51 protein-coding genes are annotated in these 57,671 nt (G+C 47.3%); 11 read left to right on the forward strand and 40 right to left on the reverse strand.

All coding sequences use genetic code 11. The features are described from left to right. From KB186_RS16355 to KB186_RS16370, 4 genes are all read right to left on the reverse strand, one after another. Positions 1-1,183, reverse strand: a 1,183-nt coding sequence (locus tag KB186_RS16355; RefSeq protein WP_232774038.1) for a PTS transporter subunit EIIC, incomplete at its 3' end; no start/stop codon positions are given. 169 nt (positions 1,184-1,352) lie between these two features. After that, a complete protein-coding gene (locus KB186_RS16360; RefSeq protein WP_173611152.1) occupies positions 1,353-2,654 on the reverse strand; it encodes a glycoside hydrolase family 68 protein in 1,302 nt (433 codons plus the stop codon). Positions 2,655-2,734: 80 nt separating this feature from the next. Next, positions 2,735-4,075 carry a glycoside hydrolase family 68 protein gene (locus KB186_RS16365; RefSeq protein ID WP_173611151.1) on the reverse strand — a complete coding sequence of 447 codons (1,341 nt, stop codon included), beginning with the start codon at positions 4,073-4,075 and terminating at the stop codon, positions 2,735-2,737. Between the two features lie 33 nt (positions 4,076-4,108). Then, positions 4,109-5,431, reverse strand: coding sequence for a glycoside hydrolase family 68 protein (locus tag KB186_RS16370; protein ID WP_173611150.1), 1,323 nt, complete (start codon positions 5,429-5,431; stop codon positions 4,109-4,111). A gap of 754 nt (positions 5,432-6,185) precedes the next feature. Here KB186_RS16370 and KB186_RS16375 point away from each other — a divergent pair. Together KB186_RS16375 and KB186_RS16380 are read left to right on the forward strand one after the other, a co-directional pair. Continuing rightward, positions 6,186-6,755, forward strand: coding sequence for a DoxX family protein (locus tag KB186_RS16375; RefSeq protein WP_221868304.1), 570 nt, complete (start codon positions 6,186-6,188; stop codon positions 6,753-6,755). A gap of 233 nt (positions 6,756-6,988) precedes the next feature. Then, positions 6,989-8,620, forward strand: coding sequence for a peptide ABC transporter substrate-binding protein (locus KB186_RS16380; RefSeq protein WP_173611148.1), 1,632 nt, complete (start codon positions 6,989-6,991; stop codon positions 8,618-8,620). 55 nt (positions 8,621-8,675) lie between these two features. On the opposite strand, the gene KB186_RS16385 is transcribed toward KB186_RS16380, so the two are convergent. From KB186_RS16385 to KB186_RS16480, 20 genes are all read right to left on the reverse strand, one after another. Then, entirely contained in the window at positions 8,676-10,889 is a 2,214-nt protein-coding gene (locus tag KB186_RS16385; RefSeq protein WP_173611147.1) for an AAA family ATPase, read from the reverse strand. 13 nt (positions 10,890-10,902) lie between these two features. Next, complete coding sequence (locus tag KB186_RS16390; protein ID WP_173611146.1) at positions 10,903-12,111, reverse strand: MFS transporter; 1,209 nt, start codon at positions 12,109-12,111, stop codon at positions 10,903-10,905. A 1-nt stretch (position 12,112) separates the two neighbouring features. Then, positions 12,113-12,592: a DUF6530 family protein gene (locus KB186_RS16395; protein WP_173611145.1), complete on the reverse strand. Its 480-nt coding sequence runs from the start codon at positions 12,590-12,592 to the stop codon at positions 12,113-12,115. A gap of 23 nt (positions 12,593-12,615) precedes the next feature. Further along, a complete protein-coding gene (locus tag KB186_RS16400) occupies positions 12,616-12,975 on the reverse strand; it encodes a GIY-YIG nuclease family protein (RefSeq protein ID WP_232773993.1) in 360 nt (119 codons plus the stop codon). Between the two features lie 229 nt (positions 12,976-13,204). Then, positions 13,205-13,669: a GNAT family N-acetyltransferase gene (locus KB186_RS16405; protein WP_221868301.1), complete on the reverse strand. Its 465-nt coding sequence runs from the start codon at positions 13,667-13,669 to the stop codon at positions 13,205-13,207. Between the two features lie 12 nt (positions 13,670-13,681). Next, positions 13,682-14,812, reverse strand: coding sequence for a mandelate racemase/muconate lactonizing enzyme family protein (locus KB186_RS16410; RefSeq protein ID WP_173611142.1), 1,131 nt, complete (start codon positions 14,810-14,812; stop codon positions 13,682-13,684). After that, on the reverse strand, positions 14,809-16,308 hold the full coding sequence (locus KB186_RS16415; RefSeq protein WP_232773994.1) for a serine hydrolase domain-containing protein: 1,500 nt from the start codon (positions 16,306-16,308) through the stop codon (positions 14,809-14,811). The genes KB186_RS16410 and KB186_RS16415 overlap by 4 nt, the downstream gene beginning before the upstream one ends. Before the next feature lie 8 nt (positions 16,309-16,316). Then, entirely contained in the window at positions 16,317-17,957 is a 1,641-nt protein-coding gene (locus KB186_RS16420) for an ABC transporter substrate-binding protein (RefSeq protein ID WP_173611141.1), read from the reverse strand. Between the two features lie 154 nt (positions 17,958-18,111). Beyond that, positions 18,112-19,425, reverse strand: coding sequence for a helix-turn-helix domain-containing protein (locus tag KB186_RS16425; RefSeq protein WP_173611140.1), 1,314 nt, complete (start codon positions 19,423-19,425; stop codon positions 18,112-18,114). A gap of 20 nt (positions 19,426-19,445) precedes the next feature. Continuing rightward, positions 19,446-20,450: a dipeptidase gene (locus tag KB186_RS16430; RefSeq protein WP_173611139.1), complete on the reverse strand. Its 1,005-nt coding sequence runs from the start codon at positions 20,448-20,450 to the stop codon at positions 19,446-19,448. Between the two features lie 17 nt (positions 20,451-20,467). Beyond that, positions 20,468-21,574, reverse strand: a complete 1,107-nt coding sequence (locus KB186_RS16435) for an aminopeptidase (RefSeq protein ID WP_173611138.1) — start codon at positions 21,572-21,574, stop codon at positions 20,468-20,470. A 21-nt stretch (positions 21,575-21,595) separates the two neighbouring features. Beyond that, positions 21,596-22,558 (reverse strand): ABC transporter ATP-binding protein, encoded by a 963-nt coding sequence (locus KB186_RS16440; protein WP_173611211.1) that lies wholly within the window; start codon positions 22,556-22,558, stop codon positions 21,596-21,598. Continuing rightward, on the reverse strand, positions 22,555-23,544 hold the full coding sequence (locus tag KB186_RS16445) for an ABC transporter ATP-binding protein (RefSeq protein WP_173611137.1): 990 nt from the start codon (positions 23,542-23,544) through the stop codon (positions 22,555-22,557). Before KB186_RS16445 ends, KB186_RS16440 begins: the two co-directional genes overlap by 4 nt. Before the next feature lie 37 nt (positions 23,545-23,581). Further along, complete coding sequence (locus KB186_RS16450) at positions 23,582-24,436, reverse strand: ABC transporter permease (protein ID WP_221868297.1); 855 nt, start codon at positions 24,434-24,436, stop codon at positions 23,582-23,584. A gap of 1 nt (position 24,437) precedes the next feature. Beyond that, complete coding sequence (nikB, locus tag KB186_RS16455; RefSeq protein ID WP_173611135.1) at positions 24,438-25,373, reverse strand: nickel ABC transporter permease; 936 nt, start codon at positions 25,371-25,373, stop codon at positions 24,438-24,440. A gap of 232 nt (positions 25,374-25,605) precedes the next feature. Next, on the reverse strand, positions 25,606-27,492 hold the full coding sequence (locus tag KB186_RS16460) for an alpha/beta fold hydrolase (RefSeq protein ID WP_221868296.1): 1,887 nt from the start codon (positions 27,490-27,492) through the stop codon (positions 25,606-25,608). 59 nt (positions 27,493-27,551) lie between these two features. Beyond that, positions 27,552-28,124 carry a TetR/AcrR family transcriptional regulator gene (locus KB186_RS16465; protein ID WP_088909545.1) on the reverse strand — a complete coding sequence of 191 codons (573 nt, stop codon included), beginning with the start codon at positions 28,122-28,124 and terminating at the stop codon, positions 27,552-27,554. A gap of 308 nt (positions 28,125-28,432) precedes the next feature. Next, positions 28,433-29,278 carry a DUF2785 domain-containing protein gene (locus KB186_RS16470; RefSeq protein ID WP_173611133.1) on the reverse strand — a complete coding sequence of 282 codons (846 nt, stop codon included), beginning with the start codon at positions 29,276-29,278 and terminating at the stop codon, positions 28,433-28,435. After that, positions 29,275-29,997: an alpha/beta fold hydrolase gene (locus KB186_RS16475; RefSeq protein WP_232773995.1), complete on the reverse strand. Its 723-nt coding sequence runs from the start codon at positions 29,995-29,997 to the stop codon at positions 29,275-29,277. Before KB186_RS16475 ends, KB186_RS16470 begins: the two co-directional genes overlap by 4 nt. After that, complete coding sequence (locus KB186_RS16480) at positions 29,978-31,156, reverse strand: DUF4272 domain-containing protein (protein ID WP_232773996.1); 1,179 nt, start codon at positions 31,154-31,156, stop codon at positions 29,978-29,980. The genes KB186_RS16475 and KB186_RS16480 overlap by 20 nt, the downstream gene beginning before the upstream one ends. Positions 31,157-31,292: 136 nt before the next feature. Here KB186_RS16480 and KB186_RS16485 point away from each other — a divergent pair, with 136 nt between their 5' ends. Further along, a complete protein-coding gene (locus tag KB186_RS16485) occupies positions 31,293-32,396 on the forward strand; it encodes a suppressor of fused domain protein (protein WP_232773997.1) in 1,104 nt (367 codons plus the stop codon). A gap of 172 nt (positions 32,397-32,568) precedes the next feature. Here KB186_RS16485 and KB186_RS16490 read toward each other — a convergent pair whose 3' ends face one another. The 4 genes from KB186_RS16490 to KB186_RS16500 form a co-directional block, all read right to left on the reverse strand. Continuing rightward, positions 32,569-34,536: a M6 family metalloprotease domain-containing protein gene (locus KB186_RS16490; RefSeq protein WP_232773998.1), complete on the reverse strand. Its 1,968-nt coding sequence runs from the start codon at positions 34,534-34,536 to the stop codon at positions 32,569-32,571. Between the two features lie 355 nt (positions 34,537-34,891). Further along, positions 34,892-35,017, reverse strand: a complete 126-nt coding sequence (locus KB186_RS28295; RefSeq protein WP_255688830.1) for a hypothetical protein — start codon at positions 35,015-35,017, stop codon at positions 34,892-34,894. Between the two features lie 188 nt (positions 35,018-35,205). Next, positions 35,206-35,850, reverse strand: coding sequence for a YcdB/YcdC domain-containing protein (locus KB186_RS16495; protein ID WP_173611128.1), 645 nt, complete (start codon positions 35,848-35,850; stop codon positions 35,206-35,208). A gap of 108 nt (positions 35,851-35,958) precedes the next feature. Next, entirely contained in the window at positions 35,959-36,339 is a 381-nt protein-coding gene (locus KB186_RS16500; protein WP_173611127.1) for a winged helix-turn-helix transcriptional regulator, read from the reverse strand. A 174-nt stretch (positions 36,340-36,513) separates the two neighbouring features. Here KB186_RS16500 and KB186_RS16505 point away from each other — a divergent pair, with 174 nt between their 5' ends. Continuing rightward, a complete protein-coding gene (locus tag KB186_RS16505) occupies positions 36,514-37,176 on the forward strand; it encodes an NAD(P)H-dependent oxidoreductase (protein ID WP_173611126.1) in 663 nt (220 codons plus the stop codon). 117 nt (positions 37,177-37,293) lie between these two features. Here the strand turns inward: KB186_RS16505 and KB186_RS16510 are convergent, their stop codons facing one another. Continuing rightward, a complete protein-coding gene (locus KB186_RS16510) occupies positions 37,294-38,493 on the reverse strand; it encodes a hypothetical protein (RefSeq protein ID WP_173611125.1) in 1,200 nt (399 codons plus the stop codon). A gap of 175 nt (positions 38,494-38,668) precedes the next feature. On the opposite strand from KB186_RS16510, the gene KB186_RS16515 reads away from it, so the two are divergent. Continuing rightward, complete coding sequence (locus tag KB186_RS16515) at positions 38,669-39,985, forward strand: MBL fold metallo-hydrolase (protein ID WP_221868289.1); 1,317 nt, start codon at positions 38,669-38,671, stop codon at positions 39,983-39,985. A gap of 200 nt (positions 39,986-40,185) precedes the next feature. After that, a complete protein-coding gene (locus KB186_RS16520) occupies positions 40,186-40,836 on the forward strand; it encodes a hypothetical protein (RefSeq protein ID WP_173611123.1) in 651 nt (216 codons plus the stop codon). A 55-nt stretch (positions 40,837-40,891) separates the two neighbouring features. Here the strand turns inward: KB186_RS16520 and KB186_RS16525 are convergent, their stop codons facing one another. Further along, entirely contained in the window at positions 40,892-41,659 is a 768-nt protein-coding gene (locus tag KB186_RS16525) for a hypothetical protein (protein WP_232773999.1), read from the reverse strand. A 176-nt stretch (positions 41,660-41,835) separates the two neighbouring features. Here KB186_RS16525 and KB186_RS16530 point away from each other — a divergent pair, with 176 nt between their 5' ends. Continuing rightward, positions 41,836-42,693, forward strand: a complete 858-nt coding sequence (locus KB186_RS16530) for an SDR family NAD(P)-dependent oxidoreductase (protein WP_232774000.1) — start codon at positions 41,836-41,838, stop codon at positions 42,691-42,693. A 37-nt stretch (positions 42,694-42,730) separates the two neighbouring features. Here the strand turns inward: KB186_RS16530 and KB186_RS16535 are convergent, their stop codons facing one another. Beyond that, complete coding sequence (locus KB186_RS16535; protein ID WP_173611120.1) at positions 42,731-43,240, reverse strand: DUF2165 family protein; 510 nt, start codon at positions 43,238-43,240, stop codon at positions 42,731-42,733. 272 nt (positions 43,241-43,512) lie between these two features. On the opposite strand from KB186_RS16535, the gene pdxR reads away from it, so the two are divergent. After that, positions 43,513-44,976, forward strand: coding sequence for a MocR-like pyridoxine biosynthesis transcription factor PdxR (gene pdxR, locus KB186_RS16540; protein WP_173611119.1), 1,464 nt, complete (start codon positions 43,513-43,515; stop codon positions 44,974-44,976). A gap of 221 nt (positions 44,977-45,197) precedes the next feature. Here pdxR and KB186_RS16545 read toward each other — a convergent pair whose 3' ends face one another. From KB186_RS16545 to cyoA, 7 genes are all read right to left on the reverse strand, one after another. Continuing rightward, on the reverse strand, positions 45,198-46,154 hold the full coding sequence (locus KB186_RS16545; RefSeq protein WP_232774001.1) for a carbon-nitrogen hydrolase family protein: 957 nt from the start codon (positions 46,152-46,154) through the stop codon (positions 45,198-45,200). Between the two features lie 67 nt (positions 46,155-46,221). Beyond that, positions 46,222-46,794 carry an SCO family protein gene (locus KB186_RS16550; RefSeq protein WP_173611117.1) on the reverse strand — a complete coding sequence of 191 codons (573 nt, stop codon included), beginning with the start codon at positions 46,792-46,794 and terminating at the stop codon, positions 46,222-46,224. Between the two features lie 15 nt (positions 46,795-46,809). Beyond that, positions 46,810-47,136 (reverse strand): c-type cytochrome, encoded by a 327-nt coding sequence (locus KB186_RS16555; RefSeq protein ID WP_173611116.1) that lies wholly within the window; start codon positions 47,134-47,136, stop codon positions 46,810-46,812. A 121-nt stretch (positions 47,137-47,257) separates the two neighbouring features. Next, positions 47,258-47,590, reverse strand: a complete 333-nt coding sequence (gene cyoD, locus KB186_RS16560) for a cytochrome o ubiquinol oxidase subunit IV (RefSeq protein ID WP_142498141.1) — start codon at positions 47,588-47,590, stop codon at positions 47,258-47,260. Further along, positions 47,591-48,187 carry a cytochrome o ubiquinol oxidase subunit III gene (gene cyoC, locus KB186_RS16565; protein WP_173611115.1) on the reverse strand — a complete coding sequence of 199 codons (597 nt, stop codon included), beginning with the start codon at positions 48,185-48,187 and terminating at the stop codon, positions 47,591-47,593. Next, positions 48,187-50,160: a cbb3-type cytochrome c oxidase subunit I gene (locus KB186_RS16570; protein ID WP_173611114.1), complete on the reverse strand. Its 1,974-nt coding sequence runs from the start codon at positions 50,158-50,160 to the stop codon at positions 48,187-48,189. Before KB186_RS16570 ends, cyoC begins: the two co-directional genes overlap by 1 nt. Positions 50,161-50,195: 35 nt before the next feature. Then, positions 50,196-51,101 carry a ubiquinol oxidase subunit II gene (gene cyoA, locus KB186_RS16575; RefSeq protein ID WP_173611113.1) on the reverse strand — a complete coding sequence of 302 codons (906 nt, stop codon included), beginning with the start codon at positions 51,099-51,101 and terminating at the stop codon, positions 50,196-50,198. A 259-nt stretch (positions 51,102-51,360) separates the two neighbouring features. Here cyoA and KB186_RS16580 point away from each other — a divergent pair, with 259 nt between their 5' ends. Genes KB186_RS16580 through KB186_RS16590 form a run of 3 tightly spaced genes read left to right on the forward strand, consistent with a single transcriptional unit; the run spans position 51,361 to position 55,109 of the window. Further along, the gene (locus KB186_RS16580; RefSeq protein ID WP_232774002.1) at positions 51,361-52,881 is read left to right on the forward strand and encodes a spore germination protein; all 1,521 of its coding nucleotides are present in this window, start codon (positions 51,361-51,363) and stop codon (positions 52,879-52,881) included. Between the two features lie 2 nt (positions 52,882-52,883). After that, positions 52,884-54,011 (forward strand): Ger(x)C family spore germination protein, encoded by a 1,128-nt coding sequence (locus tag KB186_RS16585; protein WP_232774003.1) that lies wholly within the window; start codon positions 52,884-52,886, stop codon positions 54,009-54,011. A gap of 3 nt (positions 54,012-54,014) precedes the next feature. Then, positions 54,015-55,109: a GerAB/ArcD/ProY family transporter gene (locus tag KB186_RS16590; protein ID WP_232774004.1), complete on the forward strand. Its 1,095-nt coding sequence runs from the start codon at positions 54,015-54,017 to the stop codon at positions 55,107-55,109. Between the two features lie 41 nt (positions 55,110-55,150). Here the strand turns inward: KB186_RS16590 and KB186_RS16595 are convergent, their stop codons facing one another. Together KB186_RS16595 and KB186_RS16600 are read right to left on the reverse strand one after the other, a co-directional pair. Continuing rightward, positions 55,151-56,068, reverse strand: coding sequence for a pseudouridine-5'-phosphate glycosidase (locus KB186_RS16595; protein WP_232774005.1), 918 nt, complete (start codon positions 56,066-56,068; stop codon positions 55,151-55,153). 30 nt (positions 56,069-56,098) lie between these two features. Beyond that, entirely contained in the window at positions 56,099-57,556 is a 1,458-nt protein-coding gene (locus tag KB186_RS16600; protein WP_232774039.1) for an aminotransferase class I/II-fold pyridoxal phosphate-dependent enzyme, read from the reverse strand. Positions 57,557-57,671 lie beyond the last annotated feature (115 nt).

Below are 57,671 nucleotides of genomic sequence, written 5' to 3' on the forward strand. Positions count from 1 at the left end.
CAATGGCCGCTCCTATAAAAGGGGTGACTAACCTCAAATTGATGCCAAACATCACGGGTTCAATAATGCCAAAAAAGGACGAAAGAGCAGCAGGTATCGCAATCTTCTTCAGTTTGTCATTTTTCGATTTGAAAAAAACGGCTAAAGCAGCTCCACCTTGGGCCACGTTAGCCATGGACCAGATCGGCAGCAAAAAATTGACACCAACCTTCGGATCGGCTAGCAACCCTACCTCAATGGCGTGCAAACTATGATGCAAACCAGTAACGACGAATAGCGCATAAAATCCGCCAAACAGGAACCCTGCCACCAGTCCAGCATACTGGTAGACATATTCCAAGCTACCAGAAATCATCTCCCCGATCATCATGCCCAAAGGGCCAATCGCTACGAGGGAGACAATCCCAGTAAACGTAATGGTGATAAAGGGGATGAGCAATAAATCTAATGACTGGGGTATGAATTTTCGCAGGAGTTTTTCAAACCTGCTCATTACGTATACCGACAACAAGATAGGAATCACCGTACCCTGATACCCGATCAACGCGATTTCAAGCCCAAACAAATCCATATATTCCGGGGTGCTGTTCCCCAGCTCTGCAGGGTTTAATAATGACGGGTGGGTTAATATTCCCCCAATCACTGCACCTAAAATGGGATTGCTGCCAAATTCCTTGGCTGCGCTAAAGCCAATTAATATCGGAAGAATAATGAACGATGAGCTGGAAAACATGGTGAGCATCTTCATCCATGCGCTATCCATCGTGATCCAACCAAAAGCCTTCACCATACCAAGAAGCCCCATGAGCAAACCGCTCACTACGATAGCGGGAATAATCGGTAAAAAGATGTTGGATAGTGTCTTTACAAAATGAGTGAATGGATTCATCTTTGGCGCCTTCTCCATCCGCTCTTTGGATGGATTTGTCTGTGCGATCTCGATCGCCTCGACAAGTGCCTTGTACACTCTGTTTACTCTGCCGGTCCCAAAGATAATTTGGAATTGTCCGCGCCTGGAAAATACCCCTTCTACGCCATCCATTTTTTCGATGGCTGATATATCCGCCTTTTCTTCATTTCGAAGAAGCAAGCGTAATCGAGAAGCACAGTGGGTAGCGTCAGCAATATTTTCCTCACCCCCTACCAGAGGCAACAACTCTTGAACAAACTCTTTTGATTGCATCAGCTTTGCCATCGTCTGTTCCTCCTCTTTTGTATAAATAAGGGAATCGACTACGTCCCGCTTATCATTCCATGAAAACGAAAGAATCATGAATGGATGTCCACAAGAATAAAGACGCTCAGCAACTACTGAACGCCAAAAACTTTCTATTGCCAACCTCTCTTGTTTTTTAACGGAACACGCCTTGCTTTTTCTCATGAAGAATCCTAGTCTTGTCATCCGCCATGGAGATTTTTAGAGATGGTGCCAGCATTCCACCGAAATGCTCCTTTTGATAGTCTGGTGTTTGTTCGCCAATTTGCTGGATGTCTTTTCCCTCTACATGGACATAGTTGACAAAGCTAATAACCGTACCGTTTGGCATGACCATCCAAGAGTATGCTTGATACGGATTGTCTTTTGGATTGGAAATCACTAGTCCGCTTCCATTCAGGGGTTTATACCCGCCAAATAAGGACCCGGACACAAAACCGTATAATCCTTCCGGCGCATCGAGACCTGGCGCGAACTTTTCATGGTGGGTTTTTGCAAAAAGATAGTATTGATTGCCTTTTACAATAATGCTTGGACGCTCCAGCTCGTCATTTACACAGTTGGCTTCCAGTAAAGGGGGAAGAGCCTCAAATTCCGTCAGACTGTCAGAAGACGCTTTGGCGATGCCGATACTCGCATTATAAGGTTTTGAACTGTCAGGCTGACAAGCCCGCTCTGACAAGGTTCCTGCGGAGTTGGCCTCAAATAAAATATATTCTTGTCCGTTCTTTGGGTCTTGGAAGAAGTAAGGATCACGGAAGGCGTAAGAAGATTCACCTTGGTTGGACTGACTTTCTGTTTGATAGTATTCACCATCCGGTTCCAGGATAATTTTGTGTTCAGACCAATTTTTAAACGCCACAGAGGCATTGGTTGTTATGATATCAGCGGTAGCCGTAGCCAAACGCTGTTCGTATGTAAGTTTTTTTTCATTTTTACGTCCGGTCGCTGTATAAAAGATATGGACTTTTCCATCTTTGTCAATCATGGCAGAGCCTGCCCATTGCCTTGAACCCAATGCTTTTCCGTCATCAAACAAACGTCCGCCCAACTGCCAGCTCTTTCCGTCCTTTGCGTAGAAATAGCGGATTTCCGCCGTATCGTGGCGTTTGCCAGGAATCACGTCACTTGGCACCGTCAGAGCAAAAATAACCTTATAGCCATTGACAACTGCTGGATGGCCATTTCGGTCTTGCAGCGGCCATGTATCCCATACCAGAAAGTCCTCTGAAAGTTCCTCAAGCTCCTCCTTGTTGATGACAGGTGCTGTATTCTCTTCATTCATCTTTATTTTGCTGACATCTTCGCGCGTCCAATCGAATGTAGCTGCGGTTTCTTGGGCGAAGACGCTTGAACTGATAACCGGGGCTAGAATAGCCGAAAAACCGATAACTGCTGCTGAAAGCATTTTCCCGGCATTTTTTGTGTTCCAAAACATGTGTATGCAGCCTCCTACCGTCACTTGTTTTTAGAAAAGAATAGAAGGTCAACCGACAACTTTCGGTTGACCATTCTAATTTATTGCTTGATCCAACCTGGCTCGTACTCTTGTTCCAATTTTGTGCGATCGTCTTTGATCGACAGCTTCACCGTCGGAGCCAATGTTCCGCCAAAGTGGCTAAATTGGAATTCCGGAGTCTGATTGCCGACATCGCCGATGGACATGTTGCCCAGATCGCCAAAATGGGCGAAACCGACCACGTTCAAGTTCGGAAGCACCAACCAGGAATATGCTTGGTATGGATTATCAGCCGGATTGGCCAAGACCAAACCGCTTCCGTTCAGCGGCTTATATCCGCCGATCAGCTTGTCTGAAACGAATCCGTACAGTCCGTCCGGTCCGGTGAGTCCATCCGCATATTTATTGATGTGGCTGTCGGTAAACAGATAATACTTTTTATCCTTCACCACAATATGCGGGCGCTCCAGTTCTTCATTTACGTAGTTGGCTTCTACGAGCGGAGGAAGCATTTTGATTTTGGAAAAATCGCCGCCCTCCACCTCAGCGATGCCGATGTTGCCGTTAGCGTGTACGGCACCTGAAGGCACGTTTTGCTGCCCGGCAAATTCAGGACTGCCGACATATTCCGGTTTCAACTTGCGGTCGGCAGCAGAGCCTCCAGAATTCCCTTCAAACAGCAGGTATTCTTTTTTCGTCTGCGGGTCTTTGAACCACATCGGATCGCGGAAAGCGTACCCCCCGCCTTCACCCTGCTGCGCTTGTTCTTTGGTCTGATAGTATTTTCCGTCCGGCTCCAAAATGATGTGGTGATTGCCCCAATTTTCGAATCGGACTCCGCTGTTGTCCGCGACGATATCGCCGGTAGCCATGGCCAAACGTTGTTCATAGGTCAAACGCTCTTCGCCTTTGTGTCCGGTTGCGGTGTAGAACGCATGGATTTTGCCGTTATCCATCATAGCCGATCCAGCCCACTGGCGGGAACCGAGCGCGGATCCGCTCGGGAACAGCTCGCCACCCAGCGTCCAATCTTTTCCGTTTTTCGAATAAAAGTAACGGATCGTGGCAATGTCGTGCACTTTGCCCGGCAGCACATCACTCGGTGCGGTAAGCGCGAATATCACTTTCCAGCCTTTGATCGAGGCTACATTCCCGTCACGGTCTGTCAGTGCCCACGTATCCCACATGTGATAGCCCGGCGCCAATTTCTCCAGTTTGCTGATGTCAGTGTACGGCAAGGTATTGTCTTGATTCAGCTCGATTTTCGATGCCTGCTCGCGGGTCCAGTTGACCGTTTGCTCACCGCCCTCGGCATACGCCGAGAGCGCAGTGAGGCCGGAAGCGACAACGCTTGTTGCCAAAGCCAGCGCGGTCAATGCTTTCTTGTTTTTGCGGATCATGTTACCGCCCCTTTCCTTTATGGCTATGCGTGCTTAGCGATTCGGGCCGAACGGTTTGATTTCACCTTGTTTTCCCTCTTTGGTAATGACCGATTTGTCGCCTTCCAGGTTTACCTTCAACGTTGAAGAGAAGGTACCGCCGAATTTCACTTCCCCGTTCTCATCTTTTGGTTCGTTAATGAAGCTGATCACCTGTTGGTTCGGAAGCACCATCCAGGAATACGCTTGGTAACCGTTTTCCGCTGGATTCCCGATAACCAAGCCGCTGCCGTTCATCGGTTTGTAATCACTTCGCAGACCCTTCCCGACAAAACCGTATACGCCGTCTGGGCCGGTCAAGCCAGGTGCGTAGGTGAAGGTATGGCTGATCGTGAATAGGTAATAATCATCGCCATTCACCACGACGTGCGGACGTTCCATCTGATGGTTGGCCCCAACTGATTCGAGCAGCGGAGGCAGCAGTTTCAATTTGGTGATGTCGTGGTCAAGTACTTCCGCGATGCCGATATTTCCGTTGTACAATTCCGCGCCTGCCGGAACCGAATGGGTTTTACGGTATTCTTCGTCACCGATGTTTTCCGGCTTCAAAGAATAGCCACCGCCGGCCTGGCCTTCGAAAATAATGTACTCTTTGCCGGTGTTCGGGTCTTGGAAGAAGAACGGATCACGGAACGCCGTGATGATATTGCCTTTGAACTGATCAATCGTTTCGTAGTACTTGCCGTCTGCTTCAAGAATGATCTTGTGTTCACCTTCGTTCGTGAGATGCACGCCATCTTTGTCGGCGCCGATATCGAACGTAGTTTTGGCGATGCGCTGCTCAGCCGTTTGAGCCCATCTGGATTCGTCCCAATTGTTTTTATCCCCGGTTGCCGTATAGAAGAGGTGGACTTTGCCTTTCTCATCCAGCATGGCTGTTCCGGCCCATTGCATATGACCTAACGCTTTGTCTTTGTTATAGGGAATGCCGGCGTATGTCCAGTCTTTGCCGTTTTTCGAGTAGAACATTCCGATGCTTGCTTGCGTATGACGTTCACCCCAACCCAGAGAGCGCGGAGCGACCAAGGCGAAAGCGACTCTGTAACCTTTGACAGTTGCAAGGGAACCGTCTCTGTTCTGCAGGGGCCATGTGTCCCAAACCCATTGGTCCGGTGCGACGAGCTTGAAATCCAAATCGACCGGTGGAGCGGTTGTCTCTTTCGTGAGAGCAACTTTTTCCGCTTGCTGGCGCGACCAAATCGAAGTGTGATCATCACTGACATCGGCGGCTAATGCTGGGATGGCTGCAAGCAAATTGGCAGCTATCGCTGTGGATAAAGCTAGATTCCTAAACTTAGGTTTGCTGGATTTTCTCATTTTCTTAAATCCTCCCTTTACATCATGAATTGCAGCAAAGTTACCTATTATGGGAATATTGAGAGATTGAAAACTCTGCTCTTCTCCATTGACAGGACACAAAAAAGACCCAAAACGCGTAAGGGACTGTATAGCGATAGCCATACTTCACCCATCTCACGTCTCAGGTCTTGCCTGCTTAGCAGTAACAATCCTGCGGTATTTTGTTCGCATCCTCATTCTATTGTCTGCGAATTACGATTTCAATAGTCAAAAATACCCTTTCCTACAGATCGAAACAAAGGAGAATATTCCCGGACTGTAAATAGCACCTTTCTAATTGGAACCTTAGTTAATCGTCCGCTTGGATCGGATATTTTTTCTTTTGCTATTACTCTTGATCTACATCTCTTCCTTAATTCTTAACGGTTCAGCGTGACCTCTCTCCTGCATTCTCGCCTCCAGCAGACGATCCAAATGTACGATAACGGAGCTAATAAACATGATGATTAATAAAGAGTAAAAACAGAGAAATAACAATAACCAACAGTAACATCACCACTCGTTCATAATTTACCACATCTTAACTTGTCAATCCTTTCATGAGTTTACTGTACTTTGGCAATATATACACTAGGATTTACCATTAACACCGTGCTTATAGTGTCAATGAACACCGTATGAACTTATGCCCAAAACCGCACTGTACCGCCATTTGTTATGTTAAAATCGGCTCGAACAAAGATGTGCAAAACGTATGTAGGAGGACACCCACATGCAAAACCGTCAAAACGAAATTATTATTCCTGAAAATCCTGTTTCACACTTTCTGTTCACCAGTACGAAATCCGCTGCGATCTGGTTGATTATCAGATTGTATGTCGGCTATTCATGGATTACTGCTGGATGGAAAAAAGTCCAGTCCGATAGCTGGACGGGAGATGCGGCTGGCGGAGCAATTCAAGGGTTCGTAAAAGGCTCCTTGGCAAAAGCAGCCGAAGGAAAGGACGTAACCGGGTGGTACGCCTGGTTCCTGGAAAATATGGTATTGCCAAATGCCAAGGTGTTCGGCTTCCTCGTTGCTTATGGTGAGGTACTCGTCGGACTCGGCTTGATTCTCGGCTGCCTGACAGGGATCGCAGCGTTTTTCGGCGGCTTGATGAACGTCAGCTTTCTGTTCGCAGGAACGGTCAGCACCAACCCACTTCTTTTTGTTTTTGCTACTTGGCTCGTTCTGGCTTGGAAGGTTGCGGGCTGGTATGGTCTTGACCGCTGGGCGCTTTCTTATCTCGGAACACCTTGGACGAGAAAAACGCTCGATGGTGTTTTGCCGATGAACAAGTAATATGTTTTTCCTCTCGAATGACAAAGCCACCTATTTCGGGTGGCTTTTGTTGTCCCTTCAGCTAGATAATTAATAAAGTAACGGACAAATTGTATGAATTTATTCCAACATGTACCCGTGATTTCCAATGAATATTTATACATGATGTTGAATGACTGTCTGATTGCTGTGCATTATTCTTTTGAGGAACTATAAATTTTCTCATTTTTCTAATAATTTAACAGGAGGACAGTATGAACAAGTGGCTACTAGGCATTTCTACTGCTGTTTTGTTGTTTAGTCTCTCGGTCGGCTGTAGCTCGAAGCCCGCCGACAACCTCCCATCCCCTCCAACGGAAGCGACAGCAAAGCCTACTACATCAGAGCCAATGGTCTTGCAATGGAGCATCACCGGGGAGCCGTCTACGATGGATGCCGGCATTGCAACAGATTCGACCTCAATGGACATGATCAATCTCACCTTCGAAGGACTGACCACCGTCGACCGTCAAGGCCAGATGATCAACGCCATCGCGGAGAGCTACACGCATACTCCTGACTTCACTCATTTTACTTTTATCATTCGAAAGGACGCCAAATGGAGCAATGGCGACCCTGTTACCGCTCACGATTTTGAGTACGCCATCAAGCGCAATCTCGACCCCAAAACTGCTTCCGGCTACGCGTATCAGCTCTTCTATATCAAAGGAGGCGAGGATTTTTACTCTGGAAAAGGCAAACCAGAAGACGTCGGGGTAAAGGCAAAGGACGACTACACACTCGATTTCACCTTGCGCTCACCAACACCGTTTTTCCGCGAATTGACCTCATTCACTACCTACTATCCGCTTCATAAAAAAACCATCGAGAGCAATCCCCAGTGGGCAACAGAAGCGAAAACAATTGTCGGCAATGGACCGTTTATCATGGATACGTGGGAGCACAAATCCAAGCTCTCTTTCAGCAAAAGCCCTACTTATTGGGACAGCGCCAACGTCAAGCTGGACCAGATCCATATTGTCATCATCGAGGATAACAACACCGCCCTGTCCATGTTTGAAAATGGTGACCTGGATTGGGGAGGCTACCCTTCCTTTGGCTTGTCTCCGGATGCAGTCGGTCAGATCAAGGAAGAGGGCAAGCTGCTCGTCGCAGATAATCCCGGCACCAAAGCTGTCATTTTCAATACAGAAAAGCCCCCTTTTACCAACAAAAAAATTCGTCAGGCGTTTTCGTATTCGATCGACCGACAGCAATTGGTGGATAACATCCTACAGACCGGCGTCCCACCCGCGTATGGCTGGGTTCCCGTTTCCATGGGGTTGAACCCGGACGGCTACTTTAAAGAGGATGTAACGAAGGCGAAGCAGCTTTTGGCAGAAGGCATGAAAGAGCTCGGGCTGACTCAATTCCCTAAGGTCACGTATTACTACGACACTGGAGAAACGGACAAGAAATTGGCTCAAGCACTCCAGGACGAGTGGAAGAAAACATTGGGAGTCGACATTGACATTCGTACCTCGGAATGGAAAGTGTTCAACGAGGATGTCCAAAATGGCAAATACGACTTCGGCATCTGGCTATGGGGGGCCGATTTCAACGACCCGATCAATTTCCTCGAAATGTACAAGGACTTGGGTGGCAACAACGTCGTTCGCTTCGACAACAAGGAATACCGCGATCTACTCAATAAGAGCTACTATGAGACCGACGAGCAAAAGCGCAAGCAGTTGATGTTTGACGCCGAAAAAATTCTCATGGAAGAAATGCCACTAGCACCGCTGCACTTCCGCGGCAATGCTTATGTAAAAAACGACAAGGTGAAGGACTTTGTGATCTTCCCTCTCGGCGGTTCCTACTTTAAATACGCGTATATTGAAAAATAACAGAGCGCGGGCATCCTCTCTTTGCGAAACAGATAGAGAGAGATGCCCGCTTCCATCATAAATACCGAGCGATTATCCGAACTAATTTTGCAGGGAACTCATGTAAATTGGTAATATCCAAAAATCTTTCATTCCCATAGATTTCGCTAATCACATCCTTGTCTTGACCGATTGCGGCTGCAAGAAATGTGACTCCTTTTCGTTCATATTCCTGGATGGTCTGTTTCATATCTGTAACAGCGTAACTTCCGGTGTAGTCATCCATTGCTTTCGGTTGGCCGTCACTTATGCTAATCAACAGTTTTGTCTTTTGGGGTGAAGCGGCTAACCGTTCCGCCATTATTCGAAGAGCCATGCCATCGCGATTATTGCTTCTGGCATGAATTCTCATTAATCTGAAGCGATCATTGGCATCCGCTTTATCAAAGTCGGCATAGGCAAAGATCGACATTTGCTCCAATCGGGAAACATCCGCTGTATCGCCGTAGATCAAAATGGGGATATGACAAAGCTGACAATATTCATATACCGCGATCACTGCTCGTTTTGCTGCTTCTAATCTCCCGTAAGCTGACATAGATGCGGATTCATCAACCCTAAGACCAACCACAAGAGAAGGGGATTCCGTTGGAGGACGTTTCTTGGCAAAATACTTGTAATCCCTGTAAGCAACGCTGTCTGCCTGAAATTTGCTGCCATAGTAACGATTTCTCGCAAAGTCGGATGATATCTCATGTTCCAGATACGGAAGTGTCTTTCTCGCAATCTCTTGCACAATCGGCATGAGTCCCTGACAAAGACGAACATATTCCTGTTGGTTTTCCTCATCGTAGTCTGGACGGTGAACAATGAGCTTCACTTTTTTATGAATCGAATCGGAAATGACCCCTCTTGCATCTCGATTCAGCTTTTTACGGAAATCTCGTTCCTTTTGCTTCGCTTCCTCTGACATGGATTCAGGATTTGCCTGATGATAGTTGGGATCGCCATTTTCACCCAAACCTGAACGTTCCATATGGGTAGAGTCATCAGAAACACGGGAAGATCTGCTATCAGCAGATTTTTTCAACGCGATTCCTTTTTCCTCTCGACGGTTGTCCTTGTCAAAATCCGTATCGTCTATATCTCCCCATGTCCTGATCTCTACGGCGTCGTCAAATTTTCGTTTTTTTTTTAGTTCAGTCTCGGCTTCTTCCAGGCTGGCAAGCAAACCATGATTTTTTAGTGCTTCTTCCAGAAGTTTTATTTCTTCCGAATCGGTTGTGATCTTGTAGATGACCTTATGATAAAGAGATTCTTTGGCGGAGGCTCCTGCGGCAATTGCATCTGCCCAGTAGAAAAAGGAACGCATTCCAGCCACGCCCTTGATCGCATTGGCCCGCGCTGTTCTGTCTAAAACCATAATCACATCCGCTAAAATACCCAACATCTTGCCATCTTGAAAACCGGTTTTGGCCATTACACGTTCGATCATGATTTCTTTAGTCGGCAGGTCCATCTTTTCCGTATGCTGAACCCTGTCGCGCAGCGCTTCGTTTAACGGTCTGGTTCCCGCATAACTGCGGTTTGTTGTGATAACCGCGATGAAGTCTGGGTGCCTGCGTATGATCTCAGTAGGAAGATTGATGCTGCCATCCAGCTCCAAGGCAGAGTTTAATGCCATTAACACCGCAGCATCGCGAATAACGTTTGGTTCCTGGATTTCCAGCAGGTAACCCTTTTGATAGGCTCTGACGATCTCCGAAGGGTAAAATCGGTACTCAATCGCTTCACCATCGGTGTTTTCCGCTGCTGCACGCTTCAGTAATTGCTTCATCTTTAAGGCAGCCCGTTCCTGTGTAATCCCCAGTGCATCCATTAAAATTTCAGATATGCTTTGGAGCCCATCGCTTTCATATAAAGCTTTCCATACCGCTTGCTCGGCAGGCTCCATTTTCTCGAGACGTTCAGAAGAAATGACAGGCAATATAGCGCCAATAATATCCGATTTATCCATATCAGCAAAACAAGTCACTTTCGTATACGGCAGCCCGAAATTAGCCGATAATGCTTTGGCTAGTTGTGTTTTCCCAGAACCGGCGTCACCTTCTAACAATATATTGGCGATCTTCATTTCCCCGCGATTCCAGTTGCGTTTGATTTCTTTACTAATGCGCCGTTCTTCTTCACTGACCCTATGCGTGATTGGCTTTTTCCAAACGAGCTTTTTTTCTGCATCTGTCAGCTGTCTTTCGGGTGACAAATGATCGTTTTCATTTTCGGTCATCATATTTCTCCTCTCCTCATAGTGCGGATTCCTTCACATCTTTGCTCCTTTTCTCAACAAGAAGAGGCAACAGCAAAGCCGCACCGATCATAATCAAAACCCCGCTCACCACATATACCGCAACCAGCGAGAACGTCTCCTTTAAATAGCCGGAGATAAACATGCCAATCACCATCATCCCCATAAAAACAGGGGTGATCGCACCAGATACCCGGCCCATAAATGCCCCTTCTGTGTTCCGTACAATCAGCGTCTGGATTCCGCTTTGAATACAAGGGAAAAAGAAACCACTGATCACTAATAGAACAATCATCAACCAAATCGTTGTGGTAGCCCCTACTACCATCGTGCAAACCGCAGAGACAAGCAAGCCTACCATGAGCAGCATCTGTGGCCTTACCTTTTTGGCTATCCCGATAATGATTGCTCCTCCTGCCAACATGGCTAACCCGTTGGTCATAACCAACCACTGCAAAAATTGTTTGTCCTGTCCCAAATTCTCGATGACAAGGAAGATTTGAAGCGGCTGTGTCAGACCTGACGCCAATCCGACAACGAAGAAAGTCAAACAGAGAATTCGCAAGGATTGATTGGACCCGATGTAGCGCAGTCCGGCCTTCAATTCCTTGATGAAGCCGCCAGCATCCTCAGACTTCGGTTCCTCCGCGTCACGGGGAAGCGTCGCTAATATCAGGGAAGAACCCAGGAACAAAACGGCTGTCAAAATCAGAGAGACTGTAATTCCAAACTGGATGAAAATAAACGTGCCGATGACCGGACCTAAAACCGTAAAGACAGCAACAAGCGTTTGGGACATGGCCATCGCGCCCTGCAGTTGTTCAGCTGGCACATGACGCTTGTACAGTTTCATGGCCGAGGGCTGAGAAAATTGAGACAAGCTGGCGGAAATAAAGGTTCCGATGAGCAGTGCTATCCATCCTCCATTCATAAGTGCAAGCAGCACAGCCCCGACGGACACGGCAGACAGCAGATCGCTCCAAACCATTGTCCGCTTCGGTCGCCATCGGTCAGCAAAAGTTCCGCCAATCAGGCCGAATAAAAAAATGGGTGCGAATTCCGCGACCGAAATCAGTGATACATAAACCGGATTATTATTCGTCATTTCGCTAACGAAAAGAAGAACGGCATAATTCCGGATCCAAATCCCCAAATGCAGCAGCACGCGGGAGAGGACAATCGTTCGAACATAAACATTGGAAAACATTTCAATACCCCATATCCTTTAATAGTCTTGATAATGTGCGCAGACGTTCGCCGATCATCTCACCGTCGTTGCTCAGCGCTTGGCTGAACAGCTTAATGTCTTCATGAAGACTCTCATTGTCCGTACATATCGCTACGTTCATTGCATCCCCTTGCAGGGCAACCCGGTCAATGACGGGCTCCTGCGGATCATAATAATGCTCATATCTGTATGCGTCGCGAAAATGGGCCAAAGACCGACAAATCAATATGGACATGTCCAGAACGCGATGGAGAGGCAGTTCCTCCGATTGTTTTGACCATTCTTCTCCCGTGTGTCTCCATACTTTGGCCAATAGATCGACCTTCCTTCTGGAGTTGCCCTCTGCCACTCCCAGAGAAAGTGCTTTCGCATCTGTATTCCTGGCTAATCTGCCATCCACGCGCTCATAGTTATCCGACACCACAACAGGTTTATGGTTCAAGGTAGTAGGTATTTTCATTTTCTTTCCCTCTTTTCGTTTGATTATTGTTCTTTCTTTTTTTCCTGGTGGTATCCGCGCTCTCCGTATGGCTGGAGCTGGTCGAGCCATTTTTGTTCCAGTTTCTTCAGGGCATCCTTTTCATCAAAGAATCCGCCTTCCTTCTTTTTCAAAACCTCCAACCCTTCAAAGACGAATGCCTCTTCTCCGTATTCATTCCATTCCTGTTGAAGCTGTTTGTTTATGTGCGAACCCATTTTGAGAGTGAACAGCTTTCCGTTCATCGTCTTGAGGTTGCGGGTGGCGCTGATCCAGACTTTTAGGTTTTGGGTGTTTTTGATCTGATACACCCCTGCCTGCGTTTCCGACTCTTTATACTGTTGTTTCAGTTCTTCGCGATTCATTGTGTTCCCCTCACTTTTCAATAACTGATATTAAATAGACAAAATCCGTTTTTGTTTATTATTTAATAAACATAATGAACCGTTGTTTTGTAATTGTCAAGCACACAAAAAAACACCGGAACATGTCCGGTGCCTAATTTCTGTTGGGTTACAACGAGTACAGGGCCAATAAATCTCCAACAAACAAAAGAGAAAAATGTCTACGCTTATGTTTGTAGCGACTCCCCTTCTATAGCGTTTTCACCATATAATAGCGATCGTTTCCACTTCCATATTCCGCTATCCGTGTCTCGATAACCGCAAAGCCTGCTTTTTGATAGAGTCCGACTGCTCCAGTATTATCTGGGCTTACCGTCAGGCAAATCTGACGAAACCCATCCTCACGCAATTTCTCCAGCAATCGGTTCAAGAAAGAGAACCCATAACCCATCCCTTTCCGATCTGCTCGGATGTAATACCCATACATGTAGCACTTGTCCGGCCGACGAAAATCCCTCAAAAGCTGGCACACCCCAACAGGACGCGCCTCCTCTGCTTCCATGAAAAGTGCAACGCAGCCATGTCTCGCCAGTGGTACGAGCACCCATTCATCAATCGCTCCATGTGGGCCAAAGGCCTCCTGCTCCATTGCCTTGATCATCTGAAGCTGGCTATCTGTCAATGACTCGACAATTTCTATGCGCGTATTTTGCATTCAGTCCTCTCCCTATACGGGTTGCCGCTTCGCTCCGATGACCTGCTCTGACTTATCCGTTATACCGGCAAGCACCGCTTCGTCTAGCACTAATCCTAAGCCCGGCTGATCTGTCACGACTATTTGACTTCCATGAATCGCAAGCTGAGCTACATCCCGCGAAATGATCGTAGGTCCTGCCAACTCGTTGGAAATGATGTTTTTTTTCGCCAGTGACAAATGTGCACCCGCTGCACTGCCAATCGAGGACTCCAGCATCGAACCGATTTGACACTCCATCCCGGCCATTTCCGCCTGATTCACCAATTTGAGAGCAGGATAAATCCCTCCACTTTTCATCAGTTTGATGTTTACTTTATCTGCAGCTTTCTTCGCGATGACTTCCCGCATTTCCTTCGTCCCGTGCAATCCTTCGTCTACCATAATGGGAATGGTCGTTTGCCTGCGAATATCCGCCAGCGCATCGAGATCATCTGCCAAGACAGGCTGCTCCATCCAATCAATGTGACAATCCTCAATCTGTTTCATAACAAGCAAGGTGTTCGCACGGTTCTCCCAACCTTGGTTGGCGTCCACCCGCAGTCCTACATCAGGGCCAACTGCCTGCCGAACAGCCCGGATTCGCTGGATATCTGTCCGAAGATCAGCTCCCACCTTTATTTTGATCGTGTCATACCCATCTGCCACTGCTTGCCTAGCTTCAGCTGCCATGACCTCTGGCTCTAATATGCTTAACACATAGGGGAAGGAAAGAGTCGTGTGATATTTTCCGCCCAAGAAATGATAAACAGGTTGACCAGCAGCCTTGCCCATCAGATCGTAGCAAGCGATATCGATGGCGGCTTTTGCTGCTGGGGCTCCCCAGACAGCCTGGTTCATCTTCTCGTGGATTCTCTCGATATCAAATGGATTCTCACCGATCACAACAGTCGCCAGGTTTTGAACGAGCATCGTATAGGTAGACTCCCACGTCTCTCCGGTGACATTTTGATCCGGTACCGCCTCGCCTAATCCGACCAAACCATTGTCTGTCTCCACTTTTACAATAATGGACGGCATATCCTCATATGAGGCGTACGCGATAATAAATGGGCGTTTTAGCGGCAACCTGATGGCATGAACGCTTACAGATGTTATTTTCATATTCGACTACCCTCCGTAGCTGCTACTCGTGGAATAATTCGATAATAAAGGGACATGGCTTTTACAGAGCCGTCTTCGCCTTTTACAAAGCCAACTGTCAGCTCGCTTCCCTCTCTATCGGTAATAAATTGATGCTCTCCAATTGGTCGCAATGGATAGTTCAGTTGTTTTCCACCAAACGCATCCGATGTCTTATCTATCATCATCAGGACACCCTCTACCACATATACGATGATATCCATTCCTTCCCCACTGACGTATCGACCGACATACTCTCCTAACTGGGCAAGAGGGACGCTGTATGTCTCGAATTGGTACTGCGGCGTATTCAATGGACGCCCTTCTAAGGCATGCAGTGCAGTCAGAGTGGCTTTTTCGACGGGGCTTCCGACCAAATTGGCCAAAGCCATGGATGTAATACCCCGCTCCGGAACAATCGCTAGATGGGCGGCGACACCTTTGATTGCTCCACCGTGCTTGATCAAGGTACCCCCATAGTAGTCGGGTTGAATGGATAAGCCATACCCGTAGTACCTGCTGTAGCTGTTCTGGACATGCGGGTAAATCATTTGTTTGACGCTCTCCTCCGATAAAATCCGTTCCTTGCCCACACATCCGCCTGTACGAAAAATTTCAGCGTAGTTCAACATGTCATGCACGGTTGAATTCAAATGCCCCGATGCCGCTACGAGTAGCCCATCCTCCCAATTGGGATCAGGGTAAATCTCGGATACGCCATTGCTCTCTTTGAAATGATAGATGGTCGTTACATCCGGCAGGTGTGGCAGATCGCTCAGAAGAAAGGTGCTGCTCTTCATGGCTGCTGGTTCCAAAATATGCTCTTTGACATACTCGTCATACGACTTCCCACTCACTCTGGCTATGACCGCTCCCAAGAGAGAGTAGCAATCATTCGAATAGCTGAACAATTCCCCTGGAGAGCCCACCAGCTCATATTCCGCCAGGGCAAGAGCTTCCATTAGCTCTTCGAATGTGTAGATCGGTTTCTGGTACTCCTTTTTCAAGTACCGGTGAATCGGGTTATCCTCGTCAGGCATGTCATCGAGCATGGAGTTGCGAATTGCCAGATTATCAATCGGCAGAGGCGGTATGCCCGTCGTGTGCGTCATAAAATGGTGGATCGTCATCTGCTCCGTTTTTTGACGATCCGGGGTACGAAATTCGGGTAGGTATTTGATCACCGGATCATGAACAGAGAGCTTCTTCGCTTCCTGTAGCTGCATGATCGCCATGCATGTAAAGGACTTCGTAACGGAGGCCAAACCCATCACGGTATCAGGAGTGATTTCGAGTTCCTTTTCACGATCACGATAGCCAAAGCTCTTGCGAAACAGGCTCTGTCCATTCAAATTCACACCCATGACGAAGCCCGGAACTCTGCCTTCCTTCATTTCTTTTTCAACCAGTTCTCCCCACTCTGCTAACCAGCCTGGCTGTCTCATTTCTTCCACCTCTTTCGAATGTTGTCTTGTCATGCCATGCCCTACTCGTTCACCCACATGTCCTGAATAATCAAAGATGCTAATGGATTTGGCTTGACGCCTTGAATCCGGTTACTGACGACCACGAATGTTTTTGCAGAATAGAGCGGAATCCAATAGGCCTGTTCCACGATTCTTTTTTGAATGTCCGCAAAAACCTGCTGTCGCAGTACTTGATCTGTTGTCGTTCGTCCTTTATTTAGCAGGCTATCGAGCTGTTGATCACTGAGGCGAAAGAAATTTAAGCCCCCGATCTGACTCGAATGCAGTAGCAAGTGCAAAATATCTGGATCGACGCTGCCATGACTCGTTGAGAACAAATCGAACTCGCCCTTCAGTGCCTGTTCAAGAGCTGTCGCAGATTCATACTTTTGGATATGCAATTCGACGCCAATGTCTTTGAACATGCTTTGCACCAGCTGATGCCCAGGATTTGAATCTTCGATGAGCATCGTCAGGCTGAGCGTTTCCCCATTCTTTTCCCTTATCCCTTGCGCGTTTGGCTTCCATCCTGCCTCTTCCAGCAGTTGTCTGGCTTGATCAGCATTGTACTTGTAGCCGTACTGCTCTACTGCTGCATCGTATCCGATCATCGTTGGCGGGATCGGTCCGTAGACAGGCACCCCCTCTCCTTGCAAATCCGCTATGATCAATGCGTCTTTGTTGATCGCCAGGTTCAGTGCCTTTCTCACGCGGACATCTTGCAACGCTTTATTTTCCAAATTCATCCCAATAAAGTACTCTGTAGGCTGCATTCCTTCCAACACCGTAAAATCTTTGTGATCCTTGTATTTCTTCGCATTTTTCGGGGGTACAGTGGCAATATCAATCGTCCCACTGTCGAGAGCAGCCATCATGGTCTGGTCGTCTTGAATAAATTTCAGAACGAACTTGTCGGGTCTCACAGGTCCTTGATTCAGAGCAAAAGGAGCTGCCCACTTATACTCGTCGTTTCGTACCAGTGTGATTGATTCGCCTGTTTTCCAGCTCTCGAATTTCCACGGACCTACCCCGACAGGATTGCGCCCCAGCTCATTTCCGTATTTATTCCGTGCCTCTATGGAAATGGGTTGCTGGTAGCCGCCATATGACAAGTTAGAAAGTAATGAAGCAGAGGGCTTATCTAAATGAAAGATCAATGTGGAGTCATCAGGAGCTGAAATAGATTTGATCGAAGATACATCCGGTCCCGTAACCGGCGAGGCTGTTTTCGGATCGAGAGCACGTTCATAGCTTTGCTTAAAAACTTCCGCAGTGAGCGGTGTTCCATCATGGAACTTCACGCCAGGACGCAACTTGAACGTCACGGTCTTGCCGTCGTCCGAGATTGTATACGATTCAGCCAGATGCGGCTTCAACTCCAGCGTAAAAGGATCGAGGATCAGCAAAGCTCCCCCCAACATGCCCCCAACAAAATTTCCCGCTGGCAACGACGTCTTTTGTGGGTCCAGCGTATCTGGCTCCATCTGGTAGCCCATGGTGATCGTCCCACCCTTTTTGGGCTGGGAGACTTTTGCTGGTTGATTTGCTTGCTTCTCATCTGTAGCCGGAGTGGGAGCAGAGCTACAGCCAACGATGGAAAAGACGAGTACTCCCATGAGTAAAACGATGCGAATTTGGCTCTTTAACTGTTCTGATAGCATGTCGCGACCTCCATTTTTCGAGTCTTTTCCATTCGAAGCCTACTTACGTCGGTATATAGTCGCTAATTAGGTCGGATTGCTTCTTACATGAGGGGGGGCCCGGATTGCCTTCGCAAACGGAAATCCGGGACAGGTTGATGTTACATGAGGAGAATCATGGATGATTAAGGCGATACACAGCCCGCGGGCGTCCTTGCTGATACGGCTGTTCTTCTCCGACGATCTCTACGACCTGATGCTCGATCAGCTTTTTCAAGGTTCTTTCTGAGCTGCGGCGACTGATCTGGAGGTACTCGGCTAAATCGGAAGCGGTGAAGCGGTTATCGCGGCGAAGCTTGACATACTGCATGATTTTCGTGATAGTAGCGACACTTGCGCCAGTCTTCTCCGCGATCTCCAGCACTTCCTTGTTCTCGCTTTTTAATTGGAAGCTCTTCGATTCGGTGTTCAACGGCCCAATCACTTCTTTTTCATCCGTCACCAGATACGCACTGCTTTCCTTTGTTTTCTGGGCATGATAAATCGCAATGCGCGCGTTGGCCTCAGCCTCTTTCGCGGTTAGGCCAAAACCAAACCCGATAGCAACCGTCACTTTGGCAAGCAGGTCGACATTGCCCACTACTTGCATGATCTTCCCGAATTCAATCATTTGCTCGATGCTGCCTCTCGTACCATAGATGATGAATTGATCCAGTCCCAATTTTTGAATGGAAGCGTCCGTCTCTTTGACTAGCTCCAGCAGCTCTTGCAGCAAAATAATCGTCGCATCCTGCCATTGTGTTTCTACTGGCGGGCCATCATTTTGCTGGATCGCTGCAATTCCCACGGCGATTTGCGAGTTTTTGCTAATTTTCAATTGACCATAAGCAATGGCTTGATTGACGGCATCGCGAATATTTTTATCGGGACTGACGAGCGATGCGGAAGGAATGTTCATCTCACGCAATTGACGATATACGTAATCAACGCCAGTTAAAGCAAAATGACTCTGTTTCTGTTCCCAAAGCTCCTTGTGGAACTGAATAATCTCCTCTACGTCAAATTTCGTCCCGCCTTCTTCGATAATCTCACTGTAGTCTTTTACATACCAAGGCGTAAAAATAATGCCCAATTCATCAGCGACCTTCTCAATATACTCCGCTTTTGGCAAATCTATCGAGATGCGGTCCAGTCCTCCTGGTACGTTCAGCAAGGTATGAAACAAAGAGAGGGAAATGGTATATTCATCGATCGGGATGTACACAGCAGGCAGCTTCTTTTGCTCTACCTTTTCCTTGGCAAAAAAATAAGGAAGTGGGCCAGCAAAAAGCAGCACGTCGCAGTCATGGATTTGATCAAGCAACGCAACGCTCTCTTTTGGATTCTGGTATGTATACGAGGTCAGTTGAATGTAATCGATGGATTGGGTATGCTTCAAGATCCTTGGCAAAAATTCTTCCGAAGAGATTACCGCTATCGTAATGGTCAATGTTCCACTCCCTCATCTCTCTATGATTTCCACACATCCTTGAACACGCGGATGAAGTTTTTTCCCAAAATACGCTCAATCGCTTCATCCTTGTATCCTCTTTTGGCAAGAGCACGCACAAGCTCCAGAACCTTGGTATGTCCTTTTACGACATCAAAATCTTTGCGTCCTGCTTGGATAAACACGCCCGGAGAATCGTATTTCATAAATGGCTCGATAATGTCCAGACCCAGTCCGACGTGTTCAACACCAACCAGCTTCACGATGTGATCGACGTGGTTGATCATGTGCTCAATATCAGCCTGGTCGTCTGTGTCCCCTACGAACAGATTGACGCCATTGATGCCAATAACGCCATTGGTGAATGCGATCGCCCTGATTTGCTCATCTGTCAGATTGCGCATGGAGCTCGCTAATGTCCGGCAATTGGAATGAGAAGCGATGATGGGCTTACGCGCTACCTCGATCAGATCCCAGAACCCTTCGTCATTCAGATGGCTGACATCAATGATGATCCCCATTGCTTCTGCCTCTTCGACGACGCGGATGCCGAACTCGGTGAGCCCGCCCTTGCGTCCTTCCCGTACCGGACTAAAATGACTGCCATCTCCAACGAAATTCCGCCTGCTCCACACGAGACCCATAAGGCGCACGCCCAGCTCGTAAAAAACACGGAGCATACTCAGATCATTATATAACGGTTCCGCGCCTTCCAGAGAGAGCACAAAACCAATTTTCCCCTGTCGCTTCGCGGTCTCGATATCGCTCACACTTTTGCAAACCATGATTTTATCAGGCGATTCATCTGCCTCTGCGTGCAACGCGCTGATTTGTTGCAGTGCTTTTCTCAAGCCCATCTCCGGCAGGAATTTGTTGTCAATAAAAATCGCTGCGACAACCGTATCCACCCCGCCCGCCACGAAATCGGGCAAGTAATCCGTTTCAATAACTTTTCGCCTGCCATGCTCGCGTTGAATAGCGACATCCAGCAAAAGGTCAAAATGCGCGTCGATTCCATGTGTCATGCCTCATGCTCCTCCAGTTACTTCAGGTTTTCCGGGTTAAGTGGTGCAAGCTCCGGTAAAAGAAAGCGTCCGTCTCTGCGAATCAAGTGGTCATCGAACCAAATCTCACCGCCACCGTACTCCGGGCGTTGAATCATGACCATGTCCCAATGGATGTTCGACTTGTTGCCATTGGATGCCTCGTCATAGCATCGTCCCGGGGTAAAGTGGAAGCTGCCGTCGATTTTTTCATCGAATAAAATATCCTGCATGGGCTCCCGAATGAACGGGTGCACTCCCAAAGCAAACTCCCCAATGTACCGGGCACCTTCATCTGTATCCAAAATGTTGTTCAAGCGCTCCGTATCATTGGCTGTGGCGTGAACGATCTTTCCGTCCACAAACTCCAGCCGTACTTTTTCAAAGGTAAAGCCTTGATAAGGCGAGGGCGTGTTAAACGATAGGACACCGTTCACCGAATCGCGAACAGGGGCCGTAAATACTTCACCGTCTGGTATGTTGTAGTGCCCCGGACACGGAATGGCTGGAATGCCTTTGATGGAGAAGGTCAGCTCTGTGCCAGGTCCCGTGATTTTCACGCGGTCAGTTCGCTCCATCAGCTCCTTGAGCGGCTGCATGGCTTTTGCCATTTTGGCGTAATCCATTGTGCAGACATCGAAGTAAAACTGTTCGAACGCTTCTGTACTCTTATTCGCCAGCTGTGCCATGGAAGGCGTCGGATAACGGAGATAGACCCATTTCTTTTTGAGACGCACGATACTTACTTCTTTGAAAAAGGATGTAGCCAGCTTCATTTGCTCATCAGGGACATCAGACACTTCATTGATGTTCAGCCCACCCTCGATGATGATGCACGCCTGCATTTTTTCCATTCGTTCTTTGTCCATCTCTGCCCCTAAACGGAAATGCTCCTCTGTTCCCGCTAGCAATAACTGACGACTAATCGAGGATTCACGCAGGTTCACAAAAGAATGCCCGCCTGCTCGCGAAACTGCTTTGATTAGCTCCTTTATCAGAGCAGCGTCCACCTCCATCGCATCGATCAGCACATTATCTCCCGGCTGCACATTCGTCGAGTAATTTACCAGCACATTCGCCAGCTTCGTAAGGCGTGGGTCCAACATCTATCTATCACTCCTGTTCCCTTATTTTTCATAGAGATGACACGCAACCAGTCTGCCGTCTGCTTCTGTTAATAGAGGGGCTTCTGTCTTGCACACGTCCATGCACGCCCAACAGCGCGGATGAAACTTGCAGCCCTTCGGTGGATTGGATGGAGACGGCAGATCTCCTGTTAACATGATCCGCTCTTTTTTCTCGTCAGGATCCGTGATAGGAATGGCGGAGAGAAGCGACTGTGTGTAGGGATGCATCGGACGTTGAAACAGCTCTTCTTTTTTCGCCAGCTCAATCACTTCTCCCAAGTACATCACTGCTACTCGATCGGCGATATGCTCGACGACACTCAAGTCATGCGAGATAAAAAGATACGTGAGCGAAAACTGCTCCTGCAAATCCTGAATCAAATTGAGAATTTGCGATTGGATCGATACATCGAGAGCAGACACAGGCTCGTCAGCTATGATGAGCTTTGGCCTGAGCATCAAGGCGCGAGCGATCCCGATTCTTTGCCTTTGTCCCCCGGAAAACTCATGTGCGTATCGCGACAAATGACTATTGTTCAAACCGACGATCTCTAGCGTCTCTTCGACCATGGCTGCTCGCTCGCGCTTTGGGATACCATGGGCAATCAACGGCTCTGACAAAATGTGCTGGATCGTCAGCTTTGGATTGAGCGTATCAAATGGATTTTGAAACACCATTTGCATATCACGCCGCAGCTTTTGCATGTCTGCCTTCTGTAAGCCGCGGATATTTTGACCCTCGAACACGATCTCGCCGTCTGTCGGCTCGACCAAGCGCAAAATACATCTGCCCAGTGTTGACTTGCCACAGCCTGACTCTCCTACGATCCCCAACGTTTCACCTGCGTTGACAGTTATGTTCACTCCATGGACGGCATGCACGTAACTCGGCTGCTGAAACCACCCTTTGCGGACAAGGAACTTCTTATTCAGGTTCTTCACTTGTAAAAGAGGCGTCTTCATCCATTCACCGCCGGACTTTCCCTGTTCTCTCGATACAGCCAACAACGGCACTCCGACTGTTGATCCACATCCAGCAACGGGGGATTTTTTTCTAAACAGACAGCCATCACCTTCTCGCATCGCGGAGCAAAGCGGCATCCCTGCGGATAACGATCGGGGGTCGGCACACTTCCCGCGATACTGTGCAATCTCTTCTGACCTTTGGCATTATGCGGCGTTGATTTGATCAAGCCCATGGTGTACGGATGCTTGGGGCTACGCAGCAGTGTGCGAACATCAGCCGCTTCAATGACCTGCCCCGCATACATCACCAGTACCCGGTCACATGTCTCGGCGACGACGCCCAAATCATGCGTGATCATGATGAGCGACATGCCCAACTCTTTTTGGATTGTTTTCATGACATCCAATATTTGCGCCTGGATCGTTACGTCTAGCGCCGTCGTCGGTTCGTCCGCTATCAACAGCTTTGGATGACAGGCAATCGCCATCGCAATCATCACACGCTGCCGCATCCCCCCTGACAGACGATGCGGGTACTCGTGATAAATTTCATCGGCACGTGAAATGCCTACCTGCGTCAACAGCTCGAGCACTCTTTGTCTCGATTGGACTCGGTTCATTCCCTCGTGCTTTTCCAGCCCTTCGCTCAATTGCTTGCCGATGGTCAGTACCGGATTCAATGAAGTCATCGGCTCCTGAAAAATCATGGCGATCTCTTTTCCTCTGATCTTCTGCATCTCTTTTTCGCTATAGCGCAAGAGATCGGCTCCGTCCAGTTGAATACGGCCTTCAATGCTTCCGTTTTTACTGAGCAAGCGCATCATGGATAGGGAGGCAACGCTTTTTCCACAACCTGATTCTCCGACGATCCCGACCGATTCACCTTTTTTGACCTGCAAACAAAGATTGTCCACTACTTTGAAAACCTTTTCATTTTTTGAAAACGTGGTAGTCAATCCTGTCACTTCCAACATATTTGTCACGTTACTCACTCCTTTTTCGGGAACGGAAGCTCGTCAACTATGCTTTGGGATCAAAGATATCGCGCAATGCATCCCCGAGCAGATACACCGTAAAAACGACCGCCGTAATCGCAAGACCGGGAAAAGTAGCGAGCCACCAAGCCTCTCGCAAGTAATTTTTCCCTTCATTCAGCATCGTTCCCCACTCCGGTGTAGGAGGCTGCGCACCCAAACCGATAAAGCCCAGTGCCGAGGTCCCCAAAATCGCACTGCCTATAAACATGGTCGTATAGACGATCAGCACATTGGAGATGTTCGGAATGAGCTGGCGCGTAATGATCCACCAATTCGAGCTGCCGATGGAGCGGCTTGCTTCCACATAGCCGGATTGCTTGATCGAGAGTGCCGCACCACGGATCAGAATCGAAAAGGCCGGAATCGATGATATTCCAATCGCGATCATCGCATTTTCCTGACTCGGTCCGAGTACAGCTACAATGGCGAGAGCCAGTACAATGCCGGGCAACGCCAGCATGATATCCATGATTCTCATGATCAGATTGTCGACGATTCCTCCGAGGTAAGCACATGTCACACCAATCAGCGTTCCTGCTACAAACGTCATGACAGACGCCAGCACAGCTACGGTCAGCGTCACTCTAGTTCCGTACAGCATCCGGGATAAAATATCGCGGCCAATCGCATCTGTCCCTAGCCAAAAGTCTTTCGACGGGCCTTGCATAAACGCTTCGTAGTACGCTTTCGTAGGGTCATGCGGAGCAATCCACGGCCCGATGATTCCCAGCAAAACAATGCAGAGCATCATCAGGAAGCTGTATTTCGCTTTCTTTTGCTGCATGATCTTCTCCCATAATTCCAAACGAGGCATAGACCATTGTCTGCTCCAGAACATGCTACACCCCCTCCTTCGCGGCATAGTCAATGCGGGGATCGAGAAGCGCGTACAGGACATCAATTAAAATGACAACGAGGACATACACAGCTCCGATAAACAGCGTCGTTCCTTGAATCATCGGAAAATCCCGCGAGCTAATCGCTTGAATCGCCAAAGTCCCCACTCCCGGCCAGCCAAAAACCTGCTCGATAATCACAGCCCCGCCAAGCAAGCCAGCCAGTTCCAGACCAATGACAGCCACAATTGGAATCATCACATTGCGAAAAGCGTGCCGTAGCAGCACAACTCGTTCATTCATCCCTTTGGCACGTGCTGTTCGGATATAGTCATTGGACAAAACCTCTACCATACCAGCACGAGTGAGTCGGCTGAGTGCCGTCGCCAGCAATGTCCCCAAGGTAAACGCTGGAAGAACCATGTCTTTTAGCCCCGTCCCTCCCGCTATCGGAAACCAGCCCAAATGAACGGAGAATACAAGTATGACGAGTAAACCCAACCAAAAGCCGGGTATAGACATCCCAAAGGTGGAAAAGGTCATAATCGCTCCGTCGATGGGTGTATCCTTGTATTTCGCCGCTAGGACACCCAACCCGATACCGATCACAACTGCTACTACAAGGCTGGCTACTGCCATTTTTGCTGTCGCGGGAAAACGATCCGCAATTTCTGTGCTGACAGGTCGGCCCGTTTTCAGGGAAGTACCGAGATCCCCTTTTAAAACGCCGGAAGCATAGTCGAGATACTGAACGACTAATGGTTTGTTCAAGCCCAGCTCTCCGCGAAGCGACTCGATTTGTTCGACAGTCGCCCGCTGCCCCAGCATGATCCGCACAGGGTCACCAGGGATGAGATGAATGAGCAGAAACGTAAAAACGGAGAGTCCAAACAGGACAATGATGCCCGACAATAGGCGCTTCACGATGTACTGCTTCATGAGGTCTTCACCCAGATGTAAGAAACGGTATGAACTTGCTTCTTCTTGTTGTGTTCCTGCACTTTGCTCTCCTCCCTCTTTCTCCACTAACGACACTTGTCGTTATAGTGTCGTTATTAGTTAAAAATAGTCTATTCCAAATTTACAGAAAGTTCAACTCGTTTTTTTCTTACTTCATTCAAAAAGAGCATGGTCCCTTTCTACCATGCCCTTCTGAAGAATCGTTCCGTCCTCATTCCTTGCCGTGCCTCATCTGTAGCAATACGTTTGCCGTTAGCTGTGGATGGCTGAGCGGAAAATGATGCGCGACGGAGAGCCTTTCGATCTCTACATTTGCTCCCCTGAATGCACCCTCTGTTCCTTTTGTCATCTGATACGTTTTATCCTGTGTCCCCCATACGATCTGGACTGGAAAAGGGAGAGGCTGTGTCGCTACCGCCATTTGCCGGAATTCGTTCATAAAGTAGCGCAGCACGTCTGTATGCGTCTTGCTGATGCGCGGGGATTGCAGGAGCTTCCCTGCCTTTTCTACATAGCCTTTTGGCATTTCATACGTAGACTGAAATACCCCTTGCTCAAGCATTGCTTTTTCCAATTTGGCTGACGTTAACTGCTTTTGCAAAAAAAGCTGAAGGAGGGCTGGACTCTTCCCCAATCCCGCCTGCAGCCGAGAATACTTCGGGGCATGCAGGGGTGGCTGCAAAAGGTATAGCTTCTCGATTTTTTCCGGTACTCGCTTTGCTGCCTCCCATGCCAAAAACCCGCCAAATGAATGTCCTGCAAGATGAACCGGAGATGGCAGCTGTCGCAATGCCTCGGCCACTGCCTCGATAAAGCCCTCGATCGGTTTTTCGTGATGGTGATAGGGCGATCTGCCAAATCCGGGCAAATCCAGTAACCATACTTCCTGTTCACCCAGCTGTTCAGCGAGCGGGAGTAAATCGCTCATCTCACTGAAAAGCCCGTGCACGAGCAGCCACGGAGTACCCGAGCCTTCTTTCTTGTACGCGGCCATGCCTGCGATTTGCTCTCGGTGAAAGTGAGGAGGTACTTTCTGATCCTTGACCGACAAACGGTAGTCGAGATCGGCAATCACACTGGGAAGATACGCCGCTACGTCGTATGCATCGATGCTTTTTTTCGCTTTCATTTGCTGAAAGGGAGCGAGCGGGAAGTCTTTCTTTACGAGAAAATCCATCGAATTGGCAGGTACCCCGAGCAAGCGGCTGCCGCCGTTATGGAGAATTTTTTTCAAGACCGATACCGGGAAAGGAATGGTTGGTGGCTTCATCCGTAATTCTTTAGCCATCAACGAAATCAGCTCTGAAAAAGCTGGCGTGGCACTCCGCTCATTTAAGGCGTAATACGTTTGATGCTCGATGTGATTTGTCTCTACAATCCCCACAATGACCTGGGCAAAATCGTCGACGGAAAGCAAGGGCAGCCACCACTCCTTACCACCGGGAAGAACAGGGATCTTACCACGCCGCATGGAGCTGATCACGAGCCCGAATCCATCTGTTTGTTCTGTGTTCCCGGTGCTTCGCGGGCCTATGATCGTACACGGATTTACCACGACCAGCGGCATTCCTTTTTGATACGCCTCTTGTCTGAGGTATAGATCTGCCAGAAACTTGTATTTCTCGTAGCCCCCTGCCTCTCGATAAAAATCGGTTGGCGCAAAAACATCTGTCGCCAGCTTTCCACTCTCATCGTCAAACGGACTCATGTAGCCAACGATATGAATCAGCTTTTGTAGACGCTGTTGTTTATGCAATTCGTTCGCTAGTGCTGCAAGGTGACTTGCTCCTTGTAAAATCAATTCCCTCGCCACCGTTTCATCCAGCGAAATATCCATCGGGGCACCTGCATGGATGATAATAGTTGCGCGCAATACCTGCTCGTAATCGCTCGCTGATAATCCCAAGCCCTCCTTTCGCAAATCACCCCTCACGGCCTTGCAATTAGACCTCTCTGTAGGTGTCATCTGCATCAGCAATTCATCCCACTTCTCGGGCGAACGAACCAGCGCCAGTACGGTATGACCGGACCGGGCCAGCTGCTTTGTTACCTCCTTGCCGATAAATCCAGTCGCACCTGTTACAAAAACGACAGCCATTGTTTCTGCCTCCTTTATATTTATAGAACTAGTCAGTACTAATTCACTTCAAAAAAATCCTACACTTGAATCAAGTGTAGAAGTGTCTGACCTGCGCCTACGAGTACCTGTGCATGACCCTGCGATTCAGCCATGAGCATCGCTCCCTCCATAATGGTCACGAACAAGACTGCCGTTTGCTGAATCGAGATATTTTCCTTGAATTCTCCACGGGCGATTCCCTCCACGAGCAGCTTTTCCGCTAGGTTCTGCCATTCGATCAGGAACTCGTTGATTCGCGCTTTGACCTCTGGTATTTGTGCCGACAGCAAGGAAAGGATAGGACAGCCTCCTACACAGGAGCGGCCCTCCAGTTCTTCTGCGATGGTGGTAAAAATCAGCCCTACTCGTGCGGAAACAGACAGGTCTGTCCGTTGCAAGATGGCTTCCAGTGCTCCTCTCAGGACGTTGATTCTGTAGCCGAGTACAGCTACGACGAGCTCCTCCTTGCTTTTGAAGTGGTAGTAAATGTTGGACTTGGAGACTTTGCTCTGTGCTACGACGTCATCCATGCTGGTATTCATGAGTCCTTTTTGCAAAAACAAATTGGATGCAGTGGCGATAACATGGTCACGGTTTGAGGTTCGTTTCATAATTAGTACTATATAGTACTAGTAAGGGATTGTCAATCAGTGGAGGAGAAGAAAAAGCGCAGTTCTCTTCGACTCTGACACGCCGGCAAGGAAGATTGACTGTCCGTCTCCACTTCAAAAAGGGGACCGTCGAGCCAAAGCCACCCTACGGGCGGAAGGTTCTCGAAGAAGAAGTGTTCGACAAGCGCGGTCCCCTTTTTGAAGTTCCGACTGGGTAGGCAGCTTTGTTGGTTCAATCGCTACCTTTTAAAACCTCGTATAAAAAAGAAAAGGTTGATGCCGTCTAATACGGTATCAACCTTCATTCATTAACTGATCGCAAACCTGTTACATTTCGTTACGGCAGCAAGCATGGCAATCACCAGCTCGTTTTCACGGCTATCTCTTGCCCTTCTGAAATAGAGACAGCGCAAAAAGTTCTTGCTGTTCACCCGAGCGATAACTTGAGTACGACTTTTTGGCAGCTCGGCACAGCTTGCTAGACTATTGATCCAGTCAATGAGTTCCTGTTCTGGAAGCAAGTCTTTCTCCATCATCGTATCTACGATGCTCGCGAGACGTTCGTCCTCTTCGTCATTGAAAATGTGCTTTCCGTTATGCAGCACGCCCTGGATCGCTTGAAGAACGTCTCGCTGTACGGCTTCATCGCTCTCTGGGCACTGCACCAGCTCTACGAATACGTCTGCACCGTGCGCAGTACTGTGAGCCCAGCCTCCCTCGGACAAATAGCCACGCAAATCCTGTTCCTCTTCAAAATAGCGGAGCATAGCATTTTTGACGTGCTGGAAATCGGCAAGCTCCATAAATGGCTTCTGCCTGTGACGGCGTAAAATCAAGGCAATCGGCAATGCAGAGAATGTCCTCGTAAATACAGATGGATCACCCTCGCTGCCGATCTGATAGAACAAATGCTTTTCGTCGGTCAGCTCTCGCAGGAGGCTGCGCAATTGCGCCTCTGTTAGCTTGTCTTCATCGAGAATCCAATAATAAAATGCCGGGTAGATGAGATTATCCCGCAATTCCGGGTCAGGGTCCCCAATGTATTGCAACAATCGTCCGACGAAATCCTCCAGTTGTTCCCCTTCACGCAGCTGGTATTGTTCCTGTTCCAATCTTTGCAGATCCAGCACAAGCTGGGTTCTTGTATCGGTCATGTGTTCATCCCCCTTACCATAATCAAAATTTCCTCAATCACCATTTCCGGTTCATCGTGATGAATATAGTGCCCGCTGCGAGTAGCTATTCTTTGCTTGCTTGAAGTTGTAGTGAAATTGGCCTGCAGACGTTGATCGATTGCTAAGATTTCCTCGTTCGGCCATTCCTCGTCCCACACGTCCGGTAAGCCTCTCGTAATAATCGTGACAGGTATGTCGCTTTGCCGAAAATAGTCAACAATCTCTTGATAGCTCCGTATTTTATCGATCTTCTCGCTGTTTCGCATCGGATTCTCGTAATAGTCTCGATTGGCTGCGATCAGGTTGTCAGGTAAAACCTTTTCATAGGCGAGCTCCTTATATTCAGGAGCAGCGTCCACCAAAACCAGCCCCGAAACAAGCTGCGGATACAGGCTCGCAAACAATCTGGCAACCAAACCGCCAAAAGAATGTCCGACCAAAATACAAGGCGTCTCCACCTTTATCTCTTGCAGCAAGTCATACAGCTCCTCGACCAGATCACGGCATGTCCGGGATACGACTTCTGGCGCTGGACTCCTGCCAATCCCCGCCCGATCATAGGATAAGGTAGACGCTTCCTGCGAGATGCGGTCTTGAACGATCTTCCATGTCTCACCGCTATCGCCCATTCCTGCTAGGAAGATCACACTAGGTGTCCCACATTTTCGCGAATACAGCCTATGTATCCATCGAGACATGATCCCAGTCGTCCTCCATGTAACGAACCAGCCAATTCAATGCTCTGTGTCTTTCCACAACTACTTCGTCATTCAAACCGCCTGCAACCACACGATTGTTGATACGCGCATCCACACATGCCCAGTCATAGCGGTAGATTAAATCTGCCTGGTCGAGAATCTCTTGCTTGCTCCTCACAACCGCATTGCTGTAGAAGGTGTCATAGTCACCTGCGCTTCTGAGAGCGTCAATCGCCGTATTCACATCACAAATCTCATCCGGGAAATGGAGCTCGTCCACATAGCCGAGTGCCCACAGCAGTACCCAGTAGCATTCGTACATCCAAATCATCTGAATCATATCGGTTCGGTCTGGCTGTGGATCATTCAAGAAGTCTCTCTCTTTTTCCGTAAAGAATTCAGCAGCGCCAAACTGCTCAATAATGCCCTCGATGAACTCCCGCTCTTCCTTGAGTTGTCCGTTTTCGGCAATCCCGCCGGCATATACCGCAATCAAGCACAGGGCAATCGCTCGCTGAACAATCTCATCCTTGCTCCTGATGACAGCGTCCTCATCCCCTACGATGACAGGAAGATGCGGGATGTACGGAATGCCTTGCTCCTGCAATAGCTTGATGCTCCGCTCCTTGCGAGCTTCTCCTGACTGGGAGGGCTGAATATGTCCATCGATCAGGTCTACACTGACCGTCACCAGAAAATCGTCTACTTCGGATTCTCCTGCTGTATTGAGAATCAGCCTTCCTTGTTTATCGAGCATATCTCCGGTAGGGAGAAAGACGATCCCATGTACTTCTTCGGCAATCGCCATAATGGACGCAAACGTCTTCTGATCGATTTCCTTGCTCGCCACGATTCCTACCGCCACATTAAGCGCTGTGATTTGGTACAACAGCTTTTGCTGGACCTTCTCGTGGGTTGTTTCAATCTGTGCGAAGTAGCCGTACATCCCTTTTTTCATCTGGAGAAACTCTTCTTGGTCATCGTCCTCGCGCATAAGATTGAAAGTAATCTTGCTCTTGCTAAACCATTTTTTATCGGTCACGGTCACGGCCCGCTCGTCTGCGGATACCTCTACCAATTGATCACGAAAAGCCTCGACAATGGCATCGACAACTTTCTCGCATTGTTGGATGGAGACATAGATGGTGCATTGATTCATCTGGCAACCTCCTTTGCTGGGCAAACATTTCTAAAGTGCTGAATTTTGTAATCAATAGTCAATTATGGTATCCTAACCCTGTTTAATCAAGCACAAATCTTTTTAGTTATCGGCAAATCTATCACGACGATTGAAGGTGAAACCTTTGAAAAACATCCTATTAGAGGAGTTTTCCCCCATTTGTCCGATTCAAGCTATTGTGGAAGAGGATGAGAACGGCGTCTTTTTTTATTTGTGGGATTATCCCGGTGAGGAGCATGCCAGCATTCGCTCTTGTTGGGTAAGAAATTACGGACCTGCACCGGACTCGATCGATTTCGCTGCCATGGAGGATGGTCAAGCTCCCATGCTTCCACGCGATTGCTGCGCTCATCCGGATGGAGCAGACAGACTGGACCCGGAGCAGCTCTCAATCGTTTGGCTGGAGGAAGGCGATGCAGCGGCACTTTTGTATGAGGATGAGGTGCTGTGTGTAATTCCCGGTTGGGCTGGTCCTTCCCCGGACGGCTCGCACTATCCTTCGTATGCGCGAGATTGCACCGGAGAATCTGATTTATGCTTTCCGCTGGGAACACCAGAAACGAACGCCATGTTTGCCCGCATCGAGGCTGCCCAGCATTTTTGGGCGAGCTGGGATGGCAACCCTTGGCCTGACATCCAGCACCAGTTCATGGACGCGATTACCTCGACTCTTGGCCCAATTAAACAGTATTACGGCATCGACGGCGGACACTGGCCCCCGAAAGCATTGGTGACCATCGAAAAAGGCGACGTTACCTATGCGATGACCCTCGGCGTATCTATTTTGCGTCAGCCAAAAGTCGAGCAGTATACAGAAGAAACGGAGCAGTTGCGACGATTCGAGCTGGCCTTTGCCTGCGAAACCAAATGGCTCGCCCAAAACGAACAACAATTGCTGGCCTACATCAGCGGCCAAACCTCTCTGCCGTGGTCGTATATGACCTTCCTCGCACAAGGTCACACCATTCCATGCCAGGAAATCAGTCAGATTAATAGCCACTTCTCCTCTATGCTGCTGGCAAAACCTGAGGATGCACCGACCATTCCGTTTCCGCTCATGGCTGGCGATTCTGTAAATCTGTTATGGATGATTCCGATTACCGCAGAGGAACAGCAGTATGCAGAAATGCATGGGTCTGAACAATTGCTTCAGCACTCTGCGGGAGATGGTGCAAGTTGGATTTTTAACGGGGTAGCGAAGTTTATGAAGGAAGCATGAAGTTTGAAAACAGTTTCTGCGGAATACATTCTGCGGGGACTGTTTTTTGTTGTCTCGACACTGTGGATTGGTATCGAATAAAAAGGTTATCAAATGCCGAATGAAACTTTCAGCAGATGATAACCTTTTTGGGTAGCGTATCCCTGATTGCGATAGCTACCCTCACAATACATTATTGCCCAAATACATTGAGTTCAGCAGCACTTGTCCATGGGTTATTGTTTACCTCGCTTAAGGCACGCAGTTTAATGTAGCGACCTGTCTTGGCTGCAAAGCTGACTTCTTTCAACGTGGTATCATTTGCAAAGGTACCTGTGGCTACAGCTGTTCCCCAATTCACTCCATCACTGCTGACGTAGAACTCATAGTTCTTGATCGTTCCGTTCACTTGACCATCTTGTCTGGGCATGTAACTAAATTTGGAAATGCTATACGTTGCACCCAAGTCAATTTGAATCTCGTGGGGCATTGGAGCTACAGGGCTCCATTTCGTGTGCCAAAACGTGCTGTTGTTTCCATCAAAGGCTTTCGGAGCTTCATTGTACAATTCATCGCTGTCTACGTATTTTAGCGTCCAATTCGTTTTCGGAATCTGACCGGCTTCTCCTGCTGTGACTGCCACATTCATGGCAGAATTACTTGTGCTTGTCGTCGTAATCGTTACTCCCGATTTTTCTCCCGTGTAGGTATTGCTGTTCGGATTGGTGTCTGGACTAAAAGTAGCAGCATGATTATTATTCGTGTAATAGAATGGGTCTTGGTATTCACTCACGGATTGCTCTATGTCAATGAAAGGATGAGGATCATTCGTGTTATTACTCATGGATTCATCAATGTGCCAAACCGCGATGCCTCCAGAAACTGTTTGCAAGCTAGCATCATATCCAACTTTTTCGCGATTCTCAACTAAAAAATACGTATTATCCTTTAAAGGAACCTTTAAAACATTATAATTATTCGGGATGGCTTGTAACGTAAAATTGTTTGTGGCATTTACTACAGTTGGTGTTACAAATCCTAATTTTGCTTTTGACCAGGCATCCATATGAGTGGGTGTCGTTCCAGGTTCTTCTCCTTGGAGATTATTCCAGGTTCCATTTGCCATTATACTTAGACCACCCACATGATTATTAGCACCATAGAGATCCGGAAGGCCCAAGGAATGACCCAATTCATGAGCAGTGATACCCATCGTTGCCATATGACCAAATTGCTTTTCACCCTGCGTCGTATACATACCTGATACTGTAACACCATCATGATTGGTGTTGGGAGCATACCACTGATGTGCCCAAATATTTGGCACTGCACCACCACTAGCCTCTTCATTACCAGCAAGAACAGTTACAATGTAGAAGCTATCTTTAGAGTCGATGACTTGATCATTATTGGTATCAAAACTAGCAAAGTTCACCACAGGATCCGCTTTATCCAGTGCATCTGTTATAACCGTCCTAATGTCTTTTCCCGATGTATCCGGATGAGCGTAATCTAATCTTACTTTCACAACTCCATCATTTTGCGTACCATATATTTCGGATGCTGGGGTGATCTGTGCTTTTCCATTACTCACTTCATTATAGTAATTCTTTACCGACTTTTGATTTGCAGAAAAGAATTTGTTGCTCCAATCGTTATCGTTATAGGCGATATCAACATCTGTAAATCCAATTAACAAAACAAGCAATTTTTGGGTTCCTGAAACTGGCGTGATACTTCCGTCAATATTTTTTTCTGGCGATCCCGAAAATTCTTGTTGAAGCTCATTCATGAACTCCTGTTTTTTAGTTGCTTGAGGGTCGTACTCATTTATCCATTCCATCAAATTTTTCTCATTTACCGCTTCTGAAGGCTTTTCGTCAATTTTATATTTTATCCCCGTCGATTGCAGATCATCTGATGTGAGTTCAGCGTAATTCCAATATCCCTCCTGATCTTGTAAAAGTACATCACCATCCTTTGTACTTGCCCAATGGAACCATTCATCCCCATGCATCACGGCTTGAAACGATTCACCAGAGGGTTGCTTCATTTTGACAACTCCATCGTATGCGGGTGCGGCAAAAACATCCGTTTGAAAGTACAAAACACAAATCAAAGAAAAAACAGACGTGAACAGGCCTTTAAAACTTCTTTGCATAAATGTTCCTCCCGATTTAGAAGTTGTTATCCTGCTGGAATGGTTTCCTCTATAGGTTCATGAAGATCGCCCCCCCTTTTTAATGGCATGCTGAATATTCCGTCGATAAATGGACCTGATTCATACGTAGAATGAATCGACAGATCATCTATACAGAACTACCAGAATGCCCTTACCTACATTATTGGGAATTTTTGGTAACATGTTAACTTTTTCTATAAATCGGGGATTTTTTTTTATCATTAACTAATAAACGCCCCCGTTCGGGACTTTCACCCTAGAGACGACGCCCATGCTAGGCGCACTAAAAAAGCCGATATTGCTCCGAGAGCAAATCGGCTGTTAGTTATGTCATTTATTGGCGGGACACTTTGACGAGCTTCCCTGTCGAAGCATCGATAAAGCTATAGCCATTCTTCCATTTGCGTTGATAGACTAGTTGCGGTTCGGGAGCTCTTTGACCATCATACTGCTCCCACACGTAGACCAGCCCCAGGTCAATTTGTTTGACCTTACCAATGGTAAGACGGAGGGAAATTATTTACGTTACATATTATTCCATTTTTTCATATAATCCCTTAGCTCTTGGGTAAATACGGATTGCTATTTTACTTCCCCCGAGCCACTAAAAACCCCGCCCCTCTTGATGAGAAGCGGGATCACCTATGCTTATTTGAATTCCTTTCCTGTTACTGCATCCAGCCTAAAGCCAGAAATCGTGTCCACCGTATAAACCAGAAGCGGCTTTTGTTGCGGCTTCCCATCTGCTATCGGTAGCACATACCCCAATTCAACCGGATGGCTCTGCAAAAATTGCTTGGCTGCTTCTTTCCTCGATATGACTGTATCCAATTCCGGGAAGGATTCAGTCGGACTCGTGAAATAGTCCATGAAATTGACGATCTCCCCAGTTTGCCCATCCACATTGACGAGGTATTGCTGATCAGCAACAATCACCCCATTATGAAGGACGTAAAAGGTGAAGCTGTACGCCGTTGCAGAAGGCATCGACATCTCGGTTTCGTCGGTCTTCAACTCCTTCACACGGCTGTCCAGATAAGGCTGCAAAAACTGAACGGCTTTTTCCTTGGCCTCCTCATAGCTAAGCTGAGCATTTACTGGATTGTTCTGATGCTGTGTAGATCTGGCCGTCTCTGTACCACGACGCACCTGAAAACCTGTAATTACCCCGTTGTTTGAGTAGTGATTGTCCGCAGCTTGTACGGTCATCTTCGGGTGTTGTAGCCATAACGGAGTTGTCGCCAACAGGCTTGCCATTAATAACGTGCTTGCCAATTTCTTTGTATGTTTCACAATTGTTCCCTCCCAAGGAATTTTGTGTTTGTTTTTTGTCCTATGTAATAGTCGGAAAAACCACCGGGAGGTTACAAATAAAAAAACCACCCTTTCAGGTGGCGATTTTCATGACCCGTGAGCAGTAGATAGAGACTCATCTGGTGCCTCTGTATGAAAATGTTCTCCCCATTCTCGCAAATACTCAATGACAGGCCCCAAGCCTTGGCCCAGCTCGGTCAACTCGTACTCTACTTTTGGCGGAACGACCGGATACACTTCACGCTTGACGATCCCTGCTTCCTCCAACTCTCGCAATTGCTCTGCCAGCATTTTATGATTCACACCAATTATATTTTTCTTTAACTCTCCGTACCTTTTTTTCCCTTTGAACAGCTGACAAATGATTGATACCTTCCATCTTCCCGCAAAAACCGAGACGGCAAGCTCGATCGGGCAAGGATATTCCTTGCCATTTAATAGGTACCTCATCGCTGGTTTCTTCTTCATCCCACTCACTTCCCTTTTCGTAAGTATTAACCGAAAAAGTGCGTACTTACTTTTCTTTAGTGTATTCGGTATGCTCAGTTTTGTAAAACACTTTTAAGGGAGAGACCTCGTTGAGGAAATCACCCATTTTCTATCAACGGTTTCATAAACTTATGCGAAAGAAGGACTGACATCATGCGTAAAGATCAAATTATAGAAGCTTATCAATTCAGACATGCCTGCAAGGAGTTTGATGCAGCTAAAAAAATTACGGCTGAAGACTTTGACTTTATTATGGAGACAGCTCGCCTGTCGCCCAGCTCCTTTGGTTTTGAACCATGGAACTTCCTCGTGCTGCAAGATCCGACTCTTAGAGAGAAGCTGTTACCGGTAACATGGGGTGCGCAAAAGCAACTGCCGACCGCAAGCCATTTCGTCATCGTACTGGCGCGGACCAAACAAGAAATGGCCGCGGATTCCGAATATATCCAGCATATGATGAAAGACACGCAGGACTTGCCGGAAAACGTCGTACAACAAAAAGGCGCTGCTTACGATCACTTCCTGAAAAACGATTTCACCCTGTTTGAAGACGAGCGAGTCATGTTCGAATGGGCATCCAGACAGACCTACATCGCGCTTGGCAATATGATGACGTCTGCTGCGATGATCGGCATTGATTCCTGCCCTATTGAAGGCTTTGCAAAAGAAAAGGTCGAGGATATCCTTGCGGCGGAGGGGCTCCTCGACAGAGAGCGCTTCGGCGTCGCTTGCATGGTGGCTTTTGGCTACCGGAAAAATGAACCTCGTGTGAAAACCCGACAAGCGAAAGAAGAGATTATTCGTTTTATCGGGTAAAATTCAGGATTGGTTACACGTAAAAAGCATTCGTATTCCGAATGCTTTTTGGCGTTCATCTTGACAAAAAAAGTAGTCGCCCGCAAAAGCAAGCGACTCTCTTCCCTACCGATTTCCTTACTTATCCGTATACTGAAAACCTACGATGCGCCCTGCTTCATCCACGGAGATCGTGATTCCCTTACCTGTGGCTGGACGGAACGTCACGTCTGCTGTCACAAAGCTATAGTCATAGTCTTCAAAACTGACACCGCCACCGCCCCGCTGCACCTTTGCCTCTACTTTATACTGGCTTGCTTGATCGCCCACCAGCTGTTTCAGGAAAGCGGCTGCTTTCTCTTTTGCCACCTTCTCGGCAGGGAGCTTTTTCGAAACCCAATCTGGATTTTGGATCATGACTTTGCCCAATTCGTTTGTACGGGCATCCATGATAACGTAAGCTTCTGCGCGAGGGGTCGGACTGTACACTCGTTTTTGTGCTTCAAGCATTTTCAAGAGTTGCCAGTTACCTTCGATGCCGTAATCATCATAATCGGAAAACTGTGCCGTGTCCGGGAAAAGCTTCGTCACCTCGGCTACTCCCTTTTCCACCTCAGGGGAAAACTTGCTCTGCTCCACACCTGCTGGAATGCTCACTTCGAATGTTTTCTCATCAAAAACGGGTTGGAAATCCACCTTGTCTACGGTGTACGAAAATGCTTGTGCTTGATTGTGAGAGAAGGTGCGTTTGAGAAGCAGCCCTGTTTCTTTGTCGATCCACAGGTCATCCTGGTAATGATGAGGCTTGCCAATGATTTTCGCCTCTTCTTTTTTCGCGACGTGATACACAGCTCGATTCAACAGTTGTGCTTCCTTCACGGTGATCGCTACCTTCGAATCTGGCAGCGCCACTTTCAATCGACTTAGCTCTCGCTTCGTCCTGTTGATTTCATTATCGTATGTGCCAATCGTTGCGGAGTGGATAAATCCTCTGCCGCCTTCTTGATACGCTGCCACCTGTCCCGCCTTCCCTACGGCATGCTGAACCCTTTTCCCATCTGAGATTTCCTCTCTCCATTCTCCTTTGATCGTGTTATCCCATGTTTTTGCCTTTTGGGTCTGGGTGCCCTGCTTCACTTTCGATGTGTGCGTGGATTCGATGTACATGGAGACAGGCTGTTTTTTATCCATTTCTTTGACGAGCTGATCAAAAGTGATCGCTTGTGCTTTATTAGCAGCGGCTACCATGTTGGTTTGTGCCTGTGCGATCCCGAATGGGGATACTGCTGAGAGAAGGAGTGCTACCATGCTAACGGTAACAAGTGCTTGCTTTTTCATGTCAGTTCATCCTTTCGACTCGTTGATTGCTGTTCACTTGTTACGATCCTCCTCATGCACAGCTTGTGACACATCCCCCAGAAAAAATATATTTTTCAAATTCCTGTAACGTTTTCCTCCCCGGCAGGATCATCCCTTTTAGCAAATCGCTAGTATACATAGGGAGACAAACCACATGAAATTTCAAATGATCAACCACGCTTCGTTTCTATGGGAACACGATTCCATCAAATTATTGACCGATCCTTGGTTTACGGGAACTGCCTTTGATAACGGCTGGGGCTTATTAGCCAAAACCCGCTTCACATCTGAGGATTTTGCCGAGATTACGCATATATGGTTTTCTCATGAGCATCCAGATCATTTTCATCCACAGAGCCTGCGAACCATACCCGAGGAGTATCGCAAGCGAATTACGATCCTCTACCAGCAGTCAACCGATAAAAAAGTGATCGATTGGTGCCGTGCCTTTGGCTTTCAGCAAGTCATTGAGCTCTCCCCGGACAAATGGTACTCCTTGTCCGACGATATCTCTGTTTTATGTCGGCCGTTTCCTGTCGGCGATTCCTGGCTGTGCATCAAGACAGCTGATATGACAATCCTGAACCTGAACGATTGCGAGGTCAGCACCACACAAGAAGCCAAGGATATCCTGAACCGTGTTGGTGACATCGATCTAGTATGGACGCAATTCTCGTATGCGGGATGGGCTGGGAACAAGGAAGACTTCCTGCTCCGCAAAAAACGTGCTATGGAAAAGCTCGCCCGGGTGAAAAAACAGGTGGAAGTCCTTCAACCTCTCTACGTGATTCCCTTCGCCAGCTTCGCCTGGTTTTGTCACGACGAAAACTATTACATGAATGATGCGATCAATAAAGTAGACAGTGTGTACCGCCTATTGCGGGAGGAAACGGATGCCGAACCAATTATTTTGTACCCCGGGGATACGTGGACGCCACATGAAGCGCATGATCCTGCGAAGTCGCTCGCCCTCTACGCACGCGACTATGAGAAGATGGCTTCCTCTCCTCCTCTTCTTTCTTCGGTTAAAATCGAATGGGACATGCTACTCGAGGCAGGCTTGGACTTCAAGGAACAGATTCGAAAAAATAATCATTCGCTGTTTCTCTCTATCGTTAGGCCCGTTACCTTTTATTTGTCAGACTATCAAAAGACATTTCGCTTTTCCCTAGCAGATGGGTTGATCGAATCCCCATGCGATCCACTCGATTGTGATGTGGAGCTGTCATCTGAGGCTCTACATTATTGCTTCACCCATTTGTGGGGATGGAGTACGCTACGCATCAATGGCAGACTGCAAGCGCCAAAAGGTCGGAATGCCCGTTTCAAGCGCTTTGTCATGCTCGGTCATGTTGCACAGCTAAACAATTTCGGAATTTATATGGGGTGGAACGGGGCATTTTTGCGTTTTGCGTTAAATTATTTGAGAGAGAAGGTTCGCAACCGTTATATTACGACAAAAAATATATGAAAATAGGTAATTTTACTCATTTTACTACAGTTTAAATAGGTGTATTTTATCCTAGTTCCCTTGGGTATGTAAGAGAGGGTGGTATTATTCGAATATTCGCAATCAACCTCCCGTATTCCCAATATTATACACCTCATGATAGAATCGGAAAGGAAATTCCGCACATTTCCAATTATGTATAAAAAGGTGGATCAATTCAGATGAAAAAACTAGTATCCGTAGCTTTGCTGCTCTCCATGTTGGCTGTTTCTGCTTGTTCGAACAAACCAGCTGATACAAAGCCAGCTGAGCAAAATGCAGCACAAACCACAGAAGCTGCTAAAACAACTGAAGCTCCAAAAACAGATTCTGCTACACCAGCTCCAACTGCAACAACAAACGACAAGCTGGAAGCAAAAAAGGTTCTGAATGACAAAGTGGAAATCTTGATTCCAAAAGGCTTTACTGTCATGTCCGAAGAGATGGCAAAAACAAAATACCCGATGGAAAATCGTCCTACCCTGATTTATACCGATGAAAAAGGTTCCATTAACATTGCGTTTAGTCATACAGAAACTCCTATTCAGGAGGACAGCCTCATCAAAGACCTGAAGGACCCGATGAAACAAGCGTTTTCCAATATGTACAAAGATGCGACCTGGTATCGCGATGAAGTAATCCAAATCAACGGGAAAAACGTTGGTGTGTTCGAACTGCTGACTCCTGCTGCTGATACGAAAATTTACAACCTCATTTTCTTTACAGAGCTCGACGGCAAAATGCTGATGACCACTTTCAATTGCACCGAGGCACAAATGGAAGAGTGGAAGCCACTCGCACAAGAAATTTTGATGTCTTATAAAGTGCAATAAGGAAACAACGATTCCCTCTCATACAGAGTAAAAGCACCCGCCAATGGGTGCTTTTTTAGCTTTTCCTGTTTGCTCCATCCAACTCCTTTTTCCAACGAAGCAAAGCCTCCCGAGAAGGATACGGATTGGGAAACTGCAATGCTTGCTCAATAGATTGAAAAGCTTGAGCATGCATCCCTGCTTTTCTTTGCGCGTCTCCCAAGTAGTACCAATACTTCGCCAAATCGCTCTCTTCGAGGACAGACTCATAGTAGGCAACCATCTTCTGAAAATAATAGGGATAGACATCGTCTGCGATTACCAGATTTCCTGCGTCCCACCTATACACCTCTACTTGAAACGCTTTTCCGCTATCATGTAGCCACAGCGCAAGCTCTGCGTAGCCATCCATTCCATTAACCCCTGACATGTCCTCCACCTCACCCCTGCTTGTTCGTGTCTCTTGATGGAGCATGTGCATAAATCCATTCGCTGACCACTGCAAAATGTCTATGTTTGACCATACCCCGCCTATCTGCCACCCAATCAATAAGCTATTCATGTGGGCGTTGACAATCGGAGCAGCCACTAATTCGGAAACCGTATAGCCTTGTCCTTTGAAATTGCCGATTGGGTGCCAGCGATCCTCATCCTGCTTGGCGACCATGACGTACATTTCGCCCTTGTTGCGATAAACACAGGCAATCTCCTGATGATTATCTCCATCGAGATCAGCGACGATAACCGCTGGTTGATCGTGCGGCTTTGGCATGACCACTAGTTCTGACGTAGGAGGGATCAAGCTGTTTATGGCGCTCCAATGCTGCGTTCCGATTCGCTTCATATTGGTCTCACCCATCTTTCAAGTCTCAACAAAAATATATGCTCCTTTTTTCACCACATGCTCGCAGTATCCTCAATTGCACTTGTGCGAAAATTTAATAGACACTATCACTAAATGTCTATTATAATCAAAACATCATTTCGATACGTTTGCATTACATTTGAAGGAGGCCTATCATGAATCAGTTTGAAAATAAAGTAGCGGTCATTACCGGAGCGGCCAGCGGTATCGGTCGTGCATTGGCAATGCGCTGTGCTGACGAGCAGATGAAGGTTGTTCTTGCCGATGTGGATGTAGCAGCACTCCAAAGAGTGGAGCAGGAGTTAAAGACAGCAGGAGCAACTGTCCTCGCCGTTGTAACGGACGTTAGCAAAGAAACAGATATCCAGACGCTCGCACAAAAAACGCTAGACTCGTTTGGTTCTGTCCATCTATTGTTCAACAATGCAGGGGTTGGTGGAGGCTCGACAATCTGGCAAAGCACCCTCGCTGATTGGCAATGGGTCATGAATGTGAACTTGTGGGGGGCCATTCACGCTACAAAAATTTTCGTACCCACGATGTTAAAACAAGGGACTGAATGCCACATCGTGAACACCGCCTCTCTCGCTGGCCTTGATACTGGACCTGGGAATAGCATTTATCGTGTAAGCAAGCATGCGTTAGTCAGTCTGTCGGAAACCCTCTACCACGAATTGAAAATGATCCAATCCAAAATTGGTGTTTCCGTTTTATGCCCCGGCTTTGTTCAGACGCAAATATGTGACGCCTATCGCAATCGGCCAGCCGAGTACAGCAAACCAGGAGATATCGTAGAGCCCTCACCAATGACTACCGCCATCGACCAGTTCATTCGTTCAGGTGTCGAGCAAGGAATTTCTCCAAAAGAGGTAGCTGACCACACCTTCCTGGCGATCAAGAGCAATCGCTTTTACATTCTGCCGGATCCCTCTTATAAAGAAACGGTGCGCCAGCGAATGGAAGATATTTTGAACCAGCATAATCCGACGTTCGTGATTCCCTCGCATATTTAACAAAAAGCCACGCTCTCAAAGGAACGTGGCTCTTGTATTAGCTATCTGTTAATTCTCGATCTCGCAAGGAAACCAAAATAACGAATCCAATCATCACCTCTGTAATGTTAAACGCTACCTGCTGACCATTCCATACTTGTGATTGCCACATGGCGAACCACTCTGCACCTACAATGGCAAATCCGAAAAACCAGATGCAAAAGGCAACCATGTAAGCGATGTACGCGAATGTTTTCGAGTTATTGAACGTTTTCGCATCCTTTTTTACATGACGCAGCATATTTCCTGTAGCGACCCAACCAAAAAGTGAGAATAATCCTTCCGCAATGATAATTCCGATATAAGCTATGGTGTGAGCAGTAGGATCAGTAATCGCTCTCCACATAAGTGCGTTCCCCTCAAACGTGGTATCCATGGACAGAACATGTTGAACAAATTGATAGTTGGATTGATAGTCCATAAGATTCCCTAAGAAAATGGATGTTCCAAATGCTGCGGATAATGCTACAACCAAAACCTTTACATATCGTAACGTCAAATTACTCAATGATGCTCACACCTCTTTTCCCTATTCCCTATACTGTCTTTACTCATTCTCGATCGGATTGACTCCCCCTTTCTCTTTGTAAGAAAAATCTATCTATTTTTATCACGAGTATTCATATCCATTAGATGGAAACCTAATCATACTCATTCGGAAATGGAACTTACCCATTCATGATTTTTACCCCATCCATGTTCAACAGTTTGGAACGGTTTTGTCACATGTATTTTTCTTAACAATGTTATGATGAAATGGACTCCCCCATATAACAAACAATGAATATGTGCAAGGTTGTGATTATCATTTGGAAGCCTGATCGGTCGAGCAGTCAAACTTTATACCACCAAATAGCCGATGAGATTGAACGCAGAATTTCATATGGAGAGTTCCCCCCTGGGAGCCTGCTCCCTTCTGAGAGAAAACTGGCTGAGCAATTAGGAGTAAACCGAAGCACTGTTATTCTGGCGTACGAGGAACTTCGGGCATTAGGCATCATTGAGAGCAGAACAGGAAGCGGTACTCGTGTGTGTAAAAATAAATGGGAGGCAACTCCGAAGCATACACCGAACTGGCATCGATATGTAGAAGGTGGTCAATTCCTCCCCAATTTGTCTTATCTGCGTCGGATCAGAGAGGCCTTGCAAAAAGACAGCAGCCTCATCGATTTTGCGAGTGGAGAATTGTCTTCCCAGCTCTCACCAAGCAAGGAGATCAGTACCCAGATGAAGGAAAACCCCTTCACCGAATATTTGGGTTACGACAATCCGCAAGGCTTTACACCATTGCGTGAAGAGCTGGTCTCGTATTTGTCACGATACCGCAATGTGCAGACAACGGACTCTTCCATTCTGATCACGTCGGGTTCTCAACAATCTTTGTATTTGATCACCCAGTGTCTGCTTGCACCCGGCGATGCAGTTGCCATCGAAGATCCCTCTTATTGTTATTCGTTGCCTATGTTTCAATCTGCTGGTCTTCGTCTGTTCCGCCTTCCCGTCAGCACTAACGGAATGAACCCAGAAGATATTCGCGTTTTGTATAAAAAGCATCGGATCAAGATGATCTTTATCAATCCTACTTTTCAAAACCCTACAGGGGTTTGTCTTGATCCCGCACGACGCGCGCAGCTGTTGGATGTAGCAAGCGAGCTCGGTCTTCCGATTGTAGAGGACGATCCTTTCAGTCTCACTTCCTATGACGGCAAGCCTCCACTGCCACTCAAATCATTGGATCAGCTTGGCTCCGTTCTCTACATCGGTTCCTTTTCCAAAATTGCTGCATCCGGCTTACGAGTCGGTTGGATGGTGGCCCCTCATTCCGTTGTCGAGCGTTTGGCAGATGCCCGCCAGCAGATGGATTTTGGCCTGAGCGTGGTGCCACAAAAAATCGCGGCCCAGTTTTTGCATTCTGATAACTTCCTGCCGCATTTAGAGCGGTTACGTATGCATTTACAGTACAGAAGAGATTTGCTTGTGGAGGCACTGCAAAAAGAGTTGCCCAATGAGCTTTCATTCACCATTCCCCAAGGCGGATTACACTTGTGGTGTAAAATTAACCTGGATGTAAACGACAACCAATTATTTGAAGAAGCCCTTCGCAGAGGCGTGGTTTTTGTGCCGGGGAGTGTGTATGGTTCAGACTCCGGCTACATTCGCTTTACCTTTGCGCGACCAAAAGAAGAGGAAATTACGCTTGGTGTCGCTAAATTTGCGGATGCCTTGAAGGCTGTTTTGTCATAACGATGGTTGTCCACGAATGATTGTCGTCGGGGGTTACATTCGGCTAATTATTAAATAGCTGCGTAGGTAGAAGCGCATTCCCCCTTTCGGGGAGTAGGCCGAAGCAGTAGGCCGAAGCGCAGACTGGAAATGCGCTTCTTCCCCCACCACAGCAACTTATAAAAGACGACCTCCACGGCTTTTATCAAGCAATGGAGGTCGTCTGCATTTTACAAAAGGACTTACTTCATCCATTTCACATTCTCTTTTTTCTCTTCATTTACCAACAATGTAAAAACATCCGGTCGCGAGTAATGTCCAACGACATCAAAATCGAATTGGCTATAAGCGATATCGCGCATGTCCAGATCAGCGTAGAGAATCTCCTCCCGACCAAAAACAGGCTCGACGATATAGTCACCCAATGGCCCTACAATCGCACTTCCACCTCTGCTCATCTCGTCTGGTGAAGAGATCAGATCGTCGTAGCAGGCCAAATCAGTCGGATACATATCTTTTGTTACGTACTGATTGCTCGATAAAACAAAGCATCTGCCCTCCAATGCGATATGCCGGATGGTAGCTTGCCACGCATCCCTCGCGTCTGCTGTAGGTGCGATGTAGATTTGAACGCCTTTTGCATACATCGCTGCTCGCGCTAGCGGCATATAATTTTCCCAACAAATCAGGGCCCCGATCTTACCGTAAGGAGTATCAAATACCGGCAAAGTACTTCCGTCCCCTTCGCCCCAAATCAACCGTTCGGATGCAGTCGGCTTCAGCTTGCGATGCACGCCGAGCAACTCACCATCTGGTCCGAAAAATAAGACGGAACAATATAAGGTGCCGCCGCTATTTTCATTGTCTTTCTCGATCACACCAATGACGAGATACACGCCAGCCTTGCGCGCTGCCTCCCCGAGCCTGTCTGTCTCTTCACTCGGGACGACAATCGAATTGTCCCAATAACGAAACCAGTCTTTACGCCCCTCAGCGGAACGACTGCCTACTTTTGCTCCAAAAGCAAGGCCTCTCGGATACGCAGGGATAAAAGCTTCGGGAAAAACGACGATTTTCGCTCCTTTTTCGCCTGCTTCCAATGTCAGTGAAACTGCCTTCTCCGTACTTCCCTCTCGATCCATTATGACCGAAGCAGCTTGAACAACGGCTACTCGTACGTTATGTTGCTGGATTGACATGTTACATCCCTCCCAAATAGAGCATCTGCCTTGCTTTCCTATTATTCGGCGTACCCGACTGGCTCCCCTACTCCTGCAACGCTTTTATATCCTCGATAATTTGATTGTAAGGCACGTCCGTCATTCCTTCATAACGGTTAACCACTGTTCCCTTTTGATCGACCAAGTATAAAAACGTGTCGTGGATGATTTGATCGGAATTAGGGTCCTTTTCTATCGGAGTCTTGAATGATTTGAGAATAAATGTTTTGATCTCTTCAAATCCATAGCCAGTCAATGCATGCCAATTGGAGAAATCCGCATTGAATTTACCCAGATAGGACTTCAATGCCTCTGGCGTATCTCTTTCTGGATCAACCGAGAAAGAAACAAACTCCACATCCACACCAGCTTCTTTTGCTTTTTTCTGCAATTCAGCCATGTTTGCTGTCATCGTAGGACAAACGGTTCCGCAATACGTAAAGACAAAGTTAGCAACCCATACCTTATTTTCCAGATCTTTTGATGAAAAAGGCTTCCCTTCCTGATCCGTATAAGCAAATTCATTGACCGGATAGTTGTAATCATATCTTGCTGGACCACACGCAGTTACCAAAACCATCAGGATACTGAGCATGATCAACCAAGCTGTTTTTTTCATTGTACCACCCCTCTCCTATTCTTTTTTCTCAGAGAGCCACTTCGCTAACTGGCCGATTTCTTCTGGGCTGAGTACATTTTCATAACCAGGCATGCCATTTGCGCCGGCCGTAATGATTTCAACGAGTTTTTCCTCCGTCATTTTCGAGCCAACTTGCTGCAAGCTTGGACCCACCCTACCGGATAAATCGTTACCGTGGCAGCTCATGCAATTATTTTTGTATAGCTTCATCGCACTTTTATCTGCATCTGCAACTTCTGTTTGCCCTTCCGTCGCGCCATTGCTGCATGCAGATGCAACCAGGAACAGCGAACCAATGAAGAGATACTTGATGGCTTTCACAGAACCCCCCTACCTTTCCTACGGGAAAACCGTTACCTTACAAAAAGGGACGGCCTGCTGTATCCGCTAGACCAAGAATCAGGGCGTACAGCAGTACGCCCCCGATTAAATTCGCTCATGATTATAGCGCGACCATGTTGTACATCATGATCCAGATAGAGCCGATCACGATGAGGAATACGATAAACAACCCGAGTAAGAGCGACATCAAGTTGTAGCGTGGTTTATCCTCTTCTTTCAGGTGCATGAAGAAGAATAACTGGACAATAAACTGGAACAGAGCCGCTCCTAAATAGATGATGAGTCGCTTATCACTATCCAGCCAACCGTTTTCTAGTGCCAGAATAGGAATGATTGTGAATACAAGCGACAAGACGAAACCAATCACATACGATTTCAAAGAACCATGACCGCCGTGTTGTTCTGTCGTGCCATGCACAGATTGCTTGCTCAATTAATTCACCCCCATCACATACACGATGGTGAAGACGAAAATCCAGACCACATCAAGGAAATGCCAGAACAAGCTGATGATGTTAACTTTTCGTTTCGTTACGGGTGTAATCCCGTGCTTCGCGATTTGCATGATGACGATGATCATCCACCCCATACCGAGCGTCACGTGCAAACCATGCGTTCCTACCAATGTGTAAAAGGCAGTCAGGAATGCGCTCGTTCCAATCGTTGCCCCTTCACTAACCATATGAATGAACTCGTTGATTTCCAGGAACAAGAAGGATGCTCCCAAAAATATGGTAACTCCCAGCCAGTTCATCAAAGCAAGACGATTTCCCTTATTCATAGCGAGAATCGCAAGACCGCTCGTAAAGCTACTGGTCAGCAAAATAAACGTACTCGCGTAAATCCCATTCATCTGGAACAGATCTTTTGGACCTGGACCACCATCCGTGCTCCCTTGCAGTACGATATAAGTCGCAAACAAGGTAGCGAACAAGATGACATCCGTCATGAGGTAGATCCAAAAGGCAAACGTGCGCAATTCCTCTTGGTCTGGATGATGATCATGATGTCCAGCATTCACATTAGCCATTACGTAATCACCCTCCCTGCTTCCGCCTCTGTACGTTTAATCTCTTCCACCGTGACGTAGTAGTCCGTGTCGTAGTTAAACGAGTGAACAACCATACATGCAATCACACCAATAAACCCTGGTACAGCCATCCATAACCAATCAAAAATCAAACCGAATCCCACAAAGAACCAGAACATGGACATCACAATCGGAATACCGGAGTTTTTCGGCATATGAATCGGTTCCAGTTCTACTTTCGCCGGCTTTTCCAAGCCTTGCTCGATGCGCAGCTTTCTTTCATGCCAATCATCTTGAGACGTTACCTGCGGCATGACGGCAAAGTTATAGAACGGAGCGGGAGAAGGAATCGACCACTCCAATGTACGAGCATTCCACGGGTCGCCTGTTGTATCTCTCTTCATGTGTTTGATGCTGTGTGCAATATCCCAAATTTGGACAAGGAATGCAGCACCCATGATTACGGCACCAATCGTCGATACCAGGTTCATTTCGAACCAGCCTTTGTCCCAGCCGTACGTGTAAAGACGACGTGTCATCCCCATCAAGCCCAATGCGTATTGCGGCATGAAGCACAGGTAGAACCCGATGTTCCACAGCCAGAAAGCCCAACGGCCAATCCGCTCATTCAGCTTGAAGCCAAAAATTTTCGGCCACCAGTAGTACAAGCCAGCGAAGAATCCAAACACGACACCCGCAATAATTACTTGGTGGAAGTGTGCAATGAGGAAGTAGCTGTTGTGATATTGGAAGTCAGCAGGTGCCACTGAGAGAAGTACACCCGTCATCCCACCAATGACGAAGTTCGGGATAATCCCGACCGTCCACAGCATCGGCGTCTCGAACGTAATTTTTCCTCGAAACATCGTAAACAGCCAGTTAAACACTTTCACACCAGTCGGAATCGCAATCAACATCGTCGTGACGGCGAAGAACGCATTGACGTCCGCACCGGAGCCCATTGTGAAGAAATGATGCGCCCATACGAGGAACGAAAGAACGCTAATGATGATCATGGCGAACACCATGGATTTGTAGCCAAACAGCTTTTTGCGTGAGAACGTCGCAACGATCTCGGAGAAAATCCCGAACGCTGGCAAAACGATAATATAAACCTCCGGGTGACCCCACATCCAAATCAAGTTAATGTACATCATCGGATTACCGCCGCCATCCAAGGTGAAGAAGTGCCCACCCAAATAGCGGTCGATAAACAGCAGTGCCAATGTTACCGTCAAGATTGGGAATGCGAAAACGATTGCGATACAACTCGACAAAACTGACCAGGAAAACATCGGCATTTTCATCAAAGTCATACCTGGAGCACGCACTTTCAAGATCGTGACGATAAAGTTAATCCCGGTCATCAAACTACCAATACCTGAGATCTGAATCCCCCAAATGTAGAAATCCTGACCTGGTCCCGGGTTAAAGGCTAGCTCCGAATACGGCGGATAAGCCAGCCAACCTGCATCAGGAGAACCCCCAATGACGAAGGACAAGTTAAACAGCATCGCCCCTGAGAAAAACAGCCAGAAGCTGAGCGCATTCAAAAACGGAAAGGCTACGTCACGTGCACCGAGTTGCAGCGGCACGATAACATTGAACAATCCAAACATAAGCGGCATCGCCATAAACAGAATCATAATGACGCCATGCGTCGTAAAAATCTGGTTGTAGTGATCCCCACTCAAAAACTGCATCTCAGGCATGACGAGCTGTGCCCGCATCAGGAGAGCATCTACCCCTCCTCGAAACAGCATGAGAACGGAAGCGAGAATGTACATAATACCGATCTTTTTGTGATCGACAGTTGTCAGCCATTCGCGCCAGAGCCATCCCCATTTTTTAAAGTAAGTCAGCACTGATACGATTGCGATGATACTGAGCACAATGCTGACGTCCGCACCGTAAATAAGTGGATCGCCTGTTACGAAAAATTCAGAGGCGAATTCTTTCACACTCTCCCACATCGTTGTTTCTCTCCTCCCTCTTCCAATTCAACCGACTATTCTTTCACCCTCGCTGGCGGTTGCACTCTCGTAGATAAGCCGTGATTGTGTGAAGCAGCGTACTTGGTCACAGTCATCTCGTACAACCCTTCAGGGAAAGCGGAGAAATAACGCACATCCGATGTTCCTTGTTTAGTCAGCTCTTTGTAACCATCCAACGTCAGCTCAGGGGAAGTATGTTTCACCTGATTCACCCATTGATCAAAGTCTTCTTGGGAAGTCGCATTCGCCGTGAAAAACATCTTCGCAAATTCTTTTCCGGTAAAGTTCGCACCTGATCCCATGTATTCACCCTGTTCATCTGCTTGCAGGTAGAGAGTCATAGACATGCCAGACATGGCATAAATCTGACCGCCTAGCTGTGGAATCCAGAATGAATTCATCGGAGCGTCAGATGTCACTTCGAAACGTACCGGCACATCCTCTGGGAACTGCACATAGTTCACAGTGGCAATGCCTTGTTCAGGATATTGGAACAGCCACTTCCAATCCAAATTCGTCACTTGAATCGTGATCGGTTTCTTTTCGGATTCCAACGGCTTGGATGGCTCCAACGAATAGGTGTACCGAACTGTCACGATCCCAATTAACGTAATAATGATGATGGGAATGCCCCACCAAATGATTTCCAGTTTCGTACTGTGTTCCCAATCAGGCGTGTACTTCGCCTTTCTTCCTTTTCTGTCACGGTATCGCCATACAATGACAAAAGTAAGAATTAGTACAGGAACAATCACGATTAGCGTTAAAAGCGTGGATAAAATCATTAAGTCCTTTTGCTGTTCACCAATGGGTCCTTTCGGATCGAGCACGATATAGTTATCAGCGCAACCGGTCGTCAAGAACAGCAGGATGAACATGAACAAAAATGACATACAGCGTACTGTCTTGGACGTCTTCATGTCCTTGTCCTCATCTCCTATCACCATGCACGGGGTACTATTGAAACAAGTCTTACTCTAAAGCCGGACCGATGGAGTGTCACCAGCCAATGACAAAGTGGATCAACCAGCCATGTTCAAGAATCCGCTGCATTTTGGACACTTTTTAGACATAAAAAAATCCTTCTCTCTCAAGAAGGTCCTTATCTAGTCGAATGGAATTGGAAATCGATGGGTACCCTAAGATCACTTCCATCTCATTGCTGTTAGGTGAAGCTACGTGATTAAAAAGTTTCGGAGAAAGCTATCCATCCATCAAATCAAGCAGAATCAGAAACCAAAAGAAACTCCCTTACAGAGGGATCTTCAAGCAAATGTGACCACTATTCAGAGTCATTTTGGGTTCACGAGTGATCTAGCCGTCCGAACCCTTTGGCTTGGGACAAATCAATCACAACAAGCTTCTTTGCTGTTCCTGAAAGGTATGACGAATCAGGACGTAATGGATCGGGATATCATTAGACCGTTGATGAACACCATTCGTAATCCCAACGAGGACATGATTGATCATATTCTGAATGCTGTTCTGCATGTCTCGATGGCGTGGAAGGAAAGCACCCTGGAAAAAGTACTGGAGCAGCTTGCTCGGGGATATATCGTGCTTTTTATTCAGAACCAAGCACAATGCATGATTATCGGAGCCAAATCGCTTGGACAAAGAAGCGTGGAAGAGCCTGCCAAAGAAGCAGTCATTCGTGGGCCACGCGAAGGTTTTATTGAAACGATTGACACAAATCTCTCACTCATTCGCAAAAGATATCACAATCCCAATCTCCTAATTGAAACCTACTGGATCGGTACACAATCAAATACAAGGGTTTGTATCGCCTACATCCGAGGAATTGTGAAGGAAGAATTGGTCGACGAGGTGAAAAAGCGTCTATCCGCCATAAAAATGGATGCTATCTTGGACTCCGGCTATATTGAGCAATGGATCGAAGACGAGCCTTTTTCCATTTTCCCAACCATCTTCAACAGTGAGAAGCCGGACATCCTGGTAGCCAAGATTTTAGAGGGGCGTGTAGCCATTTTGGTAGACGGCAGTCCAGTTGCCCTCATGGTACCAGCTACGTTTCAAGAGTTTTTTCAAAACCCGGAGGATTACTATTCCCGCCCTTTCTATGCCAGCTTTTTGCGCTTGCTTCGCTATGCAGCATTTTTCGTCTCAGCATTTCTCCCGTCTCTCTATATATCTTTCGAAAATTTCCACAAGGACTTAGTCCCCCCCACGTTGTTGTTCAGCTTTATCAATGCCAGAGAAGGGGTTCCGTTCCCTTTGCCCATCGAGCTGCTTCTTATGGCAATCGTCTATGAATGGCTGCGTGAGGCTGGGGTCCGCATGCCTCGCCCCATCGGACAAGCTGTCAGCATCGTAGGAGCTTTAGTCATTGGTGAGGCGGCCGTTAGTGCGGGATTAGTTGGGGCGCCGACCGTTATTATCATTGCCGCGTCAGCCATCACTTCGTTTATTTTCCCTGCCATCTCTGACGTGGTAGTCATTCTGCGATTTGTCTCCATATTTGCCGCCTCGGTGCTTGGATTGTACGGCAATTTTCTCGTCCTTTATGTGGTTGCCATCTATCTGTGCGATCTCCGCTCGTTTGGGATACCTTATCTTGCTCCTCTAGCTCCTTTGAAACTGCAAGATTGGAAGGACTTCTTTATCCGCTTTCCTCTTTGGTTTATCAAACAAAGCTCTGGTGCTACCCCTTTCCCACTGAAGAAGCAAAAGGGAGAATGATCATGAGGACACTAACAGCTGTGATAGGCTTGCTGACTGTCGTTTTGGGGGGATGCTGGAATAACATCGAGCTCACTGAGACAAGATTTGTCACGGCGGTTGGAATCGACTTGAATGAGGAAGGCCGTTATGTCCTTACGGTGAATGTCATGAAGCCCAGCAATGGAAAAACAGATGCAGGAGGCACGGCGGAAAAAAGCGCGATTATCCAATCGACAGGCTTTACCATGTTTGACGCAGCGCGAAATATGATCGAGTACTCGGGGTACAAGCTTAGCTATCATCAAATGCAATACGTAGCGATTGGCACTGACGCAGGCAAAAAGGATATCATCGGCCCTCTTGATTTATTTTTTCGCGATCAGGAATTATCCGGTCGTCACTGGGTCATTTATGTCGAAGGAAAAGCGGAATCTCTCCTGCACACACAAGGAAATACGAACGAAATCCAGCCACTGCAAATCAACGAAAAAATGAGAGCCAGTCAAGCTCTTGGCAAATATCCACCCGTACGTTCACTCGATCTTATGCGCATGATGGCGGGTAAAGAGAAAGTAGGCTATCTACCGATCAGTCATCCAATCCAATCGAAGAAAGAAAGCCGTGAAGCTGGAGCTGTCATTATCAAAGGCGGAAAAGCGATCGCTTCGATCAATGAGACACAGGTGCGCGGATTACTGTGGACAACGGGGAAAATAAAAAGCACGATTGTCATCGTTCCACTCAAGAAGCAGGGACAATACGCCTCGATCGAGATTATAGGTTCCAAAACAAAAATCCGTCCCGTTCTCGAAAATAATCAGTTACATATCCAAGTGACTGTCTATCCACACGGATATATCGGAAGTCTCAATCATCCCCTTCCAATAGATACCGAGACGTATAAATGGCTGCAGACCAAAATTAATCATGTCATTAGAGATGAAATTCATGAGGCTGTAGCGGTAGCCAAGAAAAACAAGGCCGATATTTTTGGCTTTCATGAATATGTACATCGCGCGTATCCTCAAGTGTGGAAAACTTGGGAAGAACAATGGCCCGCTCACTTTTCAGAACTTGACGTAAAAGTGAATGTTCAGAGCAAGCTCCTCCTAAATGGACTTCTGGCAGAGCAACTTGGCGATAAATAAGGAGTGGGATGGTTGGACGTCCGCATGATTTCAAGATTTCAGTGGGTCTCGATCCAAGCATTAAGTCTCCCCATTATGGGACACGTCTTCCTCATCGAACCACTGATTCACACCGCTGGCAGAGACGGCTGGATATCTGCTTTGATCAGCATTCCCTCAGGCATTCTATTCGTCCTGCTATTGAGCATTCTGCGAAGTAAACTTCAAAGCACCTCGTTGCTGACGGGAACAGAAGAAAAAGCTGGTAGAGCACCAGCTGTCCTTTTGTGTGTGATCTTACTCGCCTACTTTCTGTTTGCTTCTGCTACAACGATGCGTGGTTTGGAGGAGTTCGTCAAAATAACCTTTTTGCCGGAGACGCCACTCTGGGCAATCGGGACGAGCTTCATGCTACTTATTTGGTTCAGTCTGCAAAGAAATATCGAATCCATCGCTAGATTGGCCGTCATCTTTTTTTTGATGACGCTGATAACCGGACCGATTGTTGGACTGACACTCATGCAAGAAAAAGATTATGCCCGCATTTTGCCGATCCTCGACAATGGGTGGGGACCTGCTCTGGAGGGCTCGCTTTACTATGTTGCATTGTGGGGGGAATTGATCTTAGTCCTCCTGCTTCAGTCAAAATGGGTCGGAGTGCGTCATGACTTCAATGGTTTCTCCTTCCTGGTGTTATTTAACGTCTTTTTGGGCGCATCGATGCTAATGGGTGCCATCGCCGTATTTGGGCTGCCTCTCTCGGAAAAATTGGACTGGCCCGTGCAAAATACAGTCAGACAAATAAAAATGGGCTTTATAAGCCGCGGAGACATTTATGGTTTATATACGATGACAGCAGGCTGTTTCATCCGGGTAGCGGTATTTTTGTACGCCATCTGTGAATGCCTTGCCTTTCTCTTTTCCACCAGTTTCAAAAAACTGAGTTTACCTGTCTGTTTGGTTACACTTTCCATGTCTTTACTCGTGTTTTCCAATCACCAACAACTCTTGCAGGTCAATCACTCCTTTTACAAGTATGGATACGTGCTCCTGCTGCTGCCAATTTTTTTGCTGATTCTCTTCCGGATTAAAGGGGGAAAGGCGGTAGAGAACCCTTGAGTAAGCAAAAGAAAAAGGCCACCTCAAGGCGGCCTTTCCTCCTAAGATTCGCAACGGTTTAACGCAACGGCAATTTGTGCAGCGAGCTTTGCATTATTTTTCACGAGAGCAATGTTCGCTTCCAGGCTTTTTCCGCCTGTTCGTTCTTTTACATTCGCTAACATGAACGGCGTTACTTGTTTGCCAGTGATTCCTTGGTTTTTCGCATCATGCATCGCTTGGATAATAATCGCTTCGATTTCATCGTAGGGGATCGCATCCGCTTCGAGGATCGGATTGGCAATCACCGCTCCGCCCTTCAAGCCGAGTTTCCATTTGGCATCCAGCATTGCAGCTGCCTCTCCGGGTGTATCCATGCTTACAGACACATCGAATCCACTCTGGCGTGAGTAAAAAGCCGGGAACTCGGTTGTTTGATAGCCAACAACAGGTACTCCAAGCGTTTCCAGGTACTCCAGTGTTCTTCCGATATCCAAAATGGATTTGCAGCCTGCACATACGACTGCCACATTCGTCTCTGCCAACTCCGTTAAATCAGCAGACACATCCCACGTCACTTCGCCTTCACGGTGAACACCGCCAATTCCACCTGTTGCAAACATGCGAATGCCTGCCAACTCAGCACCGATCATCGTCCCCGATACGGTTGCCGCTCCTATTTTTTTCGAGGCTAAAATATACGGGATGTCCCGACGGCTAACCTTGGCTACATTCTTGTTTGTCGCGAATTCTTCCAGCTCACTCGCACTCAAACCAATCTTGATTTGCCCGTCCATAAACCCGATCGTTGCCGGAACAGCACCATGATGGCGAATGATTTGCTCTACGTCATTCGCCATTTCTACATTTTGCGGATAAGGCATTCCATGAGAGATGATCGTCGTTTCTAGTGCAACAATCGGTAATTGATGATCAAGTGCGTGTCTGACCTCTTCCGAAAAGCTGAGATATTGTTTCATAATCTTCTCCTCCAATGCCTGGTTGTTTGGTTATTCCTTGATGACACGTATGGTCTGGAGCGTGTGGTCTTCGAAGCCCTGAACAGGCAAACCTGCCTCGATGTTTTTCTTCGTATAGATGAGGTTCTCTTCCGAAATGATTTCCCCCGGGATAAAGATCGGAATACCTGGTGGATATACCATGACAAACTCCGCGATAATTCTCCCCACGGATTGTTCGACGGGAATCATCTCTGTCGGTGCGTAAAATGCATCGCGTGGGGTGACAGCGAGTACCGGTATTTTGGGAAGCTGCATTTTCGGGCGAGCTTTTCTGTTTCCTTGATCCTCGGACCCGGCAGCCAGCTCCTCCAAGGCATAGACAAGGATTTGCAAATCTTCTTTCGTATCACTTGGTGTGATAATGCACACGATGTTGTACAGGTCAGATAGCTCTACCTCTATGTTATAGCGATCGCGGAGCCATTTTTCAGCTTCATATCCCGTAATGCCGAGGTCTTTTACCGAGATGACCAGCTTGGTCGGATCATGAGCAAACGCTCCATTTGTCCCGATAATTTCTCTCCCAATGCAGTACAAATGATTAATTTTATTGATTTGTGCCCGTGCTTCATTTGCCAATTGAATCGTTTGATCCAATAGCGTTTTCCCCGATGTAACCAACCGCTTTCTCGCCACATCGAGCGAAGCAAGCAGTAAATAGGAAGTGGATGTCGTCGTGAGCATGCTATAGATAGCTTGTACACGCTGAATCGAAACGAGATTTCCCTGAATGTTCAACAACGAACTTTGCGTTAGGGAGCCTCCTAATTTATGCATACTGCTTGCTGCCATATCTGCACCAGCTTGCATCGCCGATAGTGGGAGCTTGGGATGGAAGTGAACATGTGAGCCATGCGCTTCATCTACGAGTACAGGCACCCCTCTGGCATGCGCAACTTGAACGATGCCCTTCAAGTCACCAGCAATTCCGAAATAGGTCGGGTTGATGACGAGAACTGCCTTTGCATCAGGATGCTGTTCCAATGCTTTTTCCACAGCTTGTGGTGTAATTCCATGTGAGATCCCGAAGACAGGGTCTATTTCTGGATGTAAAAAGATAGGAGTCGCACCGGATAAAACAATTCCGCTCATGATCGATTTGTGTACATTCCGTGGCACGATGATCTTATCGCCGGGATTACAAACCGCCATAATCATGGTCATGATGACTCCGCTCGTACCTTGAACAGAAAATATGGTGTGATCAGCGCCAAAGGCTTCAGCAGCCAACTCCTGCGCTTGTTTGATAATCCCTTTTGGTTGATGCAAATCGTCCAATGGTTCAATGTTAATCAAATCGATGGAAAGTGCATTTTTTCCCATGAACCATCGAAATTCAGGATCCATCCCTTTTCCTTTCTTATGACCTGGTATATGGAATTGGATTGGATTCTTCTGGGCATGCTTTCTCAGCCCGTTAAAGAGCGGCGTTTGCCCTTGAATCAACATTTTTCCCACCTCACTATCCTTCCGTGTTTGTTTGAATGAGTGATGTTTCTGGGCTGATTATAAAGGAAGCGGCTCCTTCCTTCATGATCCAATCTTGACTTTTATGAACCAT

It is taken from the genome of Brevibacillus sp. AF8, assembly GCF_021270385.1.
Classification (GTDB): domain Bacteria; phylum Bacillota; class Bacilli; order Brevibacillales; family Brevibacillaceae; genus Brevibacillus.

Coding starts and splice junctions, on each gene's coding strand:
- KB186_RS16360 (WP_173611152.1), bottom strand. CDS start 2,654: ATGTTTTGGAACACAAAAAATGCCGGGAAAATGCTTTCAGCAGCAGTT.
- KB186_RS16365 (WP_173611151.1), bottom strand. CDS start 4,075: ATGATCCGCAAAAACAAGAAAGCATTGACCGCGCTGGCTTTGGCAACA.
- KB186_RS16370 (WP_173611150.1), bottom strand. CDS start 5,431: ATGAGAAAATCCAGCAAACCTAAGTTTAGGAATCTAGCTTTATCCACA.
- KB186_RS16375 (WP_221868304.1), top strand. CDS start 6,186: ATGCAAAACCGTCAAAACGAAATTATTATTCCTGAAAATCCTGTTTCA.
- KB186_RS16380 (WP_173611148.1), top strand. CDS start 6,989: ATGAACAAGTGGCTACTAGGCATTTCTACTGCTGTTTTGTTGTTTAGT.
- KB186_RS16385 (WP_173611147.1), bottom strand. CDS start 10,889: ATGATGACCGAAAATGAAAACGATCATTTGTCACCCGAAAGACAGCTG.
- KB186_RS16390 (WP_173611146.1), bottom strand. CDS start 12,111: ATGTTTTCCAATGTTTATGTTCGAACGATTGTCCTCTCCCGCGTGCTG.
- KB186_RS16395 (WP_173611145.1), bottom strand. CDS start 12,592: ATGAAAATACCTACTACCTTGAACCATAAACCTGTTGTGGTGTCGGAT.
- KB186_RS16400 (WP_232773993.1), bottom strand. CDS start 12,975: ATGAATCGCGAAGAACTGAAACAACAGTATAAAGAGTCGGAAACGCAG.
- KB186_RS16405 (WP_221868301.1), bottom strand. CDS start 13,669: ATGCAAAATACGCGCATAGAAATTGTCGAGTCATTGACAGATAGCCAG.
- KB186_RS16410 (WP_173611142.1), bottom strand. CDS start 14,812: ATGAAAATAACATCTGTAAGCGTTCATGCCATCAGGTTGCCGCTAAAA.
- KB186_RS16415 (WP_232773994.1), bottom strand. CDS start 16,308: ATGACAAGACAACATTCGAAAGAGGTGGAAGAAATGAGACAGCCAGGC.
- KB186_RS16420 (WP_173611141.1), bottom strand. CDS start 17,957: ATGCTATCAGAACAGTTAAAGAGCCAAATTCGCATCGTTTTACTCATG.
- KB186_RS16430 (WP_173611139.1), bottom strand. CDS start 20,450: ATGACACATGGAATCGACGCGCATTTTGACCTTTTGCTGGATGTCGCT.
- KB186_RS16435 (WP_173611138.1), bottom strand. CDS start 21,574: ATGTTGGACCCACGCCTTACGAAGCTGGCGAATGTGCTGGTAAATTAC.
- KB186_RS16440 (WP_173611211.1), bottom strand. CDS start 22,558: ATGAAGACGCCTCTTTTACAAGTGAAGAACCTGAATAAGAAGTTCCTT.
- KB186_RS16450 (WP_221868297.1), bottom strand. CDS start 24,436: ATGTTCTGGAGCAGACAATGGTCTATGCCTCGTTTGGAATTATGGGAG.
- nikB (WP_173611135.1), bottom strand. CDS start 25,373: ATGAAGCAGTACATCGTGAAGCGCCTATTGTCGGGCATCATTGTCCTG.
- KB186_RS16460 (WP_221868296.1), bottom strand. CDS start 27,492: ATGGCTGTCGTTTTTGTAACAGGTGCGACTGGATTTATCGGCAAGGAG.
- KB186_RS16465 (WP_088909545.1), bottom strand. CDS start 28,124: ATGAAACGAACCTCAAACCGTGACCATGTTATCGCCACTGCATCCAAT.
- KB186_RS16470 (WP_173611133.1), bottom strand. CDS start 29,278: ATGACCGATACAAGAACCCAGCTTGTGCTGGATCTGCAAAGATTGGAA.
- KB186_RS16475 (WP_232773995.1), bottom strand. CDS start 29,997: ATGTCTCGATGGATACATAGGCTGTATTCGCGAAAATGTGGGACACCT.
- KB186_RS16480 (WP_232773996.1), bottom strand. CDS start 31,156: ATGAATCAATGCACCATCTATGTCTCCATCCAACAATGCGAGAAAGTT.
- KB186_RS16490 (WP_232773998.1), bottom strand. CDS start 34,536: ATGCAAAGAAGTTTTAAAGGCCTGTTCACGTCTGTTTTTTCTTTGATT.
- KB186_RS16500 (WP_173611127.1), bottom strand. CDS start 36,339: ATGAAGAAGAAACCAGCGATGAGGTACCTATTAAATGGCAAGGAATAT.
- KB186_RS16505 (WP_173611126.1), top strand. CDS start 36,514: ATGCGTAAAGATCAAATTATAGAAGCTTATCAATTCAGACATGCCTGC.
- KB186_RS16510 (WP_173611125.1), bottom strand. CDS start 38,493: ATGAAAAAGCAAGCACTTGTTACCGTTAGCATGGTAGCACTCCTTCTC.
- KB186_RS16515 (WP_221868289.1), top strand. CDS start 38,669: ATGAAATTTCAAATGATCAACCACGCTTCGTTTCTATGGGAACACGAT.
- KB186_RS16520 (WP_173611123.1), top strand. CDS start 40,186: ATGAAAAAACTAGTATCCGTAGCTTTGCTGCTCTCCATGTTGGCTGTT.
- KB186_RS16525 (WP_232773999.1), bottom strand. CDS start 41,659: ATGAAGCGAATCGGAACGCAGCATTGGAGCGCCATAAACAGCTTGATC.
- KB186_RS16530 (WP_232774000.1), top strand. CDS start 41,836: ATGAATCAGTTTGAAAATAAAGTAGCGGTCATTACCGGAGCGGCCAGC.
- pdxR (WP_173611119.1), top strand. CDS start 43,513: ATGAATATGTGCAAGGTTGTGATTATCATTTGGAAGCCTGATCGGTCG.
- KB186_RS16545 (WP_232774001.1), bottom strand. CDS start 46,154: ATGTCAATCCAGCAACATAACGTACGAGTAGCCGTTGTTCAAGCTGCT.
- KB186_RS16550 (WP_173611117.1), bottom strand. CDS start 46,794: ATGAAAAAAACAGCTTGGTTGATCATGCTCAGTATCCTGATGGTTTTG.
- cyoC (WP_173611115.1), bottom strand. CDS start 48,187: ATGGCTAATGTGAATGCTGGACATCATGATCATCATCCAGACCAAGAG.
- KB186_RS16570 (WP_173611114.1), bottom strand. CDS start 50,160: ATGTGGGAGAGTGTGAAAGAATTCGCCTCTGAATTTTTCGTAACAGGC.
- cyoA (WP_173611113.1), bottom strand. CDS start 51,101: ATGAAGACGTCCAAGACAGTACGCTGTATGTCATTTTTGTTCATGTTC.
- KB186_RS16585 (WP_232774003.1), top strand. CDS start 52,884: ATGAGGACACTAACAGCTGTGATAGGCTTGCTGACTGTCGTTTTGGGG.
- KB186_RS16595 (WP_232774005.1), bottom strand. CDS start 56,068: ATGAAACAATATCTCAGCTTTTCGGAAGAGGTCAGACACGCACTTGAT.